Source organism: Amycolatopsis sp. PS_44_ISF1 (assembly GCF_032335455.1).
Taxonomy (GTDB): domain Bacteria; phylum Actinomycetota; class Actinomycetes; order Mycobacteriales; family Pseudonocardiaceae; genus Amycolatopsis.
Window position 1 is genome coordinate 629,771 of record NZ_JANUXO010000001.1, and the last position, 57,671, is coordinate 687,441.

The 57,671-nt window shown below is 71.6% G+C and carries 49 protein-coding genes (2 of these 49 running past the window's edge); 17 read left to right on the forward strand and 32 right to left on the reverse strand.

Annotated features, from left to right (window positions below; genetic code table 11):
- The 12 genes from NYF13_RS02695 to NYF13_RS02750 form a co-directional block, all read left to right on the forward strand.
- Positions 1 to 353, forward strand: the 3' portion of a protein-coding gene (locus NYF13_RS02695) for a YncE family protein (RefSeq protein WP_315653888.1). The gene continues 652 nt to the left of window position 1, outside the view; 353 of the gene's 1,005 nt are visible here — the last part of the coding sequence; its start codon lies off the left edge, out of view; its stop codon occupies positions 351 to 353.
- A 40-nt stretch (positions 354 to 393) separates the two neighbouring features.
- The gene (locus tag NYF13_RS02700; RefSeq protein WP_315653889.1) at positions 394 to 1,269 is read left to right on the forward strand and encodes an LLM class F420-dependent oxidoreductase; all 876 of its coding nucleotides are present in this window, start codon (positions 394 to 396) and stop codon (positions 1,267 to 1,269) included.
- A 389-nt stretch (positions 1,270 to 1,658) separates the two neighbouring features.
- Positions 1,659 to 2,894: a class I SAM-dependent methyltransferase gene (locus NYF13_RS02705; protein WP_315653890.1), complete on the forward strand. Its 1,236-nt coding sequence runs from the start codon at positions 1,659 to 1,661 to the stop codon at positions 2,892 to 2,894.
- Entirely contained in the window at positions 2,891 to 3,688 is a 798-nt protein-coding gene (locus NYF13_RS02710; RefSeq protein WP_315653891.1) for a sugar phosphate nucleotidyltransferase, read from the forward strand. The genes NYF13_RS02705 and NYF13_RS02710 overlap by 4 nt, the downstream gene beginning before the upstream one ends.
- Complete coding sequence (locus NYF13_RS02715) at positions 3,685 to 4,332, forward strand: PIG-L family deacetylase (RefSeq protein ID WP_315653892.1); 648 nt, start codon at positions 3,685 to 3,687, stop codon at positions 4,330 to 4,332. The genes NYF13_RS02710 and NYF13_RS02715 overlap by 4 nt, the downstream gene beginning before the upstream one ends.
- 6 nt (positions 4,333 to 4,338) lie before the next feature.
- Positions 4,339 to 5,361 carry an SDR family oxidoreductase gene (locus NYF13_RS02720; RefSeq protein ID WP_315653893.1) on the forward strand — a complete coding sequence of 341 codons (1,023 nt, stop codon included), beginning with the start codon at positions 4,339 to 4,341 and terminating at the stop codon, positions 5,359 to 5,361.
- Complete coding sequence (locus NYF13_RS02725) at positions 5,361 to 6,626, forward strand: DUF4910 domain-containing protein (protein ID WP_315653894.1); 1,266 nt, start codon at positions 5,361 to 5,363, stop codon at positions 6,624 to 6,626. Before NYF13_RS02720 ends, NYF13_RS02725 begins: the two co-directional genes overlap by 1 nt.
- A 41-nt stretch (positions 6,627 to 6,667) precedes the next feature.
- Positions 6,668 to 7,963 (forward strand): hypothetical protein, encoded by a 1,296-nt coding sequence (locus tag NYF13_RS02730; RefSeq protein ID WP_315657161.1) that lies wholly within the window; start codon positions 6,668 to 6,670, stop codon positions 7,961 to 7,963.
- Complete coding sequence (locus NYF13_RS02735) at positions 7,960 to 8,913, forward strand: glycosyltransferase family A protein (RefSeq protein WP_315653895.1); 954 nt, start codon at positions 7,960 to 7,962, stop codon at positions 8,911 to 8,913. Before NYF13_RS02730 ends, NYF13_RS02735 begins: the two co-directional genes overlap by 4 nt.
- Positions 8,910 to 10,094, forward strand: coding sequence for a polysaccharide pyruvyl transferase family protein (locus tag NYF13_RS02740; protein WP_315653896.1), 1,185 nt, complete (start codon positions 8,910 to 8,912; stop codon positions 10,092 to 10,094). The genes NYF13_RS02735 and NYF13_RS02740 overlap by 4 nt, the downstream gene beginning before the upstream one ends.
- Positions 10,091 to 10,639 carry a dTDP-4-dehydrorhamnose 3,5-epimerase family protein gene (locus NYF13_RS02745; protein ID WP_315653897.1) on the forward strand — a complete coding sequence of 183 codons (549 nt, stop codon included), beginning with the start codon at positions 10,091 to 10,093 and terminating at the stop codon, positions 10,637 to 10,639. The genes NYF13_RS02740 and NYF13_RS02745 overlap by 4 nt, the downstream gene beginning before the upstream one ends.
- A gap of 5 nt (positions 10,640 to 10,644) precedes the next feature.
- The gene (locus NYF13_RS02750; protein ID WP_315653898.1) at positions 10,645 to 11,955 is read left to right on the forward strand and encodes a glutamate-1-semialdehyde 2,1-aminomutase; all 1,311 of its coding nucleotides are present in this window, start codon (positions 10,645 to 10,647) and stop codon (positions 11,953 to 11,955) included.
- Between the two features lie 115 nt (positions 11,956 to 12,070).
- Here NYF13_RS02750 and NYF13_RS02755 read toward each other — a convergent pair whose 3' ends face one another.
- The 13 genes from NYF13_RS02755 to ddaH form a co-directional block, all read right to left on the reverse strand.
- Positions 12,071 to 12,718 (reverse strand): phosphatase PAP2 family protein, encoded by a 648-nt coding sequence (locus NYF13_RS02755; protein ID WP_315653899.1) that lies wholly within the window; start codon positions 12,716 to 12,718, stop codon positions 12,071 to 12,073.
- Complete coding sequence (locus tag NYF13_RS02760) at positions 12,715 to 13,905, reverse strand: glycosyltransferase family 4 protein (protein ID WP_315653900.1); 1,191 nt, start codon at positions 13,903 to 13,905, stop codon at positions 12,715 to 12,717. Before NYF13_RS02760 ends, NYF13_RS02755 begins: the two co-directional genes overlap by 4 nt.
- A complete protein-coding gene (locus NYF13_RS02765; RefSeq protein WP_396287217.1) occupies positions 13,902 to 15,137 on the reverse strand; it encodes an O-antigen ligase family protein in 1,236 nt (411 codons plus the stop codon). The genes NYF13_RS02760 and NYF13_RS02765 overlap by 4 nt, the downstream gene beginning before the upstream one ends.
- Positions 15,138 to 15,144: 7 nt before the next feature.
- A complete protein-coding gene (locus NYF13_RS02770; RefSeq protein ID WP_396287219.1) occupies positions 15,145 to 16,668 on the reverse strand; it encodes a right-handed parallel beta-helix repeat-containing protein in 1,524 nt (507 codons plus the stop codon).
- Positions 16,669 to 16,696: 28 nt separating this feature from the next.
- Complete coding sequence (locus NYF13_RS02775) at positions 16,697 to 18,607, reverse strand: alginate lyase family protein (RefSeq protein WP_315653902.1); 1,911 nt, start codon at positions 18,605 to 18,607, stop codon at positions 16,697 to 16,699.
- On the reverse strand, positions 18,607 to 20,790 hold the full coding sequence (locus NYF13_RS02780) for a bi-domain-containing oxidoreductase (RefSeq protein WP_315653903.1): 2,184 nt from the start codon (positions 20,788 to 20,790) through the stop codon (positions 18,607 to 18,609). The genes NYF13_RS02775 and NYF13_RS02780 overlap by 1 nt, the downstream gene beginning before the upstream one ends.
- A gap of 7 nt (positions 20,791 to 20,797) precedes the next feature.
- Complete coding sequence (gene asnB, locus NYF13_RS02785; protein ID WP_315653904.1) at positions 20,798 to 22,711, reverse strand: asparagine synthase (glutamine-hydrolyzing); 1,914 nt, start codon at positions 22,709 to 22,711, stop codon at positions 20,798 to 20,800.
- A gap of 22 nt (positions 22,712 to 22,733) precedes the next feature.
- Positions 22,734 to 24,407, reverse strand: a complete 1,674-nt coding sequence (locus NYF13_RS02790) for a Wzz/FepE/Etk N-terminal domain-containing protein (protein ID WP_315653905.1) — start codon at positions 24,405 to 24,407, stop codon at positions 22,734 to 22,736.
- A complete protein-coding gene (locus NYF13_RS02795; RefSeq protein ID WP_315653906.1) occupies positions 24,404 to 25,771 on the reverse strand; it encodes an exopolysaccharide biosynthesis protein in 1,368 nt (455 codons plus the stop codon). The genes NYF13_RS02790 and NYF13_RS02795 overlap by 4 nt, the downstream gene beginning before the upstream one ends.
- A 127-nt stretch (positions 25,772 to 25,898) precedes the next feature.
- Positions 25,899 to 27,086, reverse strand: coding sequence for a glycosyltransferase family 4 protein (locus tag NYF13_RS02800; RefSeq protein ID WP_315653907.1), 1,188 nt, complete (start codon positions 27,084 to 27,086; stop codon positions 25,899 to 25,901).
- Positions 27,076 to 28,392 (reverse strand): nucleotide sugar dehydrogenase, encoded by a 1,317-nt coding sequence (locus NYF13_RS02805; RefSeq protein ID WP_315653908.1) that lies wholly within the window; start codon positions 28,390 to 28,392, stop codon positions 27,076 to 27,078. Before NYF13_RS02805 ends, NYF13_RS02800 begins: the two co-directional genes overlap by 11 nt.
- A 361-nt stretch (positions 28,393 to 28,753) precedes the next feature.
- Positions 28,754 to 29,386, reverse strand: coding sequence for a polysaccharide deacetylase family protein (locus NYF13_RS02810; RefSeq protein WP_396287221.1), 633 nt, complete (start codon positions 29,384 to 29,386; stop codon positions 28,754 to 28,756).
- 82 nt (positions 29,387 to 29,468) lie between these two features.
- Entirely contained in the window at positions 29,469 to 30,311 is an 843-nt protein-coding gene (gene ddaH, locus NYF13_RS02815) for a dimethylargininase (protein WP_396286436.1), read from the reverse strand.
- Between the two features lie 74 nt (positions 30,312 to 30,385).
- Between ddaH and NYF13_RS02820 the strand changes: the two genes are divergently transcribed.
- The 4 genes from NYF13_RS02820 to NYF13_RS02835 all read left to right on the forward strand — a co-directional run bounded on the left by NYF13_RS02820 (position 30,386) and on the right by NYF13_RS02835 (position 34,898).
- Positions 30,386 to 30,835 (forward strand): Lrp/AsnC family transcriptional regulator, encoded by a 450-nt coding sequence (locus NYF13_RS02820; RefSeq protein ID WP_315653910.1) that lies wholly within the window; start codon positions 30,386 to 30,388, stop codon positions 30,833 to 30,835.
- 55 nt (positions 30,836 to 30,890) lie between these two features.
- A complete protein-coding gene (locus tag NYF13_RS02825) occupies positions 30,891 to 31,652 on the forward strand; it encodes an enoyl-CoA hydratase (protein WP_315653911.1) in 762 nt (253 codons plus the stop codon).
- A gap of 262 nt (positions 31,653 to 31,914) precedes the next feature.
- On the forward strand, positions 31,915 to 33,837 hold the full coding sequence (locus NYF13_RS02830) for a 2-oxoacid:acceptor oxidoreductase subunit alpha (protein WP_315653913.1): 1,923 nt from the start codon (positions 31,915 to 31,917) through the stop codon (positions 33,835 to 33,837).
- Positions 33,834 to 34,898, forward strand: a complete 1,065-nt coding sequence (locus tag NYF13_RS02835; protein ID WP_315653914.1) for a 2-oxoacid:ferredoxin oxidoreductase subunit beta — start codon at positions 33,834 to 33,836, stop codon at positions 34,896 to 34,898. Before NYF13_RS02830 ends, NYF13_RS02835 begins: the two co-directional genes overlap by 4 nt.
- Before the next feature lie 75 nt (positions 34,899 to 34,973).
- On the opposite strand, the gene NYF13_RS02840 is transcribed toward NYF13_RS02835, so the two are convergent.
- Positions 34,974 to 36,743 (reverse strand): hypothetical protein, encoded by a 1,770-nt coding sequence (locus tag NYF13_RS02840; RefSeq protein WP_315653915.1) that lies wholly within the window; start codon positions 36,741 to 36,743, stop codon positions 34,974 to 34,976.
- A gap of 13 nt (positions 36,744 to 36,756) precedes the next feature.
- On the reverse strand, positions 36,757 to 37,806 hold the full coding sequence (locus NYF13_RS02845; protein ID WP_315657166.1) for a polyprenyl synthetase family protein: 1,050 nt from the start codon (positions 37,804 to 37,806) through the stop codon (positions 36,757 to 36,759).
- Between the two features lie 292 nt (positions 37,807 to 38,098).
- Here NYF13_RS02845 and NYF13_RS02850 point away from each other — a divergent pair, with 292 nt between their 5' ends.
- On the forward strand, positions 38,099 to 38,854 hold the full coding sequence (locus NYF13_RS02850) for a hypothetical protein (protein ID WP_315653916.1): 756 nt from the start codon (positions 38,099 to 38,101) through the stop codon (positions 38,852 to 38,854).
- Between the two features lie 118 nt (positions 38,855 to 38,972).
- Here NYF13_RS02850 and nuoN read toward each other — a convergent pair whose 3' ends face one another.
- From nuoN to NYF13_RS02935, 17 genes are all read right to left on the reverse strand, one after another.
- Complete coding sequence (gene nuoN, locus NYF13_RS02855; protein WP_315653917.1) at positions 38,973 to 40,547, reverse strand: NADH-quinone oxidoreductase subunit NuoN; 1,575 nt, start codon at positions 40,545 to 40,547, stop codon at positions 38,973 to 38,975.
- 3 nt (positions 40,548 to 40,550) lie between these two features.
- A complete protein-coding gene (locus tag NYF13_RS02860; RefSeq protein ID WP_315653918.1) occupies positions 40,551 to 42,143 on the reverse strand; it encodes an NADH-quinone oxidoreductase subunit M in 1,593 nt (530 codons plus the stop codon).
- Position 42,144: 1 nt separating this feature from the next.
- Complete coding sequence (gene nuoL / locus NYF13_RS02865) at positions 42,145 to 44,085, reverse strand: NADH-quinone oxidoreductase subunit L (RefSeq protein ID WP_315653919.1); 1,941 nt, start codon at positions 44,083 to 44,085, stop codon at positions 42,145 to 42,147.
- Between the two features lie 10 nt (positions 44,086 to 44,095).
- Complete coding sequence (gene nuoK / locus NYF13_RS02870) at positions 44,096 to 44,395, reverse strand: NADH-quinone oxidoreductase subunit NuoK (RefSeq protein ID WP_315653920.1); 300 nt, start codon at positions 44,393 to 44,395, stop codon at positions 44,096 to 44,098.
- Positions 44,392 to 45,267, reverse strand: coding sequence for an NADH-quinone oxidoreductase subunit J (locus NYF13_RS02875; protein WP_315653921.1), 876 nt, complete (start codon positions 45,265 to 45,267; stop codon positions 44,392 to 44,394). The genes nuoK and NYF13_RS02875 overlap by 4 nt, the downstream gene beginning before the upstream one ends.
- Positions 45,264 to 45,830 (reverse strand): NADH-quinone oxidoreductase subunit NuoI, encoded by a 567-nt coding sequence (gene nuoI / locus NYF13_RS02880; protein ID WP_315653923.1) that lies wholly within the window; start codon positions 45,828 to 45,830, stop codon positions 45,264 to 45,266. Before nuoI ends, NYF13_RS02875 begins: the two co-directional genes overlap by 4 nt.
- On the reverse strand, positions 45,817 to 47,157 hold the full coding sequence (gene nuoH, locus NYF13_RS02885; RefSeq protein ID WP_315657169.1) for an NADH-quinone oxidoreductase subunit NuoH: 1,341 nt from the start codon (positions 47,155 to 47,157) through the stop codon (positions 45,817 to 45,819). Before nuoH ends, nuoI begins: the two co-directional genes overlap by 14 nt.
- Before the next feature lie 11 nt (positions 47,158 to 47,168).
- On the reverse strand, positions 47,169 to 49,634 hold the full coding sequence (locus NYF13_RS02890; RefSeq protein WP_315653924.1) for an NADH-quinone oxidoreductase subunit G: 2,466 nt from the start codon (positions 49,632 to 49,634) through the stop codon (positions 47,169 to 47,171).
- On the reverse strand, positions 49,631 to 50,920 hold the full coding sequence (gene nuoF, locus NYF13_RS02895) for an NADH-quinone oxidoreductase subunit NuoF (protein WP_315653927.1): 1,290 nt from the start codon (positions 50,918 to 50,920) through the stop codon (positions 49,631 to 49,633). The genes NYF13_RS02890 and nuoF overlap by 4 nt, the downstream gene beginning before the upstream one ends.
- Entirely contained in the window at positions 50,920 to 51,798 is an 879-nt protein-coding gene (gene nuoE, locus NYF13_RS02900; RefSeq protein WP_315653931.1) for an NADH-quinone oxidoreductase subunit NuoE, read from the reverse strand. The genes nuoF and nuoE overlap by 1 nt, the downstream gene beginning before the upstream one ends.
- A complete protein-coding gene (locus NYF13_RS02905; RefSeq protein WP_315653934.1) occupies positions 51,795 to 53,144 on the reverse strand; it encodes an NADH-quinone oxidoreductase subunit D in 1,350 nt (449 codons plus the stop codon). Before NYF13_RS02905 ends, nuoE begins: the two co-directional genes overlap by 4 nt.
- Positions 53,141 to 53,914 carry an NADH-quinone oxidoreductase subunit C gene (locus NYF13_RS02910; protein ID WP_315653936.1) on the reverse strand — a complete coding sequence of 258 codons (774 nt, stop codon included), beginning with the start codon at positions 53,912 to 53,914 and terminating at the stop codon, positions 53,141 to 53,143. Before NYF13_RS02910 ends, NYF13_RS02905 begins: the two co-directional genes overlap by 4 nt.
- A gap of 5 nt (positions 53,915 to 53,919) precedes the next feature.
- Positions 53,920 to 54,468 carry an NADH-quinone oxidoreductase subunit B family protein gene (locus NYF13_RS02915; RefSeq protein ID WP_315653938.1) on the reverse strand — a complete coding sequence of 183 codons (549 nt, stop codon included), beginning with the start codon at positions 54,466 to 54,468 and terminating at the stop codon, positions 53,920 to 53,922.
- A 4-nt stretch (positions 54,469 to 54,472) separates the two neighbouring features.
- Positions 54,473 to 54,886 (reverse strand): NADH-quinone oxidoreductase subunit A, encoded by a 414-nt coding sequence (locus NYF13_RS02920; protein WP_315657171.1) that lies wholly within the window; start codon positions 54,884 to 54,886, stop codon positions 54,473 to 54,475.
- A gap of 563 nt (positions 54,887 to 55,449) precedes the next feature.
- Positions 55,450 to 56,739 carry a geranylgeranyl reductase family protein gene (locus NYF13_RS02925; protein WP_315653940.1) on the reverse strand — a complete coding sequence of 430 codons (1,290 nt, stop codon included), beginning with the start codon at positions 56,737 to 56,739 and terminating at the stop codon, positions 55,450 to 55,452.
- Positions 56,736 to 57,440, reverse strand: coding sequence for a demethylmenaquinone methyltransferase (locus NYF13_RS02930; protein WP_315653941.1), 705 nt, complete (start codon positions 57,438 to 57,440; stop codon positions 56,736 to 56,738). The genes NYF13_RS02925 and NYF13_RS02930 overlap by 4 nt, the downstream gene beginning before the upstream one ends.
- Before the next feature lie 108 nt (positions 57,441 to 57,548).
- Positions 57,549 to 57,671, reverse strand: partial view of a glycosyltransferase gene (locus NYF13_RS02935; RefSeq protein WP_315653942.1) — the 3' portion only. 981 nt of this gene lie beyond the right edge of the window; the window shows 123 of its 1,104 coding nt (coding positions 982–1,104); its start codon lies beyond the right edge, outside the window; it ends in the stop codon at positions 57,549 to 57,551.

Here is a 57,671-nt window from a genome sequence, read left to right on the forward strand (position 1 = left end):
GGGTCGGCCCCGCCCCCACCGGGATCGCCGTGCACGAGGCGAGCGGCACGGTGTTCGTGGCCAATTCGGCGATCCACAACATGTCCATTGTGGACCCGGTCACCCGGGTGCAGAGCAGGACCGTCCGGCTGGGCAGCGAACCCTCCTCGCTCGCCGTGCACCAGGGCACGGAAACCGTGTACACCAACGGCGGGCCGAACGGGCTCGGCCGCGTGGACGGGAAGGCCGGGGTGCTCAGCGGCGAGCTGAGCCTCGGCGTGAACCCCGGGGCCGTGGCCGTGGACCAGCGCACCCGCACCGTCTACGTGACCGATCCCTTGCACGGCACCGTTTCCATCGTCCGCGATTTCTGAGCCGGGCAGCTGGTGTCACTCCAGGTATACGGTTCGTGACATGAAACTTGGACTGCAGATCCCCGACTTCACCTGGGCCGGCGGGGCCCCGAAGCTCGGCGCCGACCTCGCCGCCGTGGCCCGCGCGGCCGACCAGGCCGGGTTCGAGTACCTCGCCGTGATGGACCACTTCTTCCAGATCGGCCCCGTCGGCCCGGTCGAGAACGACATGCTCGAGGCGTACACGACGCTGGGCTACCTGGCCGCGCACACCGAGCGCGCCAAGCTGCTCACCGTGGTCACCGGCGTGATCTACCGCCACCCCGGCCTGCTCGCCAAGGCCATCACCACGCTCGACGTGCTCTCCGGTGGCCGCGCGATCCTCGGCATCGGCGCGGGCTGGAACGAGCAGGAGTCCCGGGGCCTCGGCTTCCCGTTCCCCTCCACCAAGGAGCGGTTCGAGCTGCTGGAGGAGAACCTCCGGTACGTCCTGCAGATGTGGAGCGAGGGCGACGCGCCGTTCACCAGCGCGCACTTCGACGCCGAGCGGCTGATGAACGTGCCGCAGACGCTCCAGTCGCCGCACCCGCCGATCATGGTCGGCGGCGGCGGGGAGAAGAAGACGCTCCGCTTCGTCGCGAAGTACGGCGACGCGTGCAACCTGTTCAACTCCCCCGAGCTGGAGCACAAGCTCGACGTGCTCAAGCAGCACTGCGAGAACGAGGGCCGCGACTACGACGAGATCACCAAAACCGTCTACCACGTGCTGGACATCGGCCCGAAGGGCGAGAAGGCCGGTGAGCTGGTCGGCGAGCTGGAGCGGCTGCACGGGCTCGGGATTCACGCCGCGATCGGCGCCGCGCCGGGTGTGCCGGACCTGGGCCTGATCGAGAAGTTCGCCACGGACGTGATCCCGGCCGCGGAGAAGATCGCGTGAAGCCGGGGCCGCACCGGCGCGGCTGACCCAGCCGAACGGCCCGGCGGCACTCGGACCCGGCCGGCGCCGGCCGGGCCGGTTTCGGGTACCGGCCGGTGCTGCTCCCCTTCTCCCCGATCGAGCCGGGGCGCCGGAGCCTGCACCAGGATGAGCCCGCTCGACGGGCCACGGGCCCCCGGCGGGGAGAAGAAGGTCACTCGGGCCGCTGGGCGAGCCGCGCGTCCAGGCCGTCGCAAAGCACCGGCCCGGGGCTGGTTCGCGCCGCCGCGGGCCGGTTGACCAGGTCTCATTCAGAACACGGTGACCCACCCCCCGGCCGCTCGCTGTAACGACCATCCGCTGGTCCTCGACGTGTCTAGCACGCACTCCGCGAGCCGAGGAGCCCGTTGATGACCACATGCCGACTCTGCGGATCGACCGCTCTCGCGAGTGTCGTCGATCTCGGGGCGACCCCGCCCTGCGAGCGGTTCCTGACCGCGGACGAGCTGGCCGAGCCGGAGCCGACGTACCCGCTGCACCTGCGGGTCTGCACCGAGTGCTGGCTGGCGCAGATCCCGCCGCTGATCACCCCCGAGGACACCTTCACCGACTACGCGTACTTCTCCTCCTACTCCACCTCCTGGGTCGAGCACGCGCGGGCGTACGTGGGCGAATCGGTCGCGCGGCTGGGCCTCGGCCGGGATTCGCTGGTGGTCGAGGTGGCCAGCAACGACGGGTACCTGCTGCAACACGTTGTCGCGCAGGGGATCCCGTGCCTGGGCATCGAACCTTCGCGCAACGTCGGGCAGGCGGCGCGGGAAAAGGGCGTGCCGACCAAAACGGCCTTCCTCACCCCGGAGACGGCGCGCGAGGTCCGCGCCGAGCACGGCCCGGCGAACCTGGTGGCGGCCAACAACGTCTACGCGCACATCCCGGACGTCATCGGCTTCACCCGCGGCCTGCGCACACTGGTGGCCGACGACGGCTGGGTCAGCATCGAGGTGCAGCACCTGCTCACGCTGATCCAGGACAACCAGTACGACACGATCTACCACGAGCACTTCCAGTACTACACGGTCGAGTCCGCGCGCCGGGCCCTGGCCACCGGTGGACTGTCCGTTGTGGACGTCGAACGGCTGCCGACGCACGGCGGCTCGATCCGGCTGTGGGCCCGGCCCGCGGAGGTCGCGGGCGAGCCGAGCACCCGCGTGGCCGACCTGCTGGCCCGCGAGAAGGCCGCGGGGCTGCACGAGCTGTCCGGTTACGCCGAGTTCGCCGAGCGGGTCAAGCGGGTGCGCCTCGACCTGCTGGAATTCCTGGTCGAGGCGGCCAAGGCGGGCCAGACGGTGGTCGGCTACGGCGCGCCCGGCAAGGGCAACACGCTGCTGAACCACTGCGGCATCCGGCCCGACCTGCTGGCCTACACCGTGGACCGCAACCCGTACAAGCACGGCCGCTTCACCCCCGGCACCCGCGTGCCGGTGCTGGAGCCGGACCGCATCGCCGCCGACCGGCCCGACTACGTGCTCGTGCTGCCGTGGAACCTGCGGGCCGAGCTGACCGAGCAGTTGTCCTATGTAGACGAATGGGGCGGCCGGCTGGTGTTCCCGATCCCCCGTCTCGAGATCGTCGAGGTGAACTCGTGAAGGTGGTCCTGTTCTGCGGCGGGTACGGCATGCGGATGCGCAGCGGCGGGGCCTCCGACGTGCCCAAGCCGATGGCCATGGTGGGCCCGCGCCCGCTGATCTGGCACGTGATGCGCTACTACGCGCACTTCGGGCACACCGAGTTCATCCTGTGCCTGGGCTACGGCGCGCACCACATCAAGGAGTTCTTCCTCGACTACCAGGAGACGACGTCCAACGACTTCGTGCTCCGCGGCGGCCGGACCGAGCTGCTCTCGACCGACATCTCCGACTGGACCATCTCGTTCGTGCAGACCGGCATCGAATCCCCCATCGGCGAGCGCCTGCGCCGTGTGCGCGAGCACCTCCAAGGCGACGAGATGTTCCTGGCCAACTACGCCGACGTGCTCACCGACGCCCCGCTGGACCGGATGGTCGAGCGGTTCGAGCAGTCCGACGCCGGCGCGTCGATGATGGTGGTGCCGCCGCAGTCCTCGTTCCACTGCGTGGAGCTGGATGAAGGCGGCCGGATCGGTGCCATCACCCCGGTCAGCGAAATGCCGTTGTGGGAGAACGGCGGGTACTTCGTGCTGCGCCAGGACGTGTTCGACCACATCCCGGAGAACGGCGACCTGGTCGCCGACGGCTGTGGTGAGCTCGCGAAGCGCGGACGGCTGCTGGCGTACCCGTACCGCGGGTTCTGGAAGCCGACCGACACGGTGAAGGAGCGTTACGCGCTCGACGACGCGTACGCCCGCGGAGACCGGCCTTGGGCGCTGTGGGAACAAAAACAGCGGGACCGGGTGCGCGCGTGATCCGGCTGGCGGCGGAGCGGCTGGACAGCATCGTCGCGCTCGGCGCGCACTGCGACGACATCGCGATCGGCGCCGGCGGCACGCTCTTGTCGATCTGCGAACAGCGGCCCGGGCTCCGGGTCGACGCACTGGTGCTCTCCGGCGGCGGCACCGAGCGGGAGGCCGAGGAGCGGGCCGCGCTGGCCGCGTTCTGCCCCGGGGCCGACCTCGAGGTCACCGTGCTGAAGCTGCCCGACGGCCGGTTCCCGGCGCACTGGGACGAGGCCAAGAACGCGCTGGAGGAGCTGCGCGGGCGCACCGACCCCGGGCTGGTCCTCGCGCCGCGGACGGCCGACGCGCACCAGGACCACCGCGGTCTGGCCACGCTGGTGCCGACGGTCTGGCGCGGCCACCTGACGCTGGGCTACGAGATCGTCAAGTGGGACGGCGACCTGGGCCGGCTGCCGGCCTACCTGCCGCTGACCACCGAGCTGGCCGAGCGGAAGGTGCGGTTGCTGCAGGAGCACTACGCCTCCCAGCGCCACCGCCCCTGGTACGACCGCGAAGCCTTCCTCGGCCTCGCCCGGATCCGCGGGATCGAGTGCCAGGAGCGCTACGCGGAGGCGTTCGAACTGACCAAACTCGTTCTCGATCTGAGGGGCTGAGAAGACATGCGGGTGTTGCTGACCGGGCACACGGGTTACCTGGGCACGGTGATGGCGCCGGTGCTGGCCGAGGCCGGCCACGAGGTCACCGGGCTGGACTCCGGCCTGTTCGCGGACTGCCTGCTGGGCCCGGCGCCCGCCGACCCGGCCGGGATCCGCGTCGACCTGCGCGACGTGCGGCCCGAGCAGCTCGAAGGGTTCGACGCGGTGATCCACCTGGCCGCGCTGTCCAACGACCCGCTGGGCTCGCTCGCGCCGGAGCTCACCTACGACATCAACCACCACGCCTCGGTGCGGCTCGCGCGGCTGGCGAAGGAGGCCGGCGTCGGGCGTTACCTGTACGCGTCCACCTGCTCGGTGTACGGCGCTTCGGGCGGCGGCGGTCTGGTGGACGAAGACGCGCCGCTGCGCCCGGTGACGCCGTACGCCGAGTCGAAGGTGCGGGTGGAGGACGACGTCGCGAAGCTCGCCGACGACAGCTTCACTCCGGTGTACATGCGCAACGCGACGGCGTTCGGCTTCTCGCCGCGGCTGCGCGCCGACATCGTGCTCAACAACCTCACCGCGCACGCCTTCCTCTCCGGCGAGGTTCGGGTGCTCTCCGACGGCACGCCGTGGCGTCCGCTGGTGCACGCGAAGGACATCGCGCACGCCTTCGCCGCCGCCCTGACCGCGCCGCGCGAAGTGGTGCACAACCGGGCGTTCAACATCGGCACCGAGCGCAACAACGTGACCGTGGCGGAGATCGCGCAGGAGGTCGTGGAGGCGGTGCCGGGCTCGAAGCTGCGGATCACCGGCGAGGCCGGGTCGGACCCGCGCTCCTACCGCGTGGACTTCGCCCGCTTCCGCGAGGCGGTCCCGGGGTTCGACTGCGAGTGGTCGGTCAAGGACGGCGCGCTCCAGCTGATCGACGCCTACCGCGACTACGGCCTGACCAGGGCGCAGTTCGAGCGCACCTTCACCCGGCTGAACCGGCTCAACGACCGCCAGTCCGCCGGGGTGGTCGACCGAACGCTGCGGCACACCTGATGCTGACCGGGGCGGAGATGCACGCGCTGGTGGAGCGGTTGTACCCGCTCTGCCGGAGCATCACGGGCGACGGGGTGCGCGCGACGCTCGACATCGTCGGCGAGCACCTCGCGCTCCAGCGGCACGAGGTGCCCACCGGCACCGCGGTGCTGGACTGGACCGTGCCGCAGGAGTGGAACATCCGCGACGCCTACGTGGCGGACGCGTCCGGGCGCCGGGTGATCGACTTCCGCGAGTCGAACCTGCACGTGGTCGGCTACAGCGTGCCGGTCGAGGCGACGATGAGCCTGGCCGAGCTGCGCGGCCACCTGCACACGCTGCCCGAAACCCCGTCGTGGGTGCCGTACCGGACCAGCTACTACGCGCCGGCCTGGGGTTTCTGCCTGGCCCAGGACGTGCTCGACGCGCTGCCGGACGGCGAGTACCGGGTGAAGATCGACTCGACGCTGGCCGAGGGCTCGCTGTCCTACGGCGAGCACGTGGTGCCCGGCCGGGTGAGCGACGAGGTGATCGTCTCCTGCCACACCTGCCACCCGTCACTGGCGAACGACAACCTGGCGGGGATCGCGGTGGCCGTGGCGCTCGCGCAGGCGCTGGCCGCGGAGCAGCCGCACCACACCTACCGGTTCCTGTTCATGCCCGGCACCATCGGCGCGATCACCTGGCTGGCCCGCAACGGCGAGCGCGTCGACCGGGTGAAGCACGGCATCGTGCTGGCCTGCGCCGGCGACCGCGGCTCGCTCACCTACAAGCGCAGCCGGCGCGGTGACGCGGAGATCGACCGCGTGCTGGCCCACGTGCTCAAGGGCAAGCCGCACGAGATCCGCGAGTTCTCCCCCTACGGCTACGACGAGCGGCAGTTCTGCTCGCCCGGCTTCAACCTCGGCGTCGGCTCGCTGACGAGGACGCCGTACGCGGGTTACCCGGAGTACCACACCTCCGCGGACAACCCGGGATTCGTTTCGCCGGAGTCGATGGAGGACACGCTGGACACGCTGCGCACCGCGTTCTCCGTGCTCGACCGCAACCGCCGCTTCGTCAACCTCAGCCCGTACGGCGAACCGCAGCTCGGCAAGCGCGGGCTGTACGACTCGCTCGGCGGACGCAGCGACGCCAAGGACGCGCAACTCGCCATGCTCTGGGTGCTCAGCTACTCCGACGGCACCGCGACCCTGCTCGACATCGCCGAGCGCGCCGGTCTGCCGTTCGACGCGGTGGACGGCGCCGCGCGGGCCCTGCAGGCCGCCGGCCTGCTCAAGGAGTGAGGACGGTGCCTTCGCTCCTGCGGTCGCGGGCCGCCCGCTCGATGGCCGGACGGCTCAGCTGGGGTCTGGGCGATCAGGCCGTGTCCAGCCTGACCAACTTCGTCGTCGGCTTGTACGTCGCCCGCTCGCTGGGCGCGACCGCCTTCGGGGTGTTCAGCATCGCCTGGGTGACCTACGGGGTGATCCTCAACGTCTCGCGCGGGCTGGCCACGGACCCGCTGATGGTGCGGTTCTCCGGGGTCTCGCGGCCGAGGTGGCGCGCCGCACTGGGCCGGGCCGCGGGCACCGCGCTGGCGGCCGGGGTGGTCGCCGGCGCCCTGAGTGTCCTTTTCGGACTCCTGGTGGGCGGACCGGTCGGCGGGGCGTTCGTCGCGCTCGGCGTGGTGCTGCCCGCGCTGCTGCTGCAGGACGCGTGGCGGTTCGGCTTCTTCGCCGCGGGCGCCGGGCAGAAGGCGTTCCTGAACGACGCGATCTGGGGGGTCGCGCTGTTCCCGGCGATGGTGCTGGCCGCGCGGCACGGCACCGTGGTCGGCTTCCTGCTCGCCTGGGGCGCCTCCGCGGGCGTCGCCGCCCTGTACGGCTGGGTGCAGACGAGCGTGCTGCCGAACCTGGGCGCGGTGCGCCACTGGCTGCGCGACCACCGTGAGCTGGGCGTGCGCTACCTGGTCGAGAACGTGAGCAACAGCGGGGCCTCGCAGCTTCGCGCGTACGGTCTGGGCGCGATCGCCGGGCTCGCCGCGGTCGGCACGGTGCGCGGCGCGGAACAGCTGCTCGGGCCCTTCCTGGCGCTGTTGATGGGGCTCTCGCTGGTCACCGTGGCCGAGGGCGCGCGGGTGCTGCAACGGTCGCCGCACCGGCTGCGATCCTTCTGCCTGGTCCTCGGCGGCGCGCAGGCGGCGGCCGCGCTGGCCTGGGGGCTGGCCCTGCTGCTGCTGGTGCCCGACCGCGCCGGCCGGTTCGTGCTCGGCACGCTGTGGGACACCTCGTCCACGCTGATCCTGCCGGTCACGCTCGCCGTGGTCGGCGCCAGCTTCACCACGGGAGCAGCGGCCGGGCTGCGCGCGCTCGGCGTCGCGCGAAGGAGCCTTCGCTCGCAGCTGATCGCTTCGGCCATGTACGTCATCTTCGGCCTTACCGGCGCCGCGATGGGCGGCGCGCTCGGCTCCGCTTGGGGTGTCGCGACAGCCACGCTCGTCGGCTCGGGCGTGTGGTGGGTGCAACTGCACTTCGCGCTGCGCGACTACTTCGCGGCGCCCGATGCTCCGGCTCCGCGTAAGGCGCCACCGGCCGAGTCATCCGTCGAATCCGCCGGTCACGAGGAAATGAGAACACGATGAGGACCGTCCCCCGGCTGACCATCGGCCTGCCCGTGTACAACGGCGAGGAGTTCCTGGGCGAAGCGCTCGACGCGCTGCTCGGGCAGACCTACGAGGACTTCGAGCTGATCATCTCCGACAACGCCTCCACCGACGGCACCGAGGAGATCTGCCGTCAGTACGCGCAGAAGGACACGCGCATCCGTTACCGGCGCCAGACCAGCAATGTCGGGGCCACGCCGAACCACAACGTGCTGCTGGAGATGGCGCGCGGCGAGCTGTTCAAGTGGGCTTCCCACGACGACCTGTACGGCCGCGAACTGCTGCGCCGCTGCGTCGAGGCGCTCGACGAGCGGCCCGAGATCGTGCTCGCGCACTCGTGGCAGGCCATCATCGACGGCCACGGCGTCGTCACCGTGCCGCTGGACTACCGGCACGAGACCGACTCGGCGCGGGCTTCGGTCCGGTTCAAGAGCCTGCTGTTCGAGCCCGGCGGCGACGACTTCTACGGGGTCGTGCGCACCGACGTGCTGCGCCGCGTGACCCCGATGGGCAGCTACCACCACGCCGATCGCACCTACGTGGCCGAGCTGGCGCTGCACGGGCCGTTCCACCAGGTCCCGGAGCTGCTGTACTTCCGCCGCGACCACCCGGACCGGGCCGAGCGCGCGAACCCGGGCAAGCGCGCGCGGTGCGCGAACCTCGATCCGAAGCGCGCCAACCCGGTCACCAACCCGACCGCCCGGCTGCTGGCCGAGTACGTCTGGGGTTACGTGCACGGCATCCGCACCGCGCCGCTGTCCTCGCGCGAGCGGCGGGCCTGCTACCTCGCGCTGGCGCAGTGGTTCTCCAGCCGGGCGCGGCCGGGCTCGGCCGGCGAGCGCGTGGAGGACCGCGCGCCGGTGACCGCGGACGAGCTTTCGCTGACCGTGGACCAGGTGGTCGCCGGGCGCGCGGGACGCCTCTCGTGACCGCCCGGGTCGGGGTGTTCGGGCTGCTCGGCTCGGGCAACCTCGGCAACGACGGTTCGCTGGAGGCGGTGCTCGGCTACCTGCGCGCCGAGCACCCGGACGCGACCGTGTCCGCGTTCTGCGGCGGGCCCGCGGTGGTTTCCGCCCGCTACGGCATCGAGGCGACCCGGCTGAACTGGTACGTCGACGAGTACCGGACCGCTTCGAGCCCGCGGGCGGTGGTGTTGAAGGCCCTCGGGAAGCTGATCGACATCGGCCGCACGGCCGCGTGGGTGCGGCGCCAGGACGTGGTGCTCGTGCCCGGCATGGGAGTGCTCGAAGCGACGCTTCCGTTGCGGCCCTGGGGTTTTCCGTACGCACTGTGCCTGCTCAGCGTGGCCGGGCGGGTGCTCGGCACCAAGGTGGCGCTGGTCGGTGTCGGGGCCGACCGGATCACCGTACCGGCCACCCGGTTCCTGCTCCGGCAGGCGGCTCGGCTGGCGGCGTACCGCTCCTACCGCGACGAGCTTTCCCGCACGGCCATGGCTGAGATGGGGGTGGCGGTGCCGGGCGATGCGGTGTACCCGGACCTGGCCTTCTCTCTGCCGGTGCCGGCCGTGCCCGAGGACCCGCGCACGGTCGGGGTCGGGGTGATGGCCTACTCCGGCAGTGACGACGACCGGGCCGAAGGCGACCGGATCTACCGGTCCTATGTGGACGCCATGACCCGGTTCGTGCGGCACCTGGTGGAGCTGGGCCGGCCGGTGCGGCTGTTCATCGGCGACCGGATCGACACCGAGGTGACCGACGAGATCCGCGCGGCCGTGGCGTCGCCGCTGGTCACCGCCGCCCCCTCGGCCACGCTGGAGGAGCTGATGACCGAGATGGCCGCCGTCGGCACGGTGGTCGCCACGCGGTACCACAACGTGCTGTGCGCGCTGAAGCTCGGGAAGCCGACGCTGGCCATCGGGTACGCGAGGAAGAACGACGTGCTGATGGCCGGGATGGGGTTGGGCGGGTTCTGCCAGCAGGCCCGCGCGGTCGACGTCGCACGGCTGATCACGCAGTTCGAGGAGCTGGAACGACGTGGGCCGCAGCTTCGCGAGACGCTGGCCGAACGCAACGAGGAGAACGAGCAGCGGCTCAAGCACCAGTTCGCCGCGTTGTCCGCTTCGCTGTTCCCCGCTTCGGAGGTCCGATGAAAGCCGTTGCCGTGCCGTCCATCGCGGGCGCGTACCTGTTCCAGCCCACCCCCCACCGCGACGACCGCGGCTTCTTCTCGCGCACGTTCGACGCGGACGTGGCCAAGTCGGTGGGCATCGATCCGGCCGCCTTCGCGCAGGACAGCGTTTCGCGCTCGCACCGCGGGGTGCTGCGCGGGATGCACCTGCGCTCGGGCGCCGGTGAGGCGAAGCTCGTGCGCTGCTCGTTCGGCGAGGTCTTCGACGTGGTGGTGGACCTGCGGCCGGGTTCGCCGACCTTCCGCAACCGCGAGATCTTCCGGCTCTCCGGTGAGACCCAGGAAAGCGTGTACATCCCGGCCGGCTGCGCGCACGGCTTCCAGGCGCTGTCCGAGGTCGCCGACGTCTCCTACCGGATCGACCGCGCGCACGACCCGGACGAAGACGTCGCCATCGCCCACGACGATCCCGAACTCGCCATCCCGTGGCCCCTGCCGCCCGCGCTGGTCTCCGCACGGGACTCGGCCGCGGGCTCCCTGGCCGAGGCGCTGGAAACCCGGAGGTGACGAAGATGGAACTGCCTGCCTCCCGGGCCGCGAACGAGCGGCTGCACCGGGTGATCCCCGGCGGCGCGCACACCTACGCCAAGGGCTCGGACCAGTACCCGCAGGACCTGGCGCCGGTGATCTCGCACGGGCTGGGCGCGCGCGTCTGGGACGTGGACGGGAATTCCTACGTCGAGTACGGCTCCGGGCTGCGCTCGGTGAGCCTCGGCCACGCGCACCCGCGGGTGACCGAGGCCGTCACCCGGGAGATCGGCCGGGGCAGCAACTTCTCCCGTCCGTCCCTGGTGGAGGCCGAGGCGGCCGAGCGGTTCCTGGCCACCGTGCCGACCGCGGACATGGTGAAGTTCACCAAGAACGGCTCCGACGCGACCACCGCCGCCGTGCGCCTGGCCCGCGCCGCCACCGGGCGCCCGCTGGTCGCCCTGTGCGCCGACCACGCGTTCTTCTCCACCGACGACTGGTTCATCGGCACCACGGCGATGGCGGCCGGCGTGCCGCAGGCGGTCGCGGACCTGACCGTGCGCTTCCCGTACGGCGATCTGGCGGCCACCGAGGAACTGCTGCGGGAGCACGAGGGCCGGATCGCCTGCCTGATCCTGGAGGCGGCCACGCAGGCCGACCCGCCCGAGGGCTACCTGGCCGACCTGCGCGAGCTGGCCCACCGCCACGGCGCGCTGCTGGTGTTCGACGAGATGATCACCGGCTTCCGCTTCTCCGAGCACGGCGCCCAGGGGTTGTACGGGGTCACGCCGGACCTCTCGACGTTCGGCAAGGCGCTGGGCAACGGCTTCGCGGTCTCGGCGCTGGCGGGCCGGCGCGAGCTGATGGAGCTGGGCGGCCTGCGCTCGGAGCGTGACCGGGTGTTCCTGCTTTCCACCACCCACGGCGCGGAGACGCATTCCTTGGCCGCCGCGATGGCCGTGATGGACGTGTACGAGTCCGAAGCGATCACCGACCGCCTGCACGCGATCGGCGCCCGCCTGGCCGCCGGTGTGCGCGAGATCGCCGGGAGCCACGGGGTGGCCGAGCACGTGGTGGTGCGCGGGCGCGACAGCAACCTGGTCTTCGGCACGCTGGACGCTTCCGGCCGGCCTTCCCAGGAGTACCGGACGTTGTTCCTGCGCCAGCTCGTGACCGGCGGGGTGCTGGGGCCCTCGTTCGTGGTGAGCGCCGCGCTGACGGACGCGGACCTGAACCGGACCTGGGACGCGGTGGCTGCGGCCTGCCTGGTCTACCGGAAGGCCCTCGACGCGGGCGACCCCTCCCCCTGGCTGGGCGGGCGGCCGGTGAAACCGGTCTTCCGGCGGCGCGCCTGAGGGAGTCCAGGCCACGGTGGCCGGAGGGCTCCGGCCGAACTGCTGTCCTGGTGGGCCGGCTTCGAGGACCGCGTTCTCGAAGCCGGTGTGGGCGGTCGGAGCCATCGGCAAATCCCTACTCCGAGGACACCACCTGGCGCCGCGCCGCCACCCGGTCCACTGCCCACGCCGCCGTCGGTACCACGGCCAGAGCCGTGGCGAAGCCGCCGATCGTGTCGCTCGGGTAGTGCGCGCCGAGGCCGACTTCCGCCCACGCCATCAGGAAGCCGGCCACCGAAGCCGAACCCAGCAGCAACGCCACCCCAGCCGGACGGCCCAGGCGGAGCCGGTCCACCAGCACCAGAGCACCGACCAGCGCCAGAGCCGTGGCGAACGCCGTGTGGCCGCTCGGGTAGGACAGGAAGCTGCCGTGGATCGTCCGGCCGGTCAGCGGCTTCGCCAGCGAAGTCAGCGCCACCGTGACGCCGCTGCCCACCACCGTCAGCACCGCCGTGCGCCGGCGGCCCGCCAGCAGGGCGCCGCCGACGAACAGCGCGACCAGGAGGACCGAGCCCACCGGCTCACCGCAGAAGTCGATGGCCGTGGCCAAGTACCACCACGGGTCGGGCAAGCCGTCCGGGCCCGGCAGCAGGCCCGCGTCGAAGGCGCTCGGCGCCGAATGGCCCGCGAACCGCACGCCCAGCCCCACCAGCACCACCAGGCCCAGCCCGGCGAGGACCAGCGAAGGCGGGCGCACCGAGGCCGGCAACACGGGAGCAGTCATCGAGCCGAACCGTACGCCTCGATCGCCGCCTCGTAGCCCGACACCAGCCGCCGCAGGCCCGTCTCCGGGGTGAAGTCCGCCTCGTACCGGTCCCGGGCGGCCTCGCCCATCCGGAGATTCCGCGACGGGTCCGCGACGGCGTCGAGCAGCGCGCCCGCCAGCGAAGACGCCGATCCGGGCTCGTGGAGCAGGCCGGTGACGCCGTCGGAGATCAGCTCCTCGAACGCTCCGTGCGCGGGCGCGACCGTCGGCACCCCCGCGGCCATCGCCTCCACCACCACCAGGCCGAACGCCTCCAGCCAGGCCGACGGCGCCACCATCACCGCCGCCCGCGACGTCAGGTCACGGCACTCCGCGGCGCTCCGGAGCCCGACGTACGACACGTCGTCGCGGCTCGCGGCCCAGGCGGCCACGGCCTCGGCCAGCGGTCCGGTGCCGGCGATCACCAGCGGCCGGCCCAGCGAACCGGCCAGCCGGTCCCAGGCCGCCATCAGCAGCGGTACGCCCTTCTCCTCGGTCAGCCGGCCGAGGAACAGCACGTGCTCGCCGCCGCCGGTGCGGCGCACGCCCGGGTCGGCCACGAAGTTGTGCTTCACCACCAGCCGAGCCGCGGGCATTCCGGCGCCGACCAGCAGCCGCCGCTGGGCCTCGGAGATGCAGAAGAAGCGGGTGACCCCGGTCTGCCAGCGGTGCCGGTTCACGGTCAGGTTCACCGCCACCGGCAGCGTCGCCGCGGCCGACCCGCGGTAGCACCCGTGGCGCACCGCGGGCACCGGCGCGCGGCCGACGCAGTCCGTGCACACCCGGCCCTCGCGGTAGAGCGTGCCGGGCGGGCAGACCTGGCCGTAGTTGTGCAGCGTCGCCACCACCGGCACCCGCGCGTGGGCGCACGCCGCCAGCACCGAGGGCGAAAGCAGCGGGAACGTGTTGTGGACGTGCACCACGTCCGGCCGCTCGGCCCGCAGCCGCGCGGCCAAGGCCACCCGCGCGGCCCGGTTCCACGGCACCCGCAACGGCACCGAAGCCCGGTGCGGCAAGGACATCTGCGCGATGTCGTCACTCCGGCGCTCGAACCGGCCGACCGGCACGCCGCCCTCCCGCAGCAGCGCCACCTCGGCGTCGACGACGTTGTTCTCCCCGCTCGGCTGCTCCGAGCGGTAGCGGTTGTGGACGACGAGCACCCTCATTCGGGACGGCCTTCCGGGATGAATTCGTCCTCGCGCACCCGTCCGCCGCCCTGGGCCAGCAGCGTCGCGGCCAGCGCCAGGTGCAGCAGGTACGGCGAAGCGTCGCCGAGCCCGGCTTCGGTGTAGGACGCGGAGACGCAGTAGGTGATCAGGAAGATGGCGCAGGCGCGGGCCAGCGACGGCGGCCGCAGCACCGCCACCGCGATCAGCACCAGCAGGAAGGACGCGACCAGCGCGACCCCCACGAAACCCTGCTCGTGGTAGACGGCGAGCCAGCTGTTGTCGATCGGCAGCCCGTCGTAGGACTTGTCGGTCAGCCCCACGCCGAAGAGGTACTCGTTGACCGTGCGCGGGGCCGAAAGCAGCGCGTCCCACACCTTCGCGCGGCCGGTGAGGCTGGAGAAGTTCTCCTCGCTCTGCCCGCGCAGGAACCACGTCTCCAGCAGCCCGCCGAACACCACCGCCGAGAGCCCGCCGAGCACCACGAGCGTGGTGAACACCTTGCGGGCGCGGGCGCTGGTCAACGCGAGCGAGAGCAGCGCGACCACCAGCCCGGCGGCCAGTCCGAGCGTCGCCGTGCGCGTGTGCGACAGCAGCAGCAGCGCGAGGCAGGGCACGATCACCAGCAGCGCCGGCCGGCGGGCCAGGCGCTGCCCGAGCCACATCAGCGCCGCCAGGCCCGCGATCACCGCCGCGTACTGCCCGACCTGCGGCGGGGTCAGCGGCCAGACCACGCCCGCGAGCCGGCCGCCGTAGGACTCGGGCATCGCCTTGCCCGGCGCCACCGCCAGCCCGAGCGCGACCGAGACCAGCACCGCGCCGAACATCCGGATGTGCCGGCGGACGAAGGTGAACGACCCGGTCCACCACGGCGTGAGCAGCCACAGCGTCACCACGAACAGGCCGAACCGGAAGCAGCGGAACAGCGCCCCGAGCCCGCTCTGCAGGTCCAGGCTGGCCACGACGCTGGTCACCAGCAGCAGGCTGAGCAGCATCAGGTACGCGCTGGGCCGCACCTTCAGCCGCGGGTTGAGCACCAGGGCCAGCGCGAACGCGGTCATCAGCGCGCCCATGGTGACGAGCTGGATCACCGAGCGCGGCAGCGGGACCACCGTCTGCGCGCCGGTGGAGCCCAGGGTGTTGAGGATCAGCAGCTCCCACGAGACGCCGGCGAGCTTCGGCGTCGGCTCGCCCGTCTCCGCGGGGGTGGGTCGCCGGATCGTGTTCAGCAGCGCCAAGTCAGCCACCCCCGCCGCGCTGGTAGGTGGTGCGGGCGTCCTGGTCGTACGGCGCGCCCTCCCACTCCCCGATGCCGAGGATGTGGCTCTGGTCCACGGCGATGAAGGTCCACGGTCCGATGTAGGCGTTGTCGTGCCAGGTGTTGCCCTGGCCGTGGGTGATCGCGTTCTGCACCGCGTCGCCCCGGTACGGCGACCAGTCCGGGTAGGTGCCGAAGTTCGACAGCAGGCCCATCCGCGCGCAGGTCTCCTGGCAGCCGATCGCCGCCGGGTCGAGCACGAAGCGGTTGTTGTGCACGTCGACGCGCTGTGTCTTCCAGCGGCAGTCGTCGTACAGCGGCTTCTGCGCGATCGCCGGCGCGGCGCACTTGGCCACGTCGGGCACGAGCTTCGTGCAGACGCCGCTGGAGGTGTTGGCCGGGCTGTTGCAGAACCGGTCCGCGTTCTCCCACAGGGTGATGCCGTTCCAGTTGTCCTCGAACACGTTGCCGTAGATCTCCAGCTTCGAGGTCCGCGCCCGGACCCGGGGCTCGCCGCCGGACTCGGAGACGTAGACCGTGGCCACCGGGAAGGTGTCGCCGCGGTCGGCGTACTTGTGCCCGTCGACCAGGTTGTTGCGGCGCAGGGTGTTGTTCCGGATCACGGCGTTGTAGCTGGTCTCGTAGGTGATCGCGGAGCTGTCGTTGCCCTCGATCAGGTTGCCCTCGATCAGGAAGTCGTTGTCGTCGGTGTCGGCCCACAGCCCGGTGCCGCGGTTGTCGTGCACCCAGTTGCCGGTCACGTCCGCGCCGTCGACCGCCCAGAACTTGATCCCGCCGGTGCAGCCGCAGCCGTCGACCTTGGCCTCCCAGTCACCGGTGTTGTTGCCGGTGATCTCGTTGCCGCGCACCACCAGCCCGGCGAGGTCACCCTGGCCGGAGAACGCGTTCATGCCGTACTGCCCGTTGCGGCGCAGGCAGCTGTCCAGCACCTGCTGCTTCGCCCCGGCCATCAGCCCGGCGCCGTCGTTGTCCTGGACGGTGCTGTGCCGGATCACCCAGCCGTCGCCGGAGTCGTGGTTGACCACCCCTTCGTCGCGCGGCGCGACGAAGCCCTGCACGGTCAGCGACTCGATCTTGACCCCCTTCGCGGGCCCGGTGAACGCGTACTGGTTGAGCCGCCGCCCGTCGAGCACGGCGCCGGGCGCGCCGAGGTAGACGTCGCCGTCCTTCGGCCGCACCTGGTCGAACCGGTCGTCACCGAGGTGGTGGGAGCCGGGTCCGAGCCAGAACGTGGTGCCGGCCGGGGCGTCCTTGGTCTTGGTCGCGAGGTCGTCGGGCACCGCCGGGTCCACGCTCACCGCGCCCGCCGGGGCGGTGGCGGGTCCGGGCGGCATCCGGTCGCACACCGCGGCCACCGGCCCGGACGGCGCTTTCGAGGTCTCGGCGACCTGGCTCGACGCCGGGTCCGGAGCGGGCGGGCCGGAGCACCCGGCCAGGACCAGCGGGCCCAGCGCGCCCAGGAGCAGAGCCAGCCTGCTGGTCAGTCGCACGGTGTTCCTCTCGGCGAAGCGGTCAGGGGAGGCGGAGCACGGTGGTCAGCGGTTCGGGGCCGGTGAAACCGCGGCCCACCAGGGTGGTCGCCGGTTCACGACGGCCGAAGCCGGCCGAGTACCAGCCGAGCGGCGGGCTGGTCTCCCCGCGGTGCGCGGTCCAGTCGAGCGCGGGCGGCAGTTCCAGGGTGGCCGTGTGCCCCGGCCAGGACAGCTCGGCCACGGCGCCGTCCAGCCCCACCTCGACCAGCGGCCCGAGGTGGAAGGCGAGCCGGGCCGGCAGCGGCGCTTCGGCCTCCACCTCGTCGACCACGGTCAGCGTGCGGCCGTTGAGCTCCGCGCGACGGCGGTGCACGGCCGGGGCGTACCCGTCGTGCTCCGCGCGCCAGCGCACCGGCCCCACGGCCAGGGTCCGGGTCCGCGCGTGCCGGGTCCAGAGGAACGGCCCGCCGGAGCCCGACTGGTCCGTGCCGCCGAGTTCCAGCGTGTTGTGGCCCAGCGTGGAGCGGAAGTACGCGCGCCACTCCGGCTCACCGTGGTAGCAGTAGGTGCCGGGGTCGGCGAGGAGGTCGACGCCGTCGTGACGCACCTCCAGCGACAGGGCGTCGGCGTGCGCGTGGGCGGCGATGGCGAGGAAGCCGTGCGGTCCGCTGTCACAGCGGCACCAGATCTCCCCCGGCTCGCCCGCCGGGGTGCGCAGGATGGTCAGGCCGGCGTCGACCAGGTCGTCCGGGCGTCGCGGCGGGCGCCGCGCCGCCAGCGCAGGCACCTCGGCCAGGGCGGAGAGCACCGCGGTCCGCACGTCGCCGCCCGGCCCCTCGGGCCACCAGTCGCAGCGGCCGAACAACGCCTCGCCCGTGGCGAGCAGGGAGGCCCAGCGGTTCACCCCGGCCCCGTCGACGACAAGACCGTGACCGTCGTCGGCGTCGCCCTGCCGCGGCGGCCGGAGTTTGACGTCCACAATGGACGCCAGTGCGTCGGTCATCCCGCGCAGCACCAGCCAGGTCGGCTCGGGCACCAGGTCACCGGCCTCGGCCGCGGCGGCCAGGCCCAGTTCCAGCACCAGCCCGTGGTACTCGGTGGCCAGCTCGCGGTTGAGCCCGGAGGCGAACGTGTTGGCCCGCAGCTGGGTGTCGAACGAGCGCAGGGCCGCGTCGCGCCAGCCGGCGGACTCCGGGAACCAGCCGAACGCGCAGGCGGCCGCGAGCTGCCCGGCGGACTCGGCGAGCACGTGGTTGTTGGCCGAGGAGCCGCGGCTGGGGAAGGCGGCGAGCCAGCGCTGGTGGTGCCAGATCTGGTGCAGCGCCTCGGGATTGTCCTCGAACAGGCCGGGGGCGCCGGCCCAGCCGTCGAGCAGCCGCCGCACCCACACCCAGGACAGCAGCCGCAGGCCCAGCTCGATCCCGCTCAGCCAGTGCACCCCGCGCATCGGCGGGTTGGCCGCCCACCAGGACTTCAGGTGGTCGGCCACGCGGTGGGCGTAGCGGTCCTCGCCGGTCAGCGCGTACGCGGCGGCCAGCACGGTGAGGTGCTGGTGGCGCGAGGGCTCCCAGATCTGCTTGATGTCGCCGACGGTGTCTTCGCTGCGGTAGGCGATGTCGAACGAGTAGGTCTCACCCGGCGCGCGCCGGCCGGTCTTCGGGTCGAAGGCCCAGTCCGGCGCGACGAGGTCGGCGCGCTCGACGCCGAAGTACTCGGCGCGGCCGTCCATCAGCCGCTCGGCCGTGGCCAGCAGTTCGCGGCGGGCCGGGCCGGAGACCCCGGCGAGCCCGGCGGCCGGGTCGAACGGCGCGAACGCGCGGTGCGGCAGCCAGGTCGCCTTCTGCCGCGCGACGCCGCGCCACTGCTGCTTGCGCACCGCGTCGGTGGCCCGGCCGGCGATCTCGGCCGGGCCCATCGCGGACAGTCTTCGCAGGTACCAGGCGGGATCCATCACCCGAGCACCGCCGCGGGCGCCAGCCGCACCGGGGCACCGGTCTCGAGGCTGCGGTTCACGGCCAGGGTCGCCAGGGTGGTCGACACCAGTGACGCGAGGCTGATCGGCATGGCGACACCGGTGGTCAGCGCGGTCACGAACGCCTCGATCTCGGCGCGCTGGCCCTTGTCCCGGCCCTTCGGGATGCGGGAGCTGGACCAGCGCTTCCTGCCGTACACCGAGGCGCGGGCGAAGTCGTCGAACTTCAGCACCCGGCCGTCGGCCAGCACCTCCAGCGTCTCCTTCTGGAACGAGGTGGAGCCACTGGTGACGTAGCTGATCGAGGCGGTCGAGCCGTCGGCGTACCGCAGGAGCACCTGCAGGTCGTGGTGGCCCGGGGTGGCGGTGGCGTAGACCGAAACCGGTTCGCAGCCGAGGAACCAGCTGACCGTGTCGATGAAGTGCCCGCCCTCGCCGGCGAACCGGGTGCCCTCGGTGCCGGCCTGATTGTACCAGCTTCCGGGCTCCAGCCGGCCCGCGTTCACCAGGTACCGCACCGAGGCCGGGCCGACCCGCGGGCCGAACCGCGCCCGGGCCTCGTTCAGCAGCGGCGCGAACCGGCGGTTGAAGCCGACCTGCAGCCGGTTGTTGCCCGATTCCCCGATCGCCTCGACGATCCCGCGCAGCTCCTTCTCCGACAGGGCCAGCGGCTTCTCCACGAACACCGCCTTGCCCGCCAGCAGCGCCCGCCGGGTCAGCTCGGCGTGCGAACTGTGCCGGGTGACGATGAACAGCGTGTCGACGGAGTCGTTCTCCAGCAGCGCGTCCAGATCGGTCGTCGCGCGGGCGAAACCGAACTTGCGCTGGGCGTTCGCGCCCGAGAGGGCCGAGGTGGTGACCACTTCGAGCAGGTCGACCGCGCTGTGCCCGGCCAGGTGCGGCAGCAGCATCGAAGACGCGTAGTTCCCGGCGCCGACGAACCCGGCCCGCAGCCCGCCGCTGCGCGGGGTGGCCCTGGTGGCCGGAGCCGCGGGCAGCTCCACCGACGAGACCTCGGCGTCCACTTCGGACGGTTGCCCGCCGGGGTAGCGGAACAGCACCGCGACCGCCTTCAGCTCGCCGTCGTTGAGCGACCGGTACGTCTCGACCGCCGAGCCGAAGTCGGCCACGTGGCTGACCAGCGGTTCCACGTCCAGCCGGCCGCGCGCCGCCAGGTCGAGGAAGCACTCGATGTTGCGCCGCTCGGTCCAGCGCACGTAGCCGATCGGGTAGTCGCGCCCTTCCAGCTCGTACTCCGGGTCGTACCGGCCGGGCCCGTACGAGCGCGAGAACCGGACGTCCAGCTCCTTCTCGTAGTAGGCGTTCCACGGCAGGTTCAGCGAGATCTTGCCGATGTCGACCACCCGCCCGCGGTCGCGCGCGAGCTTCGCGGCCAACTCCACCGGGTCGTTCGTGCTGCCGCCCGCGGCCAGGTAGACCTGATCCACGCCGTGGCCGCCGGACAGCTCGGCCACGGCGTTGCCGATCAGCCCGGACCCCGGGTGGCCGCAGGCCAGCGCGCCGAGCCGCTCGGCCAGCGCGCACCGGGACGGGTCCGGATCGACGCCGACCACCCGGGCGCCCGAGGCCACCAGGAGCTGCACCACCAGCTGCCCGATCAGCCCGAGCCCGATCACCAGGGCCAGGTCGCCGAGTTGCGGTTCACCGCGGCGGACGCCCTGCAGGGCGATCGAGCCGACCGTGCCGAACGCCGCGGCCCGCGCGGACAGCCCGGCGGGCACCTTCGCGTACAGGTTCTTCGGCACCCAGTTCAGCTCCGCGTGCAGCGCGTGCTCGTTGCCCGCGCACGCCACGAGGTCGCCGACCGAGACGTCTTCCGTCCCGGCGCCGACCGCCTCGACCACGCCGCAGAGCGAGTAACCGAGCGGGGTGAACGAGTCGAGCTTGCTGGTCACCTTGCGGTAGGTCGCGCCGACGCCGTTGGCCGCGACGCTCTGCATCACCTTCGCCACCTGGTCCGGCCGCGAGCGCGCCTTGCCCAGCAGGGACATGCTCGCCTCGGACACCTTCATCAGCTCGGTGCCGGTGGAGATGAGCGAGTACCTCGTGCGCACGAGCACGCCGCCCGGCTTGCACGCGGGCACCGGGACGTCGAGGAGGGCCAGCTCCCCGCTCTTGTAGTTCTGCACTACCTGCTTCACAGCGCTCCTAGCTGCTCGAAACCGCGGCGGACCGGGCGCCGCGGTACCAGTACTCGAGGGTCAAGATGTGCCAGAGGTGCTTGGCGCGGTCCTGCTGCCCGGCGGCGTCCTCGGCCACGAGCTTCCGCAGCGCCTCCCGCTGCAGGAACCCGGATTCGACGAGCACGCCCTCGTGCACGACCTCCCGCACCAGCGGCGCGAGGTCACGGCTCATCCAGGCCCGCAGCGGGGCGCTGAACAGGCCCTTCGGCCGGTGGACGATCTCCTCCGGCAGGATCGCCAGCGCAGCCTCCTTGAGCGCCACCTTGCCCCGGCGCCCGACGATCTTGCGGTGGCCCGGCACCCGGAACGCGGCCTTGACCACCTCGACGTCGACGAACGGCGTGCGCACCTCGGTGGACGCGGCCATGGTCGAGCGGTCGGTGTAGGCCAGGTTCAGCCCGGGCAGGAACATCCGGGCGTCGGCCAGGCACATCCGGTTGACGTAGTCGGTGAGGCCGGTGTCGGCGTAGGTGTCGGCGTGTTCGGTCAGCACCTCGTCCACCTGGGCGGCCAGGTCCGGGTGGACCAGGTCGAGCAGTTCGCCGCGGTCGTACATCGTGTAGCTGCGCCGGAACGCCGTCTCCTCCGGCAGCTCCGCGAACGACAGGAACCGCTTGGCGAAGCGCACGCTGCGGTACCCGCGCCGGGCCGAGGCGACCGGCAGCCGGTCCACCACGGACTCGATCGGCCGGCGCACCAGACCGGGCACCCGCTGGTAGCGCCGGGCGAGCTGGTTGGCGAAGTGCTTGCGGTACCCGGCGAACAGCTCGTCGGCGCCCATGCCCGAGAGCAGCACCTTGACCCCGGTCTCGCGCGCGGCCGAGCCGATCAGGAACGAGTTGATCGCCGCGGGGTCGCCGATCGGCTCGTCGAGGTGGTAGGTCATCCGCGGCAGCAGGTCGAGCACCTGCGGCGCGATTTCGATCTCGTGCAGCTCGACCCCGAACCGCTTCGCGACGACGCGCGCGTACTTCAGGTCGTCCGGCATCGCCTCGAACTTGGCGTCCTCGGCGCGGAAACCGATGGTGTAGGCCGACATCCCGGGCTGGCGCCGGGCGGCGAGCGCGGTCAGGTAGCTGGAGTCGAGGCCGCCGGAGAGGAAGGTGGCCACCGGCACGTCGGCGAGCAGGTGCTTGTCGGTGGAGTCGCTGATCACCGCGTGCAGGTCGACTTCGCCGGAGTGGGCCGCGCCCTCCTCGGCCACCTGGCGCAGCGACCAGTAGGCGCCGCGCTCGCCGGTGCCGTCCGGGCGGAAGCGCGCCCAGGTGCCCGGTTGCAGCTTCTCCGCCTCGCGGTAGGCGCACCGGCTGTCGGGCACCCAGTAGTAGAGCAGGGACGCGATGAGCGCGGCCTCGTCCACCTGCAACGTGCCGCCCAGCTCGCCGGCCAGCGCCTTCAGCTCCGAGGAGAACACGACGCCCCCGCCGCGCCGCACGAAGAACAGCGGTTTGATGCCGAGCTGGTCGCGCACCAGCACGAGCTCACCGGTGCGCTCGTCGAAGACGCCGAAGGCGAACATGCCGCGCAACCGCGGCAGGCAGTCCGTGCCCCATTCGCGCCAGGCGCGCAAGAGCACCTCGGTGTCGGAGGTGCCACGGAACCTCACGCCCTTGGCTTCCAGCTCGGCGCGCAGCTCCGGCGCGTTGTACAGCTCGCCGTTGTAGGTCAGCGCGAGGCCATCGGCCACCATCGGCTGCGCCCCGGTCTCGGACAGGTCGATGACCGACAGCCGCCGGTGTCCCAAGTGGACCTCACCGGAACCGGCGCGGTGGTCGTACCGGCCCGAGCCGTCCGGGCCGCGGTGCGCGAGGCACCGGGTGAGCCGGTCGGTCAGCGGGCCGCCGTCCGGCCAGTGGTATGCCCCTGCGATGCCGCACATCGGCGTTTCGCCTCTCTGGAAGTCAGGTCTGCCGGCCGTTGCGCACGGCGGCGCCGGAGGTGGTGGCGGTGCTGGAAGTGCGGGGGACGACCGGCCGGAGCCGCTGGGTCGGCGCGTCGAAGGAATCGGTCCGGCGCGCGACCACGGGCTCGCCCACCGGCCAGTCGATCGGCCGCTCCGGCTGCTGCTCGGCGAACTTGCGCGGCGCCACCTCCGAGACCGTTTCCGAGACCGCCGCCGCCTCCGCCGCCTGCTCAGCGACCGCCTGTTTTTCCAGCACGACCGAGGCCCGGCCCCGCAACGCCGTGTGCAGGCCGTCCCAGAGCGTGCCGTCGGTGTGGTCCCTCGGGTCCGGGTCGACCAGCACCACCCCGGCGATCGGGATCCGGCAGTCGGCCAGCTGGCGCGCGACCGTGTGCAGCCACAGGGTGCTCGCGTGCCCGGCGCGCACGACCAGCACCGCTTCCGTGCCCAGGTATTCGAGGTCCGTCCACGCGGTGCCCGGTGAGACCGTGCCGACGCCGATCCGCTGCGAAGCCGCTTCGCGCGTTTCGCCCGCTCCAGCCACGAGGACGCCTTCGGGCGCCGGCAGCTGGCCGACGTCACGGCCCGGCAGGTCGTCGACGACCACCACCGGACCGTCCTCGGCCAGCTCCTTCGCCAGGTCCAGCGCCAGCTCCGCGGCGACTCCGGGCGCACCCAGCTCCAGCAGCGCGAGCGGGCCCCGTTCCGACCTCGTGGCGCGGGCGAGCGTCACGGCCACCCGGCCGCGGTCCGCCACCACCGGGCTCCACGACCAGAGCCGGGGTGGTCCGGGCGGCGTCGTCGAGAGCTGCGCGATCACCGACGCGCCGAGGTTCTCCGCGATCTCCCGGCGCAGCACCGGCCGGTCGCGCACCAGCGCCGTGACCGCGGCGAACCCGAGCCCGAGCGCCAGCCCCAGGGCCAGGCCGATGGCCCCGTCGGTGGCCCCGCTCCTCAGCGGGGACGACGGCGGCACGGCCGGCGCGTCCACGATCTGCGTGCCCGCGGCGACCTGTGGGGTGCCGATACCGGCCTGCTGCGCCTGGTTCTGCAGGTCCGCAACCTTCGAGACGAGGTCGGCGCGCTGGGTGTAGAGCTGCTCCAGCGTGCCCGCGTTCGCCTGGCTGCTCTTGGCCGCCTCGGTCGCGGCCTGCGCGTCGATGTCGGCCAGTTGCTGCTGGGCCTGCGTGCGCTGGTCGAGCAGGGCCTTGGCCTGCGCGGTCGCGGCGGCCTGGTTGCGCTGCACGTGGTCGGCGATGAACACCTCGGCCAGGGCCTGCGCCTTGGCCACGGCGTCGGGCTTCGTCTCGCCCTTGACCGAAATCTGCATGACGTTGTTGGTCAGCCCGAGGCCGGTGTAGTCCTCGAGGAAGTCCTCCGGCGCCTCGGTGCTGCCCAGCTTCTTCAGAGCCGACGCCGCGATCTTCGCCGTCTCCAGCACCGCGACGTCGGTGCGCATCAGCGTGCCGCTGTCGGTCGGCGAGTCGTCCGGGTGGACCACGATGACCTTGGTGACGGCGGTCGGCGCGGACGGCAGCACGAGGGCCGCGGTCCCGCCGAGGACCAGCCCGGCCAGCGCGAAGCCGAGCCACAGCCGCCGTCGGCGGCGCACGGCCACGACCAGCCGGTGCAAGTCGATCAGCGGCGGGGAGGAACTCTGCGGGCTCGTCACACCGAACCCGCCATCACGTCACGAACCGCCGGGGCCTGGGGCGGGTCCGCGTCGGCGGGCTCCTCACGCAGCTTGCCCCGGACGCGGACCGCTCGGGTGAGCACCACCCCCAGCACCTCGTGCCCGGCGTCGGCGCAGGCCCGCGCCATGGCCACCAGCTCCCACGCACCGCGCGAGCCGAGCGAGAGCACCACCAGCACCCCGCCCCGGCCGTCCGGCACGATCGGCTGGGCCGCGGTCACCTCGGCCACGGTCAGCTCCACCGGGGCCCGCTCGGCCGCGGCCACCGCGCCGAACCGGGCCACGGCCCGCTGGGCCGCGGGGTCGTCCTCGGCCACCAGCACCAGCAGCCGCCGGACCCCGTCCGGCCCGGGCGGCAGCCGGGTGAGCACCCGGCGGTAACGCAGATCGCGGCTGGCCCGGTCGGCCGAGGCCGGAACCGGCGGCAGGTGCCAGGGCCGGTCGGTGCCCAGGATCCGGCGCAGCCGGGCCCGGGCGCCGCTCGGCCGCCCGCGTCCGGCGGACTCGGGTACGTCGACCGCGGCCAGCACGGGTGCGCCGAGCGCCGCGCCGATCTCCTCCTCGTCGCGCAGCCGCCGATCGGCGCGCGAGCCGAAGAGGTGACCGAGCAGCCCGGCCAGCAGGAAGAGGACGGCGCCCCCGGCGACCAGCTGCGGCAGCGTCGGCGCGGCCGGGGCGAGCGGCCGCTCGGCCGGTCCCAGCACGACCATGGTGCCCGAGCCGGTGGCGGCGTCGGCCGCGGTGAGGTTGTTCATGGCCTGTTCCAGCGAGGTGCGCAGGCCCTGCAGCTCGGTCCGCACCTGCACGGCCTCGACGGTCTGGCCGTCCTGCACCGAGCCCGCCAGGTCCAGGATCCGCTGATTGGTCTGGGCCACCTGCTGGCGCAGCTGTTCCCGCTGCTCCTGCGCGAGCTGCGCCGCGGTGTCCGCCGAATTGCTGAGCAGCTGGGTGGAGTACTTGACGAACTCCTTGGCCACCTCGTCCGCGAGCTGCTGCGCCGCCGCCGGGCTGTCCCCCTGGGTCGTGATGGTCACGACGTTGCCCTGGGCCACCGAAGCGGTCACCGACTTCTGCAGATCGGTGCCGCTGACCCGCAGGCCGAGGGTGGCCGAGGCCCGGTCCAGCACCACCGAGCTGGTCGCCACCTGCGCCTGGGTCAGCAGTTCGTCGGCCTGGCGCGGACCCTGCAGCAGCACGCTCGCCGACGTTTCGTAGCCCGGCGAGAACACCGCCGAGGCGGCGGCGCCGACCCCGGCGCCGACCACGGCCAGCAGCAGCAGTACCCGCCACCGCCGCCGCAGGAGCACCCCCACGGTGGAAAGCCGAACCGCGTCCTCGCTCACACCGGGGTCCTCCCTCCCGCACAGATCCCACCAGAGGCGGGCCGGTCATAGACCCCGTCGTCCGGCTGCGGGAGTTGGTTACACCGCGGGCGGCAACCTTGTTCAAACCGCGATCGAGGCCGCACCTTCAGCGGACCGCCCGCGCGTACGCGGCCAGCAGTGCCTTCTGCGAGTTCCCCCAGGCCAACGGTCCGCTGACCCGTTCCCGGCCGATCTGGCCCATGCGGACGCGGTCCTCGGGGGAGTCGAGCAGCACGCCGATCAGCCGGGCGAACTCGCCGACCTGGTCCGGCGGGGCGTAGAGCGCGGCCTCGCCCGCCGAAACCCGCGCCTCGCGCAGCTCGAACGAGACGATGGGCTTGCCCATCGCCATGTACTCCATGACCTTGTTCATGGTCGACACGTCGTTGAGCGGGTTGAGCGGGTCGGGCGAGAGGCAGACGTCGGCCGCCGACAGGTAGCGCAGCAGGTCGGCGTCGGAGACCCGGCCGGTGAACTCGACCTGGCCGGCCAGCCCGAGCCGGTGCGAAAGCGCCACCATCTCGTCGAAGGTGTCGCCGGCCCCGACGAACACGGCCTGCCAGTCGTCCCGGCCCACCTCGTCGCGCAGCGAAGCCAGCGCGCGCAACGCGTAGTCCACGCCGTCCTGCGGGCCCATCACGCCGAGGTAGCACAGCAGGTGCGGTTTGCCCCGCTTGAGCTCCGGCTCCACCGGCACCTCGTGGAACCGCTCGACCACCGGCGCGCTGCGGACCACGAACACGTCCTCGGGCCGTTTGCCGCCGCGGATCAGCGCGACCTGGCGGTAGCTCTCGTTGGTGGAGATCACCACGTCGGCCGCCCGGTAGGTGGCGCGCTCGAGCGCGCAGACCCCGCGGTAGAGCGCGTCCTGGCCGCGGTCGAACCGCGACAGGTACAGCTCCGGCACCAGGTCGTGCTGGTCGAAGACGAACTTCGCGCCCTGGCGCTTGAGCATCCGCGCGACCAGGAACAGCAGGTCCGGCGGGTTGCACGCGTGCACCACGTCGACCGGGCCGATCCGGCGCGCGAGCCGGAGGGTGTGCCACAGCGCGGTGCCGTACTCCCGCAGGTAGCCGGCCGGACCGCCGGTGGCCGCCCGGAGCGGGTACCGGTGGATGCGCACCTCGTCGAGCACGGCCTCGGCCTCGGTGTCGCGGCGGTCGCCCCGCGGGCAGATCACGTGCACCTCCCACCCGGCGTCGCGCAGCGTGGTGCACTCCTGCCACACGCGGCGGTCGAACGGGACCGAGAGGTTCTCGACCAGGATCAGCGCTTTCCTCTTGTCACCAGGCAAGACCGACGTATCCCTCTTCGGCCCGGCGCGCCTCGGCGCCGGGGATGCGGACCAGGTCGACGAGCGTCTGCCCGCCGCCGTGCGGGAGCGCGGCCAGCACCGCGGGGTCGGTCGTGCCGATCAGGCAGACCTCGGCGTGCGCCAGCACCTCTTCGACGGAGCCGGCCAGGAGCTGGCCCAGGTGCGGCAGCCGGGCCTCGATGTACTCGCGGTTCGCGCCCACCAGGCGCGAGAGGCTGACGTTGGCGTCGTGGATCTTGAGGTCGTAGCCCTTGCCCAGCAGCCGCTCGGCCAGCTCGACCAGCGGGCTCTCGCGCAGGTCGTCGGTGCCGGGCTTGAACGACAGGCCGAACAATCCGACCTTGCGCTGGCCGGTGCGCGCGACGAGGTCGAACGCGCGCTGCAGGTGGTCTTCGTTGGACGGCAGCACGTGCGCCAGGATCGGCACGGACACGTCCGCGCGCCGCGCCGCGTAGACCAGCCCGCGCAGGTCCTTCGGCAGGCAGGAGCCGCCGAACGCGAAACCGGGCCGCAGGTAGGCCGGGCTCACGTTGAGCTTGCGGTCGGCCAGGAAGACGTCCATCACCTGGTGCGAGTCGAGGCCGAGGGCGCGGCAGATGGAGCCGAGCTCGTTGGCGAAGCCGATTTTGAGGCCGTGGAAAGCGTTGTCGGCGTACTTGGTCATCTCCGCGACGGGGATCGGCACGCGGAAGACCGCACCGGGCAGGCCCTGGTAGAGCTGGGCCACCACGTCGCCGCTGACCGCGTCGATCTCGCCGATCACCGTCTTGGGCGGGTCGAAGAAGTCGCGGACGCTGCTGCCCTCGCGCAGGAACTCGGGGTTCACCGCGACCCCGAAGTCGACCCCGGCGGTGCCACCACTGGACTTCTCCAGGATCGGCACGAGCAGGTCGAGGCAGGTGCCCGGCAGCATGGTGCTGCGGAACACCACCGTGTGCCGGGCCGGCTTGCGCGCCAGCGCCTCGCCGATCTGGTCGGCGACCCGCTCCAGGTACTCGGTGGACAGGCTGCCGTTGGGCGCCGAGGGCGTGCCCACGCAGACGAGCGAAACATCGCTCGCCGCCACGGCCTCGGCCACGTCGGTGGTCGCGCGCAACGCCCCGGCGGCCACCACCTCGGCCGTCAGCTCGCCGATCCGCTCCTCGACCACCGGCGCGTGGCCCCGGGTCACCAGGTCGACCTTCACCGGGTTCACGTCGACCCCGACGACCTCGTGCCCGCGCCCCGCCAGGCAGGCCGCGGACACGCACCCCACGTAACCCAGCCCGAAGACACTGATCTTCACGCCTGAACCTCCGCCCGCTCGGCTGACCGGTTGGTCGCCGGGCCGGGACGGTTCGTTACCGCGCCCAGCCGTTACAGGATTCAGGTATCGATTTCACTATTTTTGCCGCCTGGCCGGGGGTTTTCGGCTGCTGGGCCGCCGGTGGTCCCGCCGAGCAGCCGGGCCGCTCGGCTCGCGCCCTCCCCGGGCCGGAAACCTCCCTCGCGGATTCGCGGCGGTCCGGCAGAATGCGCTTTCCGGGAACCGGGAAGGGGATCCTTCACGCCCCCGACAGCCGCGAAGGATCCCCTTCCCACCACCGCGGGCGCCGTGCGGATTCTCCTCACCGCGCCCGGCGCAGGCAACGGTGACCGGAGGCCGGTCACCCCCGCCACCACCCGCCCATCCCCCGCCGGAACCCGCCCCCGAGCACCCCGGCCACCCACTGCGCGTCCATCTCCCGATGCACCTGCACCCGCGGCCGCAGCCACGGTCCGGTCCCGGCCCGCAGCGAACGAGAACTCGCATACACCCGCGTCGCCCCCGAGTCCCGCAGTCGCCGCAGCACGCGGCGGTCCGGGCGGCCCGAGGGCAGCGAGTAGTGGCACACCCGGTGCCCGCTCAGCTCCGTCAGCAAGCGCGGCGCCGCCTCCAGCTCGCGCTCGGCCTGGCGGTCGTCCAGCCGTTGGCCGTCGCGGCGCTCCCAGCCGTGGGAGCCGACGTCCATCCCGGCGTCGACGAGCTGCCGCAGTCCGTCCGGGTCGAGGTAACCGCGCTCGCCGACGCGGCCGGCCAGCGGGAAGAACTCCGCCCGCAGGCCGCGTGAGACCAGCCGGGGCAGCACGACCTCGACGTCGGAGGCGTTGCCGTCGTCGAAGGTGAGCTGGGCGCCCTCGTGCTCGGCCACCGCTTCGAGCAGCCAGTCGAACTGCTCGACCGTGATCCAGCGCTCGTCCTCGCCCGGGTCGAGCGGGCGGGCCGGACGACCGACCCCGTGCACCGCGAAGTGGACCACCACGCTCCTCCGATCAACCGTTTCGAGCTTGTTCACGATTAATCGGATTGGCAAATGGAGTAGTTACACTATTGACGCGAGGTTATTTGCGAATTTCCAGCGTGCAGCACTTCGGGCCCCCGCCGGCTTTGCGCAACTCCGAGATGTCGACGTGCACCGGGTCGTACCCGCGGGCCGCCAGCCGGTCGGCCAGCTCGGTCGCTTCCCGGGGCAGCACGACGTTGCGCCCGTCGGAAACGCCGTTGAGGCCGAAGCACTCCGCGTCGGCCGCCGTCGCGATCACCGCGTCCGGGAACAGCCGCGCCAGCACCCGCCGGGAGCCGGGCGAGAAGGCCTCCGGGTAGTACGCGATCTGCGCGGTGTTCACGTCGGTGGCCTCGGCGAGCACGAACAGCGCCGTGTCCAGGTGGTAGTACCGCGGGTCGACCAGGCGGAGCGAGACGACCGGCACCCCCAGCACCTCCTGCGCCTCCGCGTGCGCGGCCGGGTCGGTGCGGAAGCCGGTGCCGGCCAGCAGCAGCCGCCCGGTCCAGGCGAAGTCGCCCTCGGCCTCGTTGACCTGCTCCGGCATGGTCAGGTCGCGGTAGCCGTGCTCGACGAACCAGCGGCGGAAGTGCTCGGCCTCGGCGGTGCGCTGCGGGGCCCGGAACCGCGAGCCGAGCACCCGCCCGTCCACGACGGTGCCGGAGTTCGCGGCGAAGACCATGTCCGGCAGCCCCGGCTGCGGCTCGATCTCCTCGACGGTGTGGCCGAGGCGCCGGTAGGTGTCACGCAGCTCGGTCCACTGCGCGACGGCGACGTCGGCGCTGACCGGCTGGGTCGGGTCCATCCAGGGGTTGATCACGTAGTCGACCGCGAAGAACCGCGGCTCGCACATGAGGTAGCGGCGGGTGGTCGGCACTCGCGGCTCAGCAGATCCCGGCATGGTTGAAGGGTAAGGTTGGCCAAAACTCACAATCAATCGCTGTTTGCTGCGCACATACCTGCTAAACATTGCGTGTGAACAGCATCGACCAGCGAATCGTTTCCTGCCTGGTGGCCAACGCGCGCTCCAGCTACGCGGACATCGGCAAGGTGGTCGGTCTCTCCGCGCCCGCGGTCAAGCGGCGGGTGGATCGCCTGCTCGAAACCGGGGTCCTGCGCGGCTTCACCGCGGTGGTCGACCCGGAGGCCCTCGGCTGGGGCACGGAGGCCTTCGTCGAGGTCCACTGCCAGGGCAACGTCACGCCCGCCCGCATCCGCGCCCGGCTCGAACCGCTGCCGGAGGTCGTCGCCGCGTACACCGTCTCCGGCGCGGCCGACGCCATCGTCCACCTGCGCGCGGGCGACATCCACCACCTCGAGACGGCCCTGGAACGGTTGCGCGGACTGGAGATCATCGACCGCACCGTGTCCACGGTCGTGCTGTCCCGGCTGCTGGAGCGCCCGCCCAACCCGAAGAGCTCGTGAGCGGCCAGGACGCGCAGCGCCGTCCTGGCCACCACCGGCTCCTAGGGTGAGGCCCATGACCGACCGCATCCGCAGCGAACACGACCAGGGCGTCGCGCTCCTCACCGTCGACGCGCCGAAGAGCCGTAACGCCCTCACTCTCGACCTCTCCGCCGAACTCGCTGAGGCCGTGGCGCGCGCCGAGGCCGACGAGTCCGTGCACTCCGTGGTCGTCACCGGTGCGCCGCCCGCCTTCTGCGCGGGCGCGGACCTGACCGCGCTGGGTGGCGCGGGCGAGCAGGGCCTGCGGGCGGTCTACGAGGGGTTCCTCGCCGTCGCGCGCTGCACCCTTCCGACGATCGCCGCGGTGGGCGGCGCGGCGGTCGGCGCCGGGCTGAACCTCGCACTCGCCGCGGACGTCCGGCTGGCCGGTCCGCACGCGAAGTTCATCCCGCGCTTCCTCGACCTCGGCCTGCACCCGGGCGGCGGGATGACCTGGATGGCGCAGCGCGCCGTCGGCCCGCAGCAGGCCGCCGCGATGACGCTGTTCGGCGAATCGCTCGACGCCGGGGCCGCGGTCCGGGCCGGGCTGGCCCACCGGCTGGTCGAAGGCGATCACGACGCGCTGGTCCGGGCCGCCCGCGAACTCGCCGCACCGGCCGTCGCCGCGCCCCGCGAAGTGGTCCTGTCCACGAAGCGGACGCTGCGCCGCACCGCGGACCTGGCCCGGCACGCGGCCGCGGTCGACGCCGAGATCGGCCCGCAACTGGAATCACTGGCCGCTCCGGCGTTCGCCGAGCGGCTGGCCGCGATGCGAACCCGGATCAGCCGGCGTTGAACCATCCGTGGGAGACGGGCGTCACTGCGGTTCGCCCGGTCCGCGGCGTTACCATCGGTCACAGGTAAATCGCCGCGCCGGTCACCGTGGCCGGGCCCGGAAACTACCAACTCCGGGTACCCCACACTTCGAGGGTTTCCCCGCTCCCGACGGGTAGCCTTGGGGCCAGGCCTGGTGGTCCAGCCGACATCGCCGGGCGGGCGTTCACCCCGGGGCCGGCCCGGGACCGCAGGCACGTCGGGAGAGAGGGATTCCCTGACCCATGAGCACGAGTGCGAACGGCAGCGGGGCCGGTGACGGTCCCGGCTCCCTGACCGCGACCAGGTCCACCGAGGTCAGCAAGCTGGACCGGGTGGTCATCCGGTTCGCGGGCGACTCCGGCGACGGTATGCAGCTGACCGGCGACCGCTTCACCTCCGAGGCGGCGGCGTTCGGCAACGACCTGTCGACGATGCCGAACTTCCCGGCGGAGATCCGCGCGCCCCAGGGCACCATCCCCGGGGTTTCCTCGTTCCAGGTGCACTTCGCCGACTACGACATCCTCACCCCCGGCGACCGGCCGGACGTGCTGGTGGCGATGAACCCGGCCGCGTTGAAGGCCAACCAGCACGACGTGCCCAAGGGCGGCACGATCATCCTGAACACCGACGAGTTCACCAAGCGCAACCTGGTGAAGGTCGGGTACGACAACGACCCGCTCGACGACGACTCGCTCACCTCGTTCCAGGTGCACCGCGTCGCCATGTCGACCCTGACCCAGGGCGCGCTGGCCGGAACCGGGCTCGGCAAGAAGGACGCCGAGCGGTGCAAGAACATGTTCGCGCTCGGCCTGCTGTCCTGGATGTACCACCGGCCGACCGAGGGCACGGAGCGCTTCCTCAAGGAGAAGTTCGCCACCAAGCCGGAAATCGCCGAGGCGAACGTCCTGGCCTTCCGCGCGGGCTGGAACTACGGGGAGACCACCGAGTCGTTCGCGACGACGTTCGAGGTCGCCCCGGCCAAGCTGAACCGGGGCACCTACCGGCAGATCACCGGGAACACCGCGCTGGCCTACGGGCTGATCGCGGCCGGCCAGCAGTCCGGGCTGCCGATCCTGCTCGGCACCTACCCGATCACGCCGGCCTCGGACATCCTGCACGAGCTGTCCAAGCACAAGAACTACGGCATCCTCACCTTCCAGGCCGAGGACGAGATCGCCGGCATCGGCGCGGCGCTGGGCGCCTCCTACGGCGGCGCGCTGGGCGTGACCTCGACCTCCGGGCCGGGGGTGGCGCTGAAGTCGGAGGCCGTGGGCCTGGGCGTGATGACCGAGCTGCCCCTGGTGGTCGTCGACGTGCAGCGCGGCGGCCCGTCCACCGGACTGCCGACCAAGACCGAGCAGGCCGACCTGCTGCAGGCCATGTTCGGCCGCAACGGCGAGTCCCCGGTGCCGATCGTGGCCCCGCTCTCGCCAGCCGACTGCTTCGACGCCGCGATGGAGGCGACCCGGATCGCGCTGAAGTACCGGACCCCGGTGCTGCTGCTGTCCGACGGCGCGATCGCGAACGGCTCCGAGCCGTGGCTGGTGCCGAACGTCGAGGACCTGCCCGACCTGCGCGTGGAGTTCGCCACCGAGCCCAATGCCGAGGACGGGTCCGGGGAGTTCTGGCCGTACGTGCGCGATCCCGAGACCCTGGCCCGCGCCTGGGCCGTGCCCGGCACCCCCGGACTCCAGCACCGCATCGGCGGGCTGGAGAAGGCCGACCGGACCGGGCACATCTCCTACGACCCCGACAACCACGACAAGATGGTCCGGCTGCGCCAGGCCAAGATCGACGGCATCGACGTGCCCGACGTCGTGGTGGACGACCCCTCCGGCGGCCAGGCACGGGTGCTCGCGCTCGGGTGGGGCTCGTCCTACGGCCCGATCGGCGCGGCGTGCCGCCGGGTGCGGAAGCTGGGCCTGCCGATCGCGCAGGCGCACCTGCGCCACCTCAACCCGCTGCCGGCCAACCTGGGCGACCTACTCCGCTCCTACGACAAGGTCGTGGTGCCGGAGATGAACCTCGGCCAGCTCGCCCTGCTGCTGCGGGCCGAGTACCTGGTGGACGTGCACTCGCACACCAAGGTCGCCGGTCTCCCGTTCAAGGCCGAGGAGCTGCAGGACCTGTTCCGCGACATCATCACTTCGGAGGGCGTCAAGTGACTGCCATCGACCTCGGGCTGCCCCAGTTGGGTGGCCTGGACCTCGTGCCGGCCACCGAAGAACCGCAGAAGGCCAAGGACTACAAGTCCGACCAGGAGGTCCGCTGGTGCCCGGGCTGCGGGGACTACGTGGTGCTCAACGCCGTGCAGTCCTTCCTGCCGACGCTCGGGCTCAAGCGCGAGAACATCGTGTTCGTCTCCGGTATCGGCTGCTCCTCGCGGTTCCCGTACTACCTCAACACCTACGGCATGCACTCGATCCACGGCCGCGCGCCGTCGATCGCGACCGGGCTGGCCACCACCCGCCCGGACCTGTCGGTGTGGGTGGTCACGGGCGACGGCGACGCGCTGTCCATCGGCGGCAACCACCTGATCCACGCGCTGCGCCGCAACGTGAACATCAAGATCCTGCTGTTCAACAACCGGATCTACGGGCTGACCAAGGGCCAGTACTCCCCCACCTCCGGGCAGGGCATGGTCACCAAGTCGACCCCGATGGGCTCGCTGGACGCGCCGTTCAACCCGCTCTCGCTGGCCATCGGCGCCGAGGCGTCGTTCGTCGGGCGCGCGCTGGACTCCGACCGCAAGGGCCTGACCGAGGTGCTCGAAGCCGCGGCCCGGCACCGCGGCTCGGCCCTGGTCGAGATCTACCAGAACTGCCCGATCTTCAACGACGGTGCCTTCGACGTGCTCAAGGACAAGGACGAGGCGGCCCAGCGGCTGATCCCGCTCAAGGCGGGCGAGCCGATCCGGTTCGGCGCCCAGGGCGAGTTCGGTGTCCGCCGCGGCGAGTGGGGCGGGCTGGACATCGGCCGGGTCAGCGAGATCGGCGAGGCGAACCTGGTGGTCCACGACCCGTCGATCGCCGAGTCCACCTACTCGTTCGCGCTGTCGCGGCTGGGCGATCAGAACCTGACGCACACGCCGATCGGCATCCTGCGCCAGGTCGAGCGGCCCACCTACGACGACGGCGCCCGCGCCCAGGTCGAGCAGGCCCGCGCGGCCCGCCGGCCGGATCTCCAGAGCCTGCTGCGCGGCAAGGACACCTGGACCGTCGTCTGACCTCTGTGGACGGAAGAGGCCCACCGCCCGGGTTCGGACGGTGGGCCTCTTCCGTGTCCGATGTGGACTCAAGACTCAGGACAGCGGGCGGAACCCGACCCGCTCGGCGTCGGACGCGGTGCGGAACCAGACCTCGGCCACCATCCGCGGGAACTGGGGCGACTCTTCGGTGCAGTAGCGCAACGCCGTCACGCTCGCCTTCACCGCGAAGTTGTCCGACGGCCGGCCGCCGCCGGGCCGCGGCATGGCCGAACCGGGGCCGAACGGACCGGGCGGCACCGCGTCGCCGGTCACCTGACGCGCGGGCGGCGGCTCGGGCGCGTTCAACGGCGCGGCCACTCCTGGGTTCGGCGGCACGGAGGGCTCGAACAGCGAACCGCTCTGCGTGCCCGTCAGCTCCGGCTCCCGGCGCTCGACCGGCCGCATCGACGGCTGGATCGGCCGCGGCGGCTCGAACCCGCCCCGCGGTGCCTCCCGCGGCTGGCGCTTGGGCAGCACCTGGGTGGAGTCGATCGGCCCGTCCCCGGCCACGAGGTCGCCGTCGAAGGGCCCGGCGGACTCGGATTCCGGCGGCCCGGGCGACGGGTTCACGGGCTCGGGGGACGAGGACTGGCCGAGGAAGCCGTCACCGGCGGGCTCCTCGAACGGCGAACGGTCCGCGCCCGAGGCCGAGCGCTCGAACCAGGCCGGTTCGGACCGCGGGTCGGCAGGCTTCGCGGGCTGGAACAGCGAGACCGGCTCCGCCTCGGTTTCCGGTTCGAGCCGGCCGAAGCTCGACCCGGGCTCCGGCGACCGGCCGAAGTCCGATCCGGACCCGGGCGCGGAACTGAAGTCCACATCGGACTCCGGTTCGAGCCGGCCGAACGCGGACCCCGCCTCGGCTTCCGGCTCCGGCCGCCCGGAACCGGTTTCGCCGCCGAAGCGGCCGAACGAGGGGTCTTCCTCGGGCTCCAGCCGGTTCGAGAACGAGTCCTCGGGCTCCGGCTCGATCCGGGTGAACAGTGAAGTCGTCTCGGCGGCGTGGTGGCTGCCCCCGGTCTCGGGTTCGGCCGCCGCGTGACGGCTGGGCTCGGCCTCCGGGTGAAGATCGTGCCCGGCCTCAGCGTGACGGCCGCTGTCGAAGTCCGCGAACGCGTCTTCTTCGCGGTCTTCGGTGTCTTCGCGCCGATCGGCCTCGTGGTGACCGGCGTCGCCGGCCCGAAGACCGACCTCCTGGAAGCTGCCGCGCCCGCTGTCCTCGAAGTCCTCGAACCGGTCCGGCTGGTGCGCCCCGGCCTCGGCCTGGCCCGGGTCCGGCTGGTCGGAAACCGGGCTGAGGTACTCGGTGGCGGCGGCCCGGTACACCGAATCGGGGTCGATCTGCCGGGTAGCTGGCTCGGATTCCCTTTCCCGGTCCCGTTCCTGCGGAAGGTCAGCCTCCACAGTGGTCTCTCGGGCCACCGGCTCCGGGGCCACCGGCTCGGCCGCGGTGCGGTATTCCGCCTCGTACTCCGCCTCCGGCTCGAACCCGCCGAGCCGGTTCTCGACGGCGGCGGGCTCCCGGGGCTCCGGCTCCGCGCGCTGGATCAGCTCGGTCGGGCTCTGCTCGCGGTCCCACGAAGGGGCGGCGGGCGGCTCGGGCGCGGAGAACTCGTCCTCGTCCACCGGCGAGAGCAGCGCCGTGCCGCCGCCGAGGGACCCGGCGTTGGCCGGCGTCCGGGCCGACTCGGCGTGGGCCGCGGTCAGTGCCTGTTCCAGCTCACGGGTGCGCTTGCGTGCGGGCAGGACCAGCACCAGCCAGGTGAGGAGCACCCCGACGAAGAACGCCAACAGGCTCCAGAGCCAAACCTGTCCGAAAATGGACATCTTCCCTGCCCCTTTAGTGCGTGCGCGCGACCATGTGGTCGGCGACCGACTCGCAGGCGTCCCGCGCGGGGGAAGCGGGCAGCGCAGCGAGCTCGGAACGTGCCCGCGAAGCGTAGTCGGAAAGGGTGACCCGCGCGCGTTCGAGGCCACTGGACCGGCGTAGCAGCTCCAGGGCCTCTTCGACCAGCGCGTCTTCGGCGATGGGGCCGGCCAGCAGCTCGGTCAGCCGCGGGTCGGTGTCCGGGTCGGCCAGCGCGTACAGCATGGGCAGGGTGCGGACGCCCTCCCGCAGGTCGGTGCCCTGGGCCTTGCCCAGCTCGGCCGAGGGCGAGGCGATGTCGATGATGTCGTCGGAGATCTGGAACGCGGTGCCCACGATGTCGCCGAACCGGCGCAGGGCCTGGACGTGGTCGCCCTCGGCCCCGGACATCATGCCGCCGAACCGGCCGGAGGTGGCGATCAGCGAACCGGTCTTCTGCGCGATCACGGTCAGGTAGTGCTCGACCGGGTCGTCGCCGGGCCCGGGGCCGACCGTCTCGCGCATCTGCCCGGTGACCAGCTCGCCGAACGTCTCGGCGATGATCCGGGCCGCGTCCGTGCCGAGGTCGGCGACCAGCCGGGAGGCGTGCGCGAACAGGAAATCGCCGGTGAGGATGGCGACGGTGTTGTCCCAGCGCGCGTTGACGCTCTCCGCGCCGCGCCGCATGGTCGCCTCGTCCATCACGTCGTCGTGGTAGAGCGTCGCGAGGTGCACCAGTTCCACCGCGGCCGCCGCCACGACCACCGGCTCCCCCTGCTTGGGCCCGAACTGCGAGGACAGCAGCGTGAACAGCGGGCGAAAGCGCTTGCCCCCGGCTTCGACCAGGTGCAACGCCGCGTCGTGGACCGCCTGCACGTCGCTCTTCACCACGTCGCGCAGCAGCGTCTCCACCTCGGCGAGCCCGCCCGCGATGCTCCGCAGCAGTTGCTCGTCCTCGATCTGCAGCCCGACGGTCGCGCGCAGGTCCTCGACAGCGCCAGCCCGAGCCGCGGCGGGTCCCGCCCCCGGGGGTGGTGAAGACACAGACACGTCGGCTCCGCTCTCTCATGCGCCGGTCGGTTTCTGCTTTCAGGGTAGTGCTTACCCCTGGGGCGTCGTTTACCCGCTGTCCTGGGTAAACGGTGACGAACATGACAGCGGGCCCATTTCGAGCGGCCCGCCGCCACCGGCCCGGCCCGGCGACCACGAACGGGTTGATCCCTCGCCCGGACGAGTGATCGGGCGCCGCGGCAGCGCAACGGGTGAATCGGACCCGCGGATAGTCACCCGGAGGCCGTTTGCCACGGGTCTCTCGGGCAGCAGCGAGGAGAGCAGCATGCGCAACACCACCTTCCGGGGAGCCGGACTGATCGGCGCGGTACTGGTGACCGGAGGCGTCCTGACCGGTGCGGGGACGGCCCAGGCCGCCGGGTTCGGGGCCGCCGGCGTGACCGTGACGACCGAGGCGACTGGGACGGCGGGGGCTTCCGATGCGCCCGGTGCGGCTCGGGTGCTCACCCCGGCCATCGCCGCCGGTCTCGCGGACCTGGGTGGCGCCGACTTCACCAAGGCTTCGGCCCGGGTCACCGTGCCCACGCTCGCCCCCTGTGCAGTCGGGGGCCCGGTCAGCGGCAGTTCGGGCCCGGTCGCCAGGTCCGGGCTGAGCTTCGGCGGCGGCACGACCACCTGCGGGACCGAGACGACCGACCCGGCCAGCCACCTGACCACCAGGACGTCCACCGCCAACGGCAAGAACTTCGAGCTCTCCGCCCTGGTCGGCGCGGGCGGCCCGCGTTTGCGCCTGTCGGGCTACACCGCCACCTGCGCCGCGACCCGCACGCAAACCCACGCGAGCTGGAGCTTGAGCGGCCTCTCGGGCACCGCCGCCCTCCCCTCGCCGGTGCCGGCGAACTACGTCCGGCCCCTGACCAGCTCGAACGGCACCGTGCTGGCCAACGCGGTGTTCAACGTCCAGACCCTGCCCGGCGACGGCAGCGTCAGCCTCACCATGCTCCGCTTCGACCTGCTTCCGGCGTCCGGCAGCACGGGCTCGGTAACCGTCGGCCGCACCGCCTGCTCCCCGACGCCGTAACCCCGCGGCGGGGCTCGGAGCCCGTCTTCGAGCCGAAAACGAACGAAGGCCGCCACGGAAATCCCGTGGCGGCCTTCGCTTGCGCGAAACCCTTGAGTGAAACCCTGGCGTGAAAACTCTAGGAAGCGAACCCACCCGAAGAAGCCCAGCTGAGTGCGAACGAAGGCACCACCCCGAGCACCAGCGTCACCACCACTCCCAGCGCGATGGCCGCCGTGGTGAAGCCGCCCGGGACCGTCACCGTGGGGCCGTCCGCGGCCGGCTCCGAGAAGTACATCAGCACGATCACCCGCAGGTAGAAGAACGCGGCCACGGCGCTGAACACCAGCGCCACCACCACCAGCGGCGCCATCCCGTCCGACAGCGCGGCCGAGAACACCACGAACTTGCCGACGAACCCGCTGGTCAGCGGAATTCCCGCCAGCGCCAGCAGCAGGAACGTGAACACCCCGGCCAGCACCGGCGAGCGTTTGGCCAGCCCCGCCCACGCCGACAGGTGCGTCGCCTCCCCGCTGCCGTCGCGGACCAGGCTGATCACGCCGAACGCCGCGAGGGTCGTGAAGCCGTAGGCCAGCAGGTAGAACAGGGTGCTGGACAAGCCGTTCTCGGTCATCGCGATCGCGCCCACCAGCAGGAAGCCCGCGTGGGCGATCGAGGAGTAGGCGATCATGCGCTTCACGTCGGTCTGGGTCAGGCCCAGCACCGCGCCGATCAGCATCGAGACGATCGCCACGGCCCACAGGACCCCGCGCCACTCCCAGCTGGTCGAGGAGAACGCCACCGACAGCACGCGCAGGATGCCGCCGAAGGCCGCGACCTTCGTGCAGGCCGCCATGAACCCGGTGACCGGGGTCGGGGCGCCCTGGTAGACGTCCGGGGTCCAGGTGTGGAACGGGCCGACCGAGCCCTTGAACAGCAGGCCCACCACCAGCAGGCCGAGTCCGGCGAACAGCAGGGTGTCCGAGCGGTCCGAGCCGGCCGCGGCGTTGGCGATGTCGGCCAGCTTCACCGAGTTCGCGTAGCCGTAGAGCAGCGCGAGGCCGTAGAGGAAGAACGCCGAGGAGAACGCGCCGAGCAGGAAGTACTTGACCGCCGACTCCTGCGAGATCAGCCGGCGGCGCCGGGCCAGACCGCACATCAGGTACAGCGGCAGGCTCAGCACCTCGAGGGCGATGAACATGGTCAGCAGGTCGTTGGCCGCGCAGAACGCCATCATGCCGCCGAGGGCGAACAGCGTCAGCGGGAACACCTCGGTCTGCGAGGCCGTGGTCGGGCCGGCCTGGGCTCGGTCCTGCACGGTGCCGGGGCTGATCGCCGCCTGCGCGACGAACGCGCCGCCCGGCTCCACCTTCCGCTCCGCGATCAGGAACACCGCGCCGAGCGAGAGCAGCAGCAGCGTGCCCCAGAGGAACAGCGACGGGCGGTCCACCGAAATGGCGCCGGCGAAGGTGGTCAGACCCGCGGCCGGGGAGCTGCCGGTGGCGTACAGGATCAGCGAGACCCCGGCGGCGACGATCCCGATGACCGAGACGGCCACCTGGATCCCCCACCGGACCGCCTTCGGCGCGAACGCCTCCACCAGCACGCCGACGCAGGCCATGCCGAGGATGATCAGCATCGGCAGCACGGAGGCGTAGTCGATCGACGGCGTCGGCAACGGCTGTTGCGCCTGCGCCAGGAACATGTCAAGCACGGGTTACTTGCCTCCCTGCACGGCAGACAGGGTCGCCTGCACCGACGGGGTGATCGTGTCGAGCACCGGCTTGGGGTAGAAGCCCAGCCCGATGATCAGGATGACCAGCGGGGCGAGGATGGCGATCTCCCTCACCCCGAGGTCCTTGACGGCCTTCACGGCCCCCAGCTCCGGCTGGACCGCCGTGGCGACCGAGCCGCCCGATTCCACAGTGGACGAACCACCGGCGGGACCGGCGGACAGCGGCGGGAGCAGCGCTTCACCGCGCACCGGTCCCTGCATGACCCGCTGGTAGAGCCAGAGCACGTAGGCCGCGGCCAGCACCATGCCCACCGTCGCGATGATGGTGTACACCGGGTGGTCCACGAAGGACCCCAGCAGCACCAGGAACTCGCTCACGAACGAGTTGGTGCCCGGCAGCGAAAGCGCGGACAACCCGGCGATCAGCAGCATCCCGCCGAGCAGCGGGGTCAGCTTGGCCATGCCGCCGTAGTCGGCGATCCGGGTGGAGCCGCCGCGGCGCACGATCAGGCCGACCACCACGATCAGCATGCCGGTGGAGAGGCTGTGGTTGAGCATGTACGACACCGAGCCGACCATGGCCTGCTCGTTGAAGGTGAAGATGCCCAGCGCGATGAAGCCGAAGTGGGCGATCGAGACGTAGGCGAGGAACCGCTTCATGTCCGACTGCCCGGCGGCCAGGATCGAGCCGTAGAGCACGCCGATCACCGAGAGCACCAGCACCAGCGGGGCCAGGGTCTTGCTCGCCTCGGGGAACATCGGCAGGCAGTAGCGCAGGAAGCCGAACGTGCCGACCTTGTCCAGCACCCCCACCAGCAGCACGGCGACGCCGATCGGCGCCTGCCCGGCCGCGTCCGGGAGCCAGGTGTGGAACGGCACCAGCGGCGCCTTGATCGCGAAGGCCAGGAAGAAGCCGAAGAACAGCCAGACCTGCGTGCCGGTCGGCGCGTCGCGCACCACGGTGACCAGGGTGGCCCAGTCGAACGTGCCGTGGCCCAGCTTGTCCGAGGACAGCGAGTACGCGCCGATCGCCGAGGCCAGCATGATCAGGCCGCCGAGGAAGGAGTACAGGAAGAACTTCACCGCGGCGTACTGCCGGTTCGCGCCGCCGTAGCCGCCGATCAGGAAGTACATCGGGATCAGCATGATCTCGAACAGCACGTAGAACAGGAACACGTCGGTCGCCGCGAAGACGCCGATGGTGAGGGCCTCCTGCAGCAGGATCAGCGACAGGAACCCACCGGCGCTGCGGCCGGCCGGGAGCTTGTCGGTGAGGCCGAGGCCGCCGACCACGATCGGCACCAGCAGGGCGATCACCGCGATCATGATCAGCGAGATGCCGTCGGTGCCGAACGAGATGTGGATGCCGAAGCTGGGGATCCAGTCCATCGTGCTCGCCTGCTGGATCCGGTCCCCCGAGGGCGAGTAGCTCGCCCAGAACGGGATGATCAGCAGGAACTCCACGATGGACACGACCAGCGCGGTCGCGATCGCGGCCCGGTCGTTCCCCTTCAGGAACGCCAGCACCAGCGAGCCCGCCAGCGGCAGCAGGATGAGCGCCAGAAGCCAAGTCATGTCAGGAGAACCTCACCAGCAGAAGGGCCGCGAGCAGCAGGAACGTGCCGCCGAGCATGGACAGCGCGTACGACCGGACGAAGCCGGTCTGCAGGCGCCGCAACCGGCCGGACCCGCCGCCGAGGGCCGCGGCCAGTCCGTTGACCGCCCCGTCCACCCCGCGGTTGTCGACGTACACCAGCGCCCGCGAGAGCCAGGTGCCCGGGCGGGCGACCAGCGTCTCGTTGAGGGCGTTGCCGTAGAGGTCCTTGCGCGCCGCCCGGACCGGCCAGGCGACCCGCTCCGGGCGCTGCACCGGGATCTCGCGCGAGGGCCGGAAGAGCAGCACCGCGACGAGCACGCCGAGCGCGGCCAGCACCAGGGTGGCCACCGGGACCGTCCAGGACGGGATCGGCGCGTGCTCGGCCTCCTCGAACGGGCCGACCACCGGGGACAGCCAGTTCACGAACCGGTTGCCGATGGCGAAGAACGCGCCGGCGCCGACCGAGCCGACGGCCAGGATGACCATCGGCACCCACATCACCGGCTTGGACTCGTGCGGGTGGAACTCGCGCCCCTCCGAAGATTCGCCGGTGGGATCGAGCAGGTGCGCGGTGCTCTTGATCCCCTTCCAGCGCGGCTTGCCGAAGAAGGTCATCATCATCAGCCGGGTCATGTAGAACGCGGTGAGCCCGGCGCCGAGCACGGTCGCGAGGCCGAACACCCAGCCGCGCCAGCCCTCCTGGCCGAACGCCGCCTCGATGATCGCGTCCTTGGTGTAGTACCCGGTGAGGAACGGGAAGCCGATCAGCGCCAGGTAGCCGAGGCCGAAGGTGACGAAGGTGATCGGCATCTTCTTGGCCAGGCCGCCGAACTTGCGCATGTCGACCTCGTCGTTCATGCCGTGCATGACCGAGCCGGCCCCGAGGAACAGCCCGGCCTTGAAGAAGCCGTGCGCGACCAGGTGCATGATGCCCAGCGCGTAGATGCCGGGACCGAGGCCCACGGCCAGCATCATGTAGCCGATCTGGCTGACCGTGGAGTAGGCGAGCACCTTCTTGATGTCGTCGTAGGCGCAGCCGACGACGCACCCGAGCAGCAGGGTCACCGCCCCGACCAGGGTGACGACCAGCCGCCCGTCCGGGGTCGCGCTGAAGATCACGTTCGAGCGGGCGACCAGGTAGACCCCGGCGGTGACCATCGTGGCCGCGTGGATCAGGGCCGAGACCGGGGTCGGGCCCTCCATCGCGTCCGGCAGCCAGGCCTGCAGCGGGAACTGCCCGGACTTGCCGCAGGCGCCCAGCAGCAGCAGGATCGCGATCGCGGTGATCGCGGCCGGCGGGACCTTGCCGTTGGCCACACCGTCGAAGACCTGCGCGTAACCGGTGGACCCGACGTACTTGAACATCAGGAAGATCGCCAGCGCCAGCCCGACGTCACCGACGCGGTTCATCAGGAACGCCTTCTTCGCCGCGGTGGCCGCGGACGGGCGGTCCTGGTACCAGCCGATGAGCAGGTACGAGGCGAGGCCGACGCCCTCCCAGCCGAGGTACAGCGTCACGAAGCTGTTGCCCAGCACCAGGATCAGCATGGAGGCGATGAAGAGGTTCAGGTACGCGAAAAAGCGGTGCCGGCCCTCGTCGTCGGCCATGTAGCCGATCGAGTAGAAGTGGATCAGCATGCCGACACCGGTGATCAGCAGCACGAAGGTGAGCGACAGCGCGTCGATGCGCAGGCCGAAGTCCACCTGGAGCTGCCCGACCGGGATCCACGAGAACAGCTTGGTGTCCACAGTGGATTTTCCGTCGAAGCCGAAGAACAGGATCAGGCCGTAGACGAAGGCGGCGACGAGGATGGCGGTGCCGAGCAGGTGCCCCCACGCCCTCGAACGCTTCCCGGCCAGCAGCAGGATCAGCGCGCCGAGGGCCGGGAGGGCCACCAGCAGCCACGATGATGCGGTCACGCTCGCCCTCTCAGTACTTAAGCAGGTTGGTGTCGTCGACCGAGGCCGAGCGCCGGGTGCGGAAGATCGACATGATGATCGCCAGGCCCACCACGACTTCGGCGGCGGCCACGACCATCACGAAGAACGCCATCACCTGGCCGTCGAGTCCGCCGTTGATCCGGGCGAAGGTGACCAGGGTGAGGTTCACCGAGTTCAGCATCAGCTCGATGCACATGAACACCACGATCGCGTTCCGGCGGACCAGGACGCCCACGGCGCCGATGGCGAACAGCAACGCCGACAGCAGCAGGTAGTAGGTCGGGGTCACTTGCCTTCCCCTTCCTTCTCCGCACCGGCTTCTGGGGAGTCCGCGCCGACCAGCGCGTGCGCGTCCGGCTTCGGGACCGCATCGGCGACGAGGTTGCGGTCGCGCAGGAGCTGCACGGCCGAGGTGGACTCGATGATCGCCGAAAGCGAATCCGGGGCGATCGTGCCGTCGGGCAGCAACGCCGGGGTGGCCACCGAGTTGGCCGTGGCGAACACACCCGGTCCGGGCAGCGGCGACGGGCGGTCGTGCTCGCCGCGGAAGCGCAGCACCACCAGCTCGCGCTGGGAGAGCTTGCCGCCCTTGGCGTGCCGGTCGGTGAAGGCCAGCACCATCGCGCCGAGCGCGGCGGTGATCAGCAGGGCCGAGGTCAGCTCGAACGGGAACAGGTACTGCGTGAAGATCAGCCGGCCCAGCCCGCCCGCGGCCCCGCCGGCCGGGGTGTACGGGTCGAGCGGCGCGGCCGGGGTCACGTTCACCAGCGAGCGGAACAACCCGGCGGCGATCAGCGCGGCCAGCCCGATGCCCAGCAGCGTCGCGGCCATCCGCTGCCCGCGCAGCACCTCGACCACCGAGTCGGAGCTCTCGCGGCCGACCAGCATCAGCACGAACAGGAACAGCATCATGATCGCGCCGGTGTAGACGATGATCTGCGTGAACCCGAGGAACGGCGCGGACTGCGTCATGTAGAGCGCGCCCAGGCTCAGCATCGTGAGCACCAGCCACAGCGCCGAGTGCACGGCGTTGCGGGAGAAGATCATGCCCAGGGCGCCGAGCAGGCAGACCGGGCCGAGGATCCAGAACGCGATGGCCTCGCCGGTCGAGACCGAGGCGGCGGCCGCGGCGGGGGCCTGCGCGAGGAGGGCCGAGATCATTTCCCGCCCTCCTGCGCCGCGGTGGCCCCGGTGCCGGCCGGGGAGTCCGCCAGCAGTTCGGGCCCGTTCACGTAGTAGTCCTGCTCGTTCTCGCCCAGCCGCATCGGGTGCGGCGGCTGCTCCATACCGGGCAGCAGCGGGGCGAGCAGGTCTTCCTTGGTGTAGATCAGCCGCTGGCGGTCGTCGTCGGCCAGCTCGTAGAAGTTGATCATCGTCAGGGACCGGGTCGGGCAGGCCTCGATGCACAGGCCGCAGCCGATGCAGCGCAGGTAGTTGATCTGGTAGTCCGCGCCGTAGCGCTCACCCGGGGAGAACCGCGCCTCCTCGGTGTTGTTCCCGCCCTCGACGAAGATCGCGTCGGCCGGGCAGGCCCAGGCGCACAGCTCGCAGCCCACGCACTTCTCCAGCCCGTCCGGGTGCCGGTTGAGCTGGTGGCGCCCGTGGTAGCGCGGCGCGGCCGGGGCCCCGGCCTCCGGGTACTCCTCGGTGGCGACCTTCTTGAACATCATCGCGAAGGTGACGCCGAAACCCTTGATGGGATTGAGGAAGTCAGTCGCGGCCATCTTCTGCCCCTTCCTGTGCTGCGGTGCCGACGGCGGCCGGGGCCCGCCGGGCGGCCCTCGCCTCCGCCTTGGCCAGCGCCTTCTGGCGCGGAGTGCTCTCGGGGACCTTCAGGTCCAACGGCGGCAGCGGGTGGCCGCTGCCGGTGATCGGCACGTAGTCGTCGTTCGGCACCTTCTTCTCCGGCAGCGCCAGGCTCAGCAGCACCAGCACGACCAGGACGATGCCGATCCCGACCAGGATCTGCGGCCAGCTCCACTGGACGGTCTTGATGGCGACCACCACGACGATCCAGACCAGGTTGACCGGCACCAGGACCTTCCAGCCCAGGCGCATGAACTGGTCGTAGCGCATGCGCGGCAGCGTGCCGCGCAGCCAGATGAAGCAGAACAGCAGGACGAAGGTCTTCGCGAAGAACCAGAGCATCGGCCACCAGTTCTGGTTCAGCGCCGAGTCCTCGCCGACGAACGGGAAGCGCCAGCCGCCCAGGAACAGCGTGGTGCAGAAGGCCGAGACGATCACCATGTTGACGTACTCGGCGAGGAAGAACATCGCGAACTTCATCGAGCTGTACTCGGTGTGGAAGCCGCCGACCAGCTCCGACTCGGCCTCGGCCAGGTCGAACGGGGCGCGGTTGGTCTCGCCGACCATCGAGATCAGGTAGATCACGAAGCTCGGGATGAGCATGTAGAAGTACCAGCCGTGCGCCTGGGCGTCGACGATCCCGGAGGTGGACAGCGTGCCCGAGTACAGGATCACCGCGACGATCGAGAGACCCATCGCGATCTCGTAGGAGATCACCTGCGCGGTCGAGCGCAGCGCGCCCAGCAGCGGGTACGGCGAGCCCGAGGCCCAGCCGGCCAGCACGATGCCGTAGACGCCGATCGAGGAGCAGGCGAGGATCACCAGCACGCCCACCGGCAGGTCGACCAGTTGCAGCGTGGTCCGCTCACCGAAGATCGACACCACCGGGCCGAACGGGATGGCCGCGAGCGCGATCAGCGCGGGCACGGCCGCGAGCACCGGGGCCAGGAAGTACACCTTGCGGTCGGCGGTGTCCGGGATGATCTGCTCCTTGAACGGGAGCTTGATCGCGTCGGCCAGCGACTGCAGGTACCCGCCGGGCCCGACCCGGTTGGGGCCGGGCCGGTTCTGCATCCGGCCGACCGCCTTGCGCTCCCAGACGATCAGGAAGATCGTCAGGACCGGTCCGATCAGCAGGATGACCACGGCCTTGATCAGCACCAGCCACCACGGGTCGTCGGCGAGCAGGCGAGCCCGCTCGGCGGCGTCCGGGAACGCGGCCGGCACCTGGCCCAGGAACGGCATGAGCTGCGGGCTCACAGTTCACCTCCGGAGATCTGCACCAGCGCGCCGTGGCCCGCGCCGAGGTCGGCGCGGACGGCGGAGCCGTCGGAATTGCCCGGGAGCCACACGACCCCGTCGGGCAGGTCGGCGACCTCGACCGGCAGCGTGATCGCGCCGCGCTCGGTGGACACGCGGACGGTGCCCCCGAGGCCCTCGGCCGTCTTCGCCGAGAGCCGGGCGACGGACCGGCGCTGGGTGCCCTTGAGGTGCGGCTCGTCGTCCTGCAGCGAGCCGTTGTCGATGAGCTGGCGCCAGGTCGACAGCAGCGCCTGACCGGTCGCGGGCCGGTTCGCCGCCGCCGGAGCGGCTTCGACCCGCCCGCCGTCGACCACGCCCCGGCCCAACCGGGCCAGGTCGGCGGCCGCGGCGGCCGGGGTCTGGGTGAACAGGTCGGCGTCCATCTCCACGGCGAGGGTGTCGAGCACCCGGCCGTCGGCCAGTGCGCCGGTGCCCTCGAGGGTGATGTCGAACGGGCGGCGGCGGCCTTCCCAGTTGAGGAAGCTGCCCGCCTTCTCCACCGTCGGCGCGATCGGCAGGACCACGTCGGCCCGCTCGGTCACCTCACTCGCCCGCAGTTCCAGGCTGACCACGAACCCGGCGTTGTCCAGCGCGCGCCGGGCCAGGTCGGGGTCGGGCAGGTCGGCCGGGTCGACGCCGCCGACCAGCAGCGCGTCGAGCTGCCGCGCGGACGCGGCTTCGAGGATGCCCGTGGTGTCGCGGCCCGCCTGGACGGGAAGCGAAGCGCCCCAGAGCTTTTCGACCTCGGCGCGAGCTTCGGCGTCGGTGACCGAACGGCCGCCCGGCAGCAGCGTCGGCGCGCAACCGGCCTCCAGGGCGCCGCGTTCGCCGGCCCGGCGCGGGATCCACGCGAGCCGCGCGCCCGTGCGCCCGGTGAGCCGGCGCAGCGCGGAGAACAGGCCCGGGACCTCGGCCGCGCGCTCGCCGACCAGGATCACCGCGCCCTCGGCCCGCAGCGCGGCGTCGAGGTCGGCCGCGTGCTGCGCGATGCCGTCCACCGCCGCCGCCTCGCCACCCGGCAGGCAGGCCAGCAGCTCGCCGAAGGTCTTGCGCACCGAGGAGGTGGTCCACTGTCCCAAGTGGACGACCCGGGTGCGGTTCTTGCGGGCCGCCTTGCGCAGCCGCAGGAACACGATCGGCGCCTCGTCCTCCGGTTCGAAGGCCACGCACAGGACCGTGCGGGCCCGTTCGATCTCGCCGAAGGTGACCCCGTCCTCGGGGGTGGTGCCCAGCACGGCCGAGGTGAGGAACGCCAGCTCCTCGGCCGAGTGCGGGCGGGCCCGGAAGTCGATGTCGTTGGTGCGCAGCGCGATCCGCGCGAACTTGGCGTAGGCGTACGCGTCCTCGACCGTCAGCCGGCCACCGGTGAGCACGCCGGCGCCCTGGCCGTCGCGGGCCTTCGCCAGGCCCTCGGCAGCCACGCGCAGCGCGTCGGTCCAGGAGGTCTCCTCCAGCTCGCCGCCGGAGTTGCGGACCAGCGGGCGGCGGAGGCGGTCACCGGCCTGGGCGTACCGGAAACCGAAGCGGCCCTTGTCGCACAGCCACTCCTCGTTCACCTCCGGGTCGTCGCCGGCCAGCTTGCGCTGCACCTTGCCGCGCCGGAAGTCCGTGCGCTCGGCGCAGCCGGAGGAGCAGTGCTCGCACACCCCCGGCGCCGAGACCAGGTCGAACGGCCGGGACCGGAACCGGTACGCGGCGCTGGTCAGCGCGCCCACCGGGCAGATCTGGATCACGTTGCCGGAGAAGTAGCTCTGGAACGGCTGGCCGCTCGTCGTGCGCGAGGCCAGGTCCAGCACGTCCGCGGTCTCGGCGGTGCCGATCTGCTGGTGCGCGCCGCGTTCGAGCAGCTCGATGAACGGGTCGCCGGCCACCTGCGCGGAGAACCGGGTGCAGCGCTGGCACAGCACGCAGCGCTCGCGGTCCAGCAGCACCTGCGTGGAGATCGGCAGCGGCTTCGGGAACGTGCGCTTGGTGTCGACGAACCGCGATTCGGTGCGGCCGTGGGCCAGCGCCTGGTTCTGCAGCGGGCACTCACCGCCCTTGTCGCAGATCGGGCAGTCCAGCGGGTGGTTGATCAGCAGCAGCTCCATCACGCCCTGCTGCGCCTTGTCGGCGACGGCCGAGGTCAGCTGGGTCTTGACCACCATGCCGTCGGCGACCGTCATCGTGCAGGAGGCCTGCGGCTTCGGCATCGGCCGGCCACCCATCTCCACCTCGACCAGGCACTGGCGGCAGGCCCCGGCCGGGTCGAGCAGCGGGTGGTCGCAGAACCGCGGGATCACCGTGCCGAGCCGCTCGGCGGTGCGGATCAGCAGCTCGCCCTTGGGCGCGATGACCTCTTCCCCGTCGATGACCAGCTTGACGTGGCCTTCGGGGACCGGGGTCTCCTGAGTGGCCGGTTTGTCGGGGGCGATCGTCATGCCGGTGCTCCCACCAGTTCGGGCTGGGCGGCCTGGTTCTTCTCGCACAGCGCGAGGAACTCCTCGCGGAAGTACTTGATCCCGCTCTGGATCGGCGACACCGCGCCGTCACCGAGCGCGCAGAACGAGCGGCCGAAGATGTTGTCGCAGACGTCCAGCAGGGTGTCGATGTCCTCAGCGGTGCCGTGACCCGCCACCATGCGTTCCAGGATCTGCGCGAGCCAGTACGTGCCCTCGCGGCACGGCGTGCACTTGCCGCAGGATTCGTGCTCGTAGAACTGCGTCCACTTCATCACGGCCCACGGCACGGAGACGGTCTCGTTGAAGACCTGCACCGCGGTGGTGCCGAGCATCGAGCCGGCCTCGGCCGCCCCCTCGAAGTCGAGCGGGGTGTCGAGGTGCTCGGCGGTGAACATCGGCGTGGACGAGCCGCCCGGGGTCCAGAACTTGAGCGGGATGCCGTCCTTCATCCCGCCCGCCAGCTCCAGCAGCTCGCGCAGCGTGGTGCCGAGCGGGCACTCGTACTGGCCGGGCTTCTCGACGTGGCCGGAGATCGAGTAGATCTTCGGGCCGGGCGACTTCTCCCGGCCCATCTCGCGGAACCAGGCCGAGCCGGCGTTCACGATGTAGGGCGCGGAGGCGATCGTCTCCACGTTGTTCACCGTGGTCGGCGCGGCGTAGAGGCCCGCGGCGGCCGGGAACGGCGGCTTGAGCCGGGGCTGGCCGCGGCGGCCTTCGAGCGAGTCCAGCAGCGCCGTCTCCTCGCCGCAGATGTACGCGCCGGCGCCGGCGTGCACGGTCAGCTCGAGGTCGTAGCCGGAGCCGAAGACGTTCTTGCCCAGGTATCCGGCCTCGTACGCTTCGCGCGTCGCCGCGTTGAGCCGGCGGATGCAGTGCAGCGCCTCACCACGGACGTAGATGAAGCAGTGGTTCGACCGCATCGCGTACGAGGCGATGATGCAGCCCTCGATCAGCGAGTGCGGGTCCGCCATCATCAGCGGGATGTCCTTGCACGTGCCCGGCTCGCCCTCGTCGGCGTTGATCACCAGGAAGTGCGGCTTGTCGAAGTTCGGTGGCATGAACGACCACTTGACGCCGGCCGGGAAGCCCGCGCCGCCGCGGCCGCGCAGCCCGGAGTCCTTGACCACCTGGACCAGCTGCTCGGGCGTGCCGGCCAGCGCCTTGCGCGCCGCGGTGTAGCCCTCCAGCCGTTCGTAGGTCTCCAGGCGCCAGGAGTTCGGCGACAGCCAGCGCTTGGTGAGGACCGGAGTAATGGGATCAGGCATTACTTCTTCTCCCCTTCTCGGGCGGGCAGCACCGGCAGCGGGACGTCTTGGGCCGCCGGCGCGGTCCAGCCGCGCTCGTTCGCGATCTGCGCGCCGCGCAGGGTTTCGACGGCCTGCGAAGGACCGTCGACGTCACCGCGGTAGCGGTCCACGTCCTCCGGGAAGAACCCGGCGAGCTGTAGCTCCGCCCCCTTGAAGTCGGTCAGCGGGGCGCCGCGCGTGGGGGCCGGCTTCTGGCCCGCCTGCAGCGCGTCGACCAGCGCGACCGCCTTCTCCGGCGTCTGGTTGTCGAAGTACTCGTAGTTGACCTGCAGCACCGGGGCGAGGTCGCAGGCGGCCAGGCACTCGGCGTGCTCGAGGGTGATCGAGCCCGGCTCGTCCGGCGGGCCCGCCGTCTCCTCGTGCCCCAGCGGCGCTTCGGCCGAGCCGAGGTGCGTCTGCAGCTTCCGGTAGATGTCGTCGCCGCCCAGCGCCGCGCACAGCGTGTTGGTGCAGACGCTCACCAGGTGCTCGCCGCACGGGCGGCGCTTGTACATGGTGTAGAACGTCGCGACCGCGCTGACCTCGGCGTCGGAGAGCTCGAGCTGCCGGGCGCAGAAGGCGATGCCCTCCTGGCTGACGTAACCCTGCACCGACTGCACCAGGTGCAGCAGCGGCAGCAGCGCCGAGCGCGACATCGGGTAGCGGGCGATCAGGTTCTTCGCCTTGGCGTGCACGTCCTGGTCGAAGACGTCCTCGGCCGGGTGATCCGCCAGGACGCCCTCGGCCACGGCGGGATCCGGCGCGATACCGGTCACGTCGGTGTCACCACCCGAGGCGGCGTACGTCGTCTTCGCGCCGTGCGACCCCGGCTCGGGCATCGCCGTCGAACTCGTCATCGGTCCACTCCCCCCATCACCGGGTCGATCGACGCGATCGCGGCGATCACGTCGGCCACCAGCCCGCCCTCGGACATCGCGGGCATCGACTGCAGGTTCACGAAACTCGGCTCCCGCATGTGCACGCGCAGCGGCCGGGTGCCGCCGTCGGACACCAGGTGCGCGCCGATCTCGCCGCGCGGCGACTCCACCGGCGAGTAGACCTGCCCGGCCGGCACGTGGAAGCCCTCGGTGACCAGCTTGAAGTGGTGGATCAGCGATTCCATCGACTGGCCCATGATCTTCCTGACGTGCTCGAGCGAGTTGCCCATGCCGTCGCTGCCGATCGACAGCTGCGCCGGCCAGGCCACCTTCTTGTCCTCGACCATGACCGGTCCCGGCTCGAGCTTCTTGAGCACCTGCTTGATGATCCGCAGGCTCTGGTGCATCTCCTCGACGCGGATCAGGTACCGCGCCCAGCAGTCCGCGTCGTTGGAGGTCGGGATGTCGAACTCGAACTCGTCGTAGCGGGAGTACGGCTCGGTCTTGCGCAGGTCCCAGGGCAGCCCGGCCGAGCGCAGGATCGGGCCGGTGACGCCGAGCGCGAGGCACGCGTCGACCGGCAGGTAACCCACGCCCTTGAGCCGGTTGCGCCAGATCGGCTGGCCGGTGAACAGCTTGTCGTACAGGGGAAGACGGCTGTCCATCACCTGGCAGAACTCGGTGACCTTCTCCGCGAAGTCGGCCGGCATGTCCTGCGCGAGCCCGCCGGGGCGGATGAACGCGTGGTTCATCCGCAGTCCGGTCAGGTGCTCCAGCAGGTGCAGCACCTCTTCGCGCTCGCGGAAGCCCAGCGTCATCGCGGTGGTGGCGCCGAGCTCCATCCCGCCGGTCGCGATGTAGACCAGGTGCGAGCCGATCCGGTTGATCTCCAGCAGCATTACCCGCAGCAGCTCCGCCCGGGGCGGGGCCTGGATGCCGAGCAGCTTCTCCACGCCGAGGCAGTACGCCATCTCCGTGGACAGGGGGGCCAGGTAGTCCATCCGCGTGACGAAGGTGACGCCCTGGGTCCAGGTCCGGTACTCGCAGTTCTTCTCGATACCGGTGTGCAGGTAGCCGATCACCGACCGGAGCTGCGTGACGGTCTCGCCCTCCATCTCCAGCACGAGCCGGAGCACCCCGTGCGTCGAAGGGTGCTGCGGACCCATGTTGATCACCATGCGCTCGTCGTGCTGAGCGTCGCCGACCACGTCGTCCCAGTCACCGCCGGAAACGGTGTAGACGCGGCCTTCGGTGGTGTCGCGGCTGTCCGCCTCGGGGACCGCAGTGTTGGTGGCGTTGGTTTCGGTGGTGTCGTCGATGCTCACGAGTACGACCTCCGCTGGTCCGGCGGCGGGATTTCCGCGCCCTTGTATTCGACCGGGATCCCGCCGAGCGGGTAGTCCTTGCGCTGGGGGTGGCCGTCCCAGTCGTCCGGCATGAGGATCCGGGTCAGCGCCGGGTGGCCGTCGTAGCGGATGCCGAACATGTCCCAGGCCTCGCGCTCCTGCCAGTCGGCGGTCGGGTACAGCCCGACCAGCGAGGGCACGTGCGGGTCCTCGATCTCGAGGCTGACCTCCAGCCGGATCCGGCGCCGGTAGGTCATCGAGGTGAAGTGGTAGACCGAGTGCAGCCGCTGCCGCACGTCCACGCCGTAGTCCACTCCGGACACCGAGCTGAGCAGCTCGAAGCGCAGGCCCGGGTCGTCGCGCAGGGTGCGGGCGATCTCGACCAGGTGCTCGCGGGCGACGTAGAAGGTGATCTCGCCGCGGTGCACCGTGGTCTGCAGGACCGCGGCGGCGGGCACGTCGTGGTCGGCCAGCGCGGCGAGGAACTCGTCGGCGAACTCGTCGAACCAGCCGCCGTAGGGCCGCTCGGCCGGGGCCGGGCTGTACGCGGGCAGGCGCACGCCGCCGTAGCCGGAGGTGTCACCACTGCCGCTGACGCCGAACATGCCCTCGCGGGCGCGCCCGGCGACCATGGACTCGGCCGGGGCGGCCGGGTTCACGCCCCGGGGCTCCAAGCCCTCCTCGGGGCGCTCGGCGCTGGACTGCGCTCCGCCGGGCTCGGGCGTTTCGGACGCGGGATTCTCGGGCACCGGGCTCACTTCTTCGCGTACTTGATCGACGACGGGACCAGCTCGGTGCGCGCCCCGCTGGCGGCGCGGATCGCGGCGCGGCGGGCGTTCAGCGGCTCGTCCTGGATCTTGGCGTGCAGCTTGAGGATGGCGTCGAGCAGCATCTCGGGCCGCGGCGGGCAGCCGGGCAGGTACATGTCGACCGGTACGACGTGGTCGACGCCCTGCACCACCGCGTAGTTGTTGAACATGCCGCCGGAGGAGGCGCAGACGCCCATCGCCAGCACCCAGCGCGGCTCGGCCATCTGGTCGTAGATCTGGCGCAGCACCGGGGCCATCTTCTGGGTCACCCGGCCGGCCACGATCATCAGGTCGGCCTGGCGCGGGGTGGCGCTGAACCGCTCCATGCCGAACCGGGCGATGTCGTAGCGGGAGCCGCCGACCGTCATCATCTCGATCGCGCAGCAGGCGAGGCCGAAGGTGGCGGGCCAGAGCGAGTTCTTGCGCGCCCAGTTGACCAGTCCTTCGAGGCTGGCCAGCAGGATGCCGTTGGGGAGTTTCTCTTCGAGACCCATGGCTCTAGTTCCAATCCAGGCCGCCGCGCCGCCACACGTAGGCGTACGCGAACCCGACCGTAACGATGAACAGCACGATCTCCACCAGGCCGAACACACCGAGCGCGTTCGCGTTCACCGCGAACGGGTAGAGGAAGACCATCTCGATGTCGAACAGGATGAAGAGCATCGCCGTGATGTAGTACGCCACCGGCATCCGCCCACCGCCGACGACCGGCTGCGGCGAGGGCTCGATCCCGCACTCGTAGGCCGAGGTCTTGGCCTTGTTGTACCGGCTCGGGCCGACCATCGGGCCCAGCAGCACCGACAGCAGCGCGAACGCCGCCGCGAGGACGAACAACAGGACGAGCGGCAGGTACACCTTGAGACCGGGAGCATCCGCTCCCACGGTCTCCGCCTGCGCCAGCACGGGAGACATCAGCACGGGGTTTTCGCCATCCTTTCCGCGCCGCTGCGGGGTTCTTCTACGGGTGGTGGTCCGCTTCCTCGACGGCACCCTAAGGGAGCTGGGTCACACCGCCGAGGGTCAGGGCACCCTTACGGCCCGTGGCCGGTCCGGGTGGTGCTTGTGAAATAGTTCACAAGCCACTCGTCGTGGATGTGAAGCGGTTCACAGGCATAGGGGGAGTGTAGGACGCGAGTCACACGGTTGTCCCTAGGGGCCGTGGTATAAGGCTTACCTAACTAGATCGGACGGCCCCGGCGGGACTCGCCCGGGTGCGCTCTCGGGACCAGCGACAAGGGGTTCCCCCGGCCCTCCGGCGGCGGACATACCGGACCTGATCTTGTGACGTATCCCACCTGACCGGCCGGGCAACCACTGCTCCAGCCGAGTAGCCCGCCCCATGGCCAAGGCCCCCTCCACCGCGGGGGACGCGGTGGAGGGGGCCTTGATCGCCCCGGTCCGGCCGGGGTCGGCCAGCCGGTGCCCCGGGCTCGGCCAGCCGACAGCACGGGGCTCGGCGGCGCGGGGCCGGAGCTTCAGCGGGGGCTGGGTGTGGCGCGGGCCAGCGCGGCGATCAGGCGGTCGACGCCGTCGCCGCCCTTGGCGTCGTAGCAGCCGGAAAGTCCCTTGTACACCAACGGGAGGATCTTGTTGATCCGCAACCCGTACTTCGTCGCGGCGTGCATGACCTTCGGCTTCCCGATCAGCTTCGCGAACACGTTGCCGAGCCGGTAGTAGCCGCCCATCAGCTCGCCCACCGCGCGCGGGTAGCCCTCCAGCGCCCGCTCGCGCGAGGGGCCTTCGGCCCGTGCCAGCGCCTGCACCACGAACTCCGACGCGAGCTGCGCCGACTCCATCGCGGCGGAGATGCCCTCGCCGTTGAACGGGCTGACCATGCCGCCCGCGTCGCCGAGCAGCAGCAGCCCGTCGCGGTAGTGCGGGGTGCGGTTGAAGCCCATCGGCAGCCCGGCGCCGCCGACCTTGCCGATCGCGTTCTCCTCGCGGTAGCCCCACTCCTCGGGCGTCCCGTCGAGCCACTGACGCAGCAGCGCGCGGTAGTCGGTGTTGCGGAACGAGGCCGAGGTCGAGAGCATCCCGAGCCCGACGTTGACCGTGCCGTCGCCGAGCGGGAAGGCCCAGCCGTAGCCGGGCAGCAGCTTCGGGTCGCGCGGGTCCGAGCGGTCCCACAGCTCCAGGTGGCCCTCGATGAACGGGTCGTCGTGACGCGGGCTCTTGTAGTAGCGGCGCACGGCGACGCCCATCGGGCGCTTCTCGTTCTTGTCGATGCCGACGCTCAGCGCGAGCCGCGCGGAGACGCCGTCGCAGGCCAGCACCAGCGGCGCGCGGTAGTTGACCGGCGTCCGCTCGGGACCGACCTTCGCCTCGACCCCGACCACGCGCCCGGCGGCGTTGGTGATGGCGCTGGTCACGGTGGTGCGCTCGTACAGCCGGGCGCCGGCCTTCACCGCGGTCTTCGCCAGCAGGTCGTCGAAGTCCTGACGGGTGCGGGACACGCCGTAGGGCGGGTAGCTGGTGAGGTCCGGCCAGTCCAGCTCCAGCGTCAGCTCACCGGTGAGGATGCGCAGGCCGCGGCTGTGCACCCAGCCCGCGTCGGTGGAGGTGTCGATGCCCAGGTCGATCAGCTGCTTGACCCCGCGCGGGGTCAGCCCGTCGCCGCAGACCTTCTCCCGGGGGAACTCGGTCTTCTCCAGCAGCAGCACGTCGACACCCGCGCGGGCGAGGTAGGTGGCCGCGGTGGATCCGGCCGGTCCGGCGCCGACCACGATCACTTCGGCGTCGTGGTCCGGGTTGCGACGAGGGCTCATACCGCCGAGTTTAGAGAAGGCTTCTTGGCCCGATGAATCGCGACGACGCCAAAAGTGAGGTTCAGCCACTCCACCTCGGTCCAGCCGGCGCCGGCGACGATCTCCCCCAGCGCCCGCTGGTCGGGCCAGGCGAGCATGGATTCGGCCAGGTAGGAGTAGGCCTCGGGGTTGGTCGAGGACCGGCTGCCGACCCAGGTGAGCAGCTTGAGCACGAACCGCCGGTAGACGAACCGGATCGGTGCGAATGTGGGCGTCGACACTTCGCAGACGACCAGCCGCCCGCCCGGCCTGACCACCCGGGCGATCTCGACCAGCGCGGCCTTGGTGTCCACGAAGTTGCGCAACGCCAGCGAGATCGTCACGGCGTCGAAGGACTCGTCGGCGAACGGCAGGTGCAGCGCGTCGGCCGCGACCATCGGGACCTCGCGGTGCAGACCCGCCCGCAGCATGCCGACGGAGAAGTCCGCGGCCAGGCACCAGGCCCCGCCCCGCGCGTACTCCACCGTGGAGACCCCGGTCCCGGCCGCGAGGTCGAGCACCTTCTCCCCGCGCTGGGCGTCCAGCACCCGCGCGGTGGTGGTGCGCCAGCGCCGGTCGAAGCCGAACGTCATGAACGAGTTGGCCCGGTCGTAACCGGACGCGACACCGTCGAACATCGCGGCGACCTCGTGCGGATCCTTGTCCAAGCTGGCGCGTGGCATGCCCTGAACTCTAACCACGGCGGTGCGGGGGCCGGGGGCCGGTTCTGCGGAACCGGCCGGTCCGCGTGGGGGGTGAGGACGGTCCCGACCGGACCGCGCGCCCCCGGGTCAGCCGAGCGCGTCGAGCATTCCCCGCACCGAAGCCGCCCAGGCGAACTCCTCCGCTCGGGCCCGAGCGGCCGCGCGGCGCTGCTCCTCGGGGCGGTCGAGCAGGCCGGTGACGGCGGTGGC

Excerpts from the sequence above, each read along its gene's own strand:
- NYF13_RS02700 (WP_315653889.1), top strand. The coding sequence starts at position 394 with ATGAAACTTGGACTGCAGATCCCCGACTTCACCTGGGCCGGCGGGGCC.
- NYF13_RS02705 (WP_315653890.1), top strand. The coding sequence starts at position 1,659 with ATGACCACATGCCGACTCTGCGGATCGACCGCTCTCGCGAGTGTCGTC.
- NYF13_RS02720 (WP_315653893.1), top strand. The coding sequence starts at position 4,339 with ATGCGGGTGTTGCTGACCGGGCACACGGGTTACCTGGGCACGGTGATG.
- NYF13_RS02725 (WP_315653894.1), top strand. The coding sequence starts at position 5,361 with ATGCTGACCGGGGCGGAGATGCACGCGCTGGTGGAGCGGTTGTACCCG.
- NYF13_RS02730 (WP_315657161.1), top strand. The coding sequence starts at position 6,668 with ATGGCCGGACGGCTCAGCTGGGGTCTGGGCGATCAGGCCGTGTCCAGC.
- NYF13_RS02735 (WP_315653895.1), top strand. The coding sequence starts at position 7,960 with ATGAGGACCGTCCCCCGGCTGACCATCGGCCTGCCCGTGTACAACGGC.
- NYF13_RS02745 (WP_315653897.1), top strand. The coding sequence starts at position 10,091 with ATGAAAGCCGTTGCCGTGCCGTCCATCGCGGGCGCGTACCTGTTCCAG.
- NYF13_RS02750 (WP_315653898.1), top strand. The coding sequence starts at position 10,645 with ATGGAACTGCCTGCCTCCCGGGCCGCGAACGAGCGGCTGCACCGGGTG.
- NYF13_RS02755 (WP_315653899.1), bottom strand. The coding sequence starts at position 12,718 with ATGACTGCTCCCGTGTTGCCGGCCTCGGTGCGCCCGCCTTCGCTGGTC.
- NYF13_RS02760 (WP_315653900.1), bottom strand. The coding sequence starts at position 13,905 with ATGAGGGTGCTCGTCGTCCACAACCGCTACCGCTCGGAGCAGCCGAGC.
- NYF13_RS02775 (WP_315653902.1), bottom strand. The coding sequence starts at position 18,607 with ATGGATCCCGCCTGGTACCTGCGAAGACTGTCCGCGATGGGCCCGGCC.
- asnB (WP_315653904.1), bottom strand. The coding sequence starts at position 22,711 with ATGTGCGGCATCGCAGGGGCATACCACTGGCCGGACGGCGGCCCGCTG.
- ddaH (WP_396286436.1), bottom strand. The coding sequence starts at position 30,311 with ATGCCGGGATCTGCTGAGCCGCGAGTGCCGACCACCCGCCGCTACCTC.
- NYF13_RS02825 (WP_315653911.1), top strand. The coding sequence starts at position 30,891 with ATGACCGACCGCATCCGCAGCGAACACGACCAGGGCGTCGCGCTCCTC.
- NYF13_RS02830 (WP_315653913.1), top strand. The coding sequence starts at position 31,915 with ATGAGCACGAGTGCGAACGGCAGCGGGGCCGGTGACGGTCCCGGCTCC.
- NYF13_RS02840 (WP_315653915.1), bottom strand. The coding sequence starts at position 36,743 with ATGTCCATTTTCGGACAGGTTTGGCTCTGGAGCCTGTTGGCGTTCTTC.
- NYF13_RS02850 (WP_315653916.1), top strand. The coding sequence starts at position 38,099 with ATGCGCAACACCACCTTCCGGGGAGCCGGACTGATCGGCGCGGTACTG.
- NYF13_RS02860 (WP_315653918.1), bottom strand. The coding sequence starts at position 42,143 with ATGACTTGGCTTCTGGCGCTCATCCTGCTGCCGCTGGCGGGCTCGCTG.
- NYF13_RS02875 (WP_315653921.1), bottom strand. The coding sequence starts at position 45,267 with ATGATCTCGGCCCTCCTCGCGCAGGCCCCCGCCGCGGCCGCCGCCTCG.
- nuoI (WP_315653923.1), bottom strand. The coding sequence starts at position 45,830 with ATGGCCGCGACTGACTTCCTCAATCCCATCAAGGGTTTCGGCGTCACC.
- nuoH (WP_315657169.1), bottom strand. The coding sequence starts at position 47,157 with ATGCCGTTCCTGGGCCAGGTGCCGGCCGCGTTCCCGGACGCCGCCGAG.
- NYF13_RS02890 (WP_315653924.1), bottom strand. The coding sequence starts at position 49,634 with ATGACGATCGCCCCCGACAAACCGGCCACTCAGGAGACCCCGGTCCCC.
- nuoF (WP_315653927.1), bottom strand. The coding sequence starts at position 50,920 with ATGCCTGATCCCATTACTCCGGTCCTCACCAAGCGCTGGCTGTCGCCG.
- nuoE (WP_315653931.1), bottom strand. The coding sequence starts at position 51,798 with ATGACGAGTTCGACGGCGATGCCCGAGCCGGGGTCGCACGGCGCGAAG.
- NYF13_RS02915 (WP_315653938.1), bottom strand. The coding sequence starts at position 54,468 with ATGGGTCTCGAAGAGAAACTCCCCAACGGCATCCTGCTGGCCAGCCTC.
- NYF13_RS02920 (WP_315657171.1), bottom strand. The coding sequence starts at position 54,886 with ATGTCTCCCGTGCTGGCGCAGGCGGAGACCGTGGGAGCGGATGCTCCC.
- NYF13_RS02925 (WP_315653940.1), bottom strand. The coding sequence starts at position 56,739 with ATGAGCCCTCGTCGCAACCCGGACCACGACGCCGAAGTGATCGTGGTC.
- NYF13_RS02930 (WP_315653941.1), bottom strand. The coding sequence starts at position 57,440 with ATGCCACGCGCCAGCTTGGACAAGGATCCGCACGAGGTCGCCGCGATG.